We start from the raw sequence: 57,671 nt of genomic DNA on the forward strand, positions 1-57,671 counted from the left end.
CTTTCTGATTTTGTCCACCTCATTTCTTAGTCATGAGGTTTTATTATACTATATTCTTTTTGGGACATAATCAAATTCGGTATAATAGGACATTATCACAATTCGATCATATACTTTCCTTAAAAATCAAATTCTTTTGTTGACAGTTTAATTTTGCTATGATAAAATGTAAATGAGAATGATTTTCAATAATAAGGGAGGTTTTCAATTATGAGTATATGCGATTTAAAACCCGGAAATTCGGCCTTTGTCCACAGTATTTTATGTGATGATAAGCTAAGCAAAAGATTGCTTGCATTAGGGTTTATTAGGGGAACTAAGGTTGTTATGAAAGCGGCAGCACCACTTGGTGATCCGATAATTTTAACCGTTCGTGGCTATGACTTAGCCATTAGAAAAAAAGACGCAAAAAACATTCTAGTAAAGGGGATCTGATATGATTACCGCGGCCCTAATAGGAAATCCAAATGTTGGCAAGACTACTTTATTCAATCTTCTGACCGGTTCAAATCAATATGTTGGAAATTGGGCAGGAGTAACAGTAGATAAAAAAGAAGGATTTATAGATAATTCTATAAAAATAGTAGATTTGCCTGGTATTTATGCAATGGATACCTACTCTAATGAAGAGAAAGTTTCAAAAAATTTCCTTGAAAGTGGAAATGTAGATGTAATTATAAATATAATTGATGCTTCAAATTTAGAAAGAAATCTTTATTTAACTACTCAACTTAAACAATTTAAAAAGCCAATTATTATGGTACTCAATATGATTGACATAATAGAAGAAAAAAAAATAAAAATAGATTATGAAAATCTATCTAAAAAATTAAATGTTACTGTTATACCTTTAAATGCATCAAAAGGAATAGGTATTAAAAATTTAAAGGAGTTGCTTTCAAACAGTAATTTTTTAGAACCTGTAGATGATAGTTGTTATCAATTTCAAGATGAGACAGAGACTTATAAATTTATTGAAAGTATAGTAGAGGAATGCATGGACGATAGCAATAGTAAAAATGTAATCCGTGTTACAGATAAAATTGATAAAATTGTATTGAATAAATTCCTTTCATACCCTATATTTTTTCTTATCTTGTTTTTAATTTTTAAATTCACCTTTAATTGGGTTGGTCAACCACTTGCAACTACATTGAGTGGGTTATTAAACAATAATTTAATTCCTTTCCTTGATAACATTTTAAAATCAAATACAATTTGGTTTAGATCTCTTCTTTTAAAAGGTGTTTTAGGTGGAGTTGGATCTGTAATTGTATTTCTTCCAGTAATACTTTCACTTTTTCTTGGTATCTCGTTTTTAGAAGATTCGGGATACATGGCTAGAGCTGCTTTTATTATGGATAGGATAATGAGAAAAATGGGACTATCAGGTAAAGCCTTTATTCCTATGATCGTTGGTTTTGGTTGTTCTGTACCAGCCATTATGTCAGCAAGAACATTGGAAAGTGAGAAAGACAGGAAATTAGCAGCACTTCTTATTCCTTTAATGTCATGTAACGCCAGGCTTCCTGTATATGCATTATTTGCCGCAGCTTTTTTTCCAAGTAATGCCGCACTTATAGTTTTGTCATTGTACTTAATTGGAATTATACTTTCTTTTATAATGGGTATCTTTTTTAAAAATACAATTTTTAAAAAAGATGAAGAACCTTTTATTATTGAATTACCTGAATATAAAATGCCAGGCATAAAAAATTTATTATTACATACTTGGGATAAAGGAAAAGGGTTTTTAAAAAAAGCTGGTACAATAATATTTTCAGTGTCAGTAATTATTTGGATATTATCAAATTTTAATTTTAATGGAATAGTAGATATAAATTCAAGCTTTTTATCCTATATAGGTAAGTTTATAAGTCCGATTTTTATACCACTTGGTTTTTCCTCTTGGCAAAACTCAGTTTCACTTTTATCTGGTCTTATGGCGAAGGAAGTTATAGTTGGAAGCATGGGTGTTATATATGGTAGTAATCTTGTGAAAGTGCTTCCAAATTATTTTTCTGCTATATCAGCTTACAGTTTTTTAGTATTTGTACTTCTCTACACACCGTGCATGTCTGTAGTTATTACTATGAAAAAAGAATATGGAAACAAAATGGCTATTTTTTCAGTATCTTATCAATTAGTTCTTGCATGGGTAATGTCGTTTTTAACATTCCACATTCTAAACTTTTTTTTCTAAACACTTAAATTCATGAAATTAATTTATAAGGAGCTGAAAGGCTTCTTTTTTTAATCATTCAAATTATAATTGTACTAATAATCAGTTTAAAAGGTTATTGATTTGTAGATTCTTTTAATAAAGTATTATAATATAGAGTAAACTAAAGATAAACAATAAAATTAAAAAACTATTGACAATACTGAATTTCCAGCATACTATAAAATATAGGAATTATATTAATTGAGAATTACAATTTAATATTCTTGTTAGGTGAGGTTACTGTATAAGACACACGCTACTGCCCAGAAATGTCGAGAGACACCAATGGGTCAGCAGGTATTACCGGATTAAGGTTTTACTTAATGTAGCTGAGTATCAAATCTCTAAGCTGTACAGTGCTAAAACTCAACGAGTGAAGATGAGCTATTTTTTCACGTGCTTTTTTATTACGTATTTTAATCTCTTCACTTCGTTGTGGGGAGATTTTTTATATTAATTTTAGGAGTGTGATTATTTAATGGACAGTGGTCCCAGATATGTAAAAAATTTAATATGTTGGAAGGGATGTCACTCTATTAAACTATTTTGTAGGGGGTAGGCATCCATTTCTAAAAGGAGGATGTACTATGAAAAATAATTTTTATCTAAGCAGAATTTTAGGAAACAAAGTATATACACCAGATATGAAAGTTATTGGAAAATTAAGTGATCTTGGTGTTACTAATGAATTAAAAAGTCCTCAGGTAACTACTGCAAAAGTAAAAACTAATAGTGGAATTAAAGACTATAACTTTAAAAATTTTTCAATTACAAAACAAAAGGGACAATATATTTTGGTATGTAACAAAATAGAAAAACATACTTCAACAAATACATTGTTTTTAAGAAAGCATATTTTAGATCAACAGATTATAGATGTTAATGGGAGAAAAGTAGTTCGTGTAAATGATGTTTCACTTGCTAATTTAGAAACTGGAGTATATGTTGTTGCGGTTGATATTGGAATGAATGGTATTTTAAGACGAATTGGTATTTTAAAAACTCTAGTAAAACTTGGACTTAAGCTTCAAACTAAACTTATGATCTGGAATGATGTTCAAGCTGTTGTGGCTTCTAATGAAAATATTGTTCTTTCTAAACCATATGATTCTTTATCTATTCTTCATCCATCTGATTTAGCTGATATTATTGAAGATTTTGATCCAAAAACAGGACTTACTATTTTCACATCACTAGATAATGCAACTGCTGCGGACGTTTTAGAGCAAATGGAAGAAGATTCTCAAGTTAGTTTTATTGAAAGTCTATCAGTAGATAAAGCTGCAGATGTTTTAGAACAAATGCCTGCGGATGAGGCTGCGGATATTCTTGATGGCATGGATGATGATAAAGTAGAAGAACTTTTAAAAAATATGGAAAAAGAAGCTTCTGATGAAGTTAGAGGATTGTTAGAATATGATTCTAATGAAGTTGGAAGTCTTATGAGCACGGATTTTGTGTTATTTAAAAACAATGAAACTATAAATGACGCAATCGAAAACCTAAGAAAACTAAAGCCTGAAGAAGATGAAATGTTAAGAATTTATGTAGTAGATAAAAAGAGTAAATTAATAGGAACTCTTTCTTTAAGAGATTTAATAATCTCTGATCCAATTAGCAAGATAGGTGATATTATGAACAAAGAATTCAAATCAATGTTTGATACAGATAATATTAATGATTTGATAAAAAATGTTTCAAAATACAATCTTGTAGCTATCCCAGTTACGGATAATAAGATGAAATTATTAGGAAATGTTATAATAAACGATATTATTTATGAACTGCTTAAAAACAAAAGAAAGATTAATTAGGAGGTATAATATGAGCGAAAAAACGAATTCAAATAAAAAACCTTGGATTGCTGGCTTCATGGTGTTGCTATCAGTGCTGGGTCCTGGCTTAATAACTGGAAGCGTAGATAATGATGCCGGTGGTATTTCAGCTTATTCTGTAGCGGGTGCACACTATGGATATCTTTTACTATGGACATTGATTCCCTGTTTCATCGCATTACTTGTAGTACAGGAAATGAATGCAAGAATGGGCATTGTAACTCAAAAGGGTTTAGCTGATTTAATAAGAGAAAATTTTGGAGTAAAGATTACGTTCTTTATATTTCTAGGACTATTAGTAGCAGATATAGGTAATACTGCTACTGAATTTGCAGGTGTTGCTGGAAGTTTGCAGGTATTTGATCTTTCAAAATATGTAACAGTACCAATTGCAGTAATTTTAGTATGGCTACTTGTTGTAAAGGGAACATATAGCTCTGTAGAAAAGGTGTTTTTAGTGTTTAGTGTATTTTTACTTTCCTATGTATTTTCTGCAATTCTTGCTCATCCAGATTGGACTAAAATAGGAACTTCATTAATTAATCCTATACCATCATTTAAGGGTGCTCATGGAGAAGGTATAGACGCTGCCTGGATTAGTACTGTAATTGGGTTAATAGGTACTACTATTGCTCCTTGGATGCAATTCTATATGCAGTCGTCTGTAATAGAAAAAGGAATCAAAATATCTGAATACAAGTATGAAATTATAGATGTTGTTCTTGGATGTATTGTAACTGTGGTAGTAGCTTTCTTTATTATTGTAGCTTGCGCCGCAACTTTAAATAAGCAAGGTATTACTATAAATGAGGCTAAGGATGCAGCAGTGGCATTAAAACCATTAGCTGGAAATTTAGCATCAGGTATCTTTGCTTTTGGGCTCTTGATAGCTTCAGTATTCTCTGCAGCAATTCTTCCACTTGCAACTGCATTTTACATTTGTGAAGCGTTTGGTTTTGAAGCTGGTGTAGATAAAACAATGAAAGAGGCTCCTGAATTTTACGGACTATTTACAGCAATAATAATTATTGGAGCCGCAATTATTCTAATCCCAGGTGCACCATTACTTCAGATTTCTCTTGGAGCGCAAGTGCTTAATGGAATGCTTTTACCAGTGGTTTTAATCTGCATGATGTTAATGGTAAACAAAAAAGACCTTATGGGCAAATATATAAATAGTAAATTCAAAAATTGGGTTGGTTGGATTACCATAATTATTTTAATAGCATTAACAATAGTGTTGTTAGTACAGTCTATAATTAAAATATTAGGTTTTTAATATTATTGATTTTATAAATAGAGTTGAGTTTTGAAAGGAATGAATAAAAATGAACAATCAAAAAACCGCATTATTATCTATATTTTCTAATACTGCGTTAATAATTTTTAAAGTTATAGTTGGGTTATTAATGGGTTCAGTCAGTGTTATTTCTGAAGCAATCCATTCTTCTATAGATCTTTTGGCAAGTGTCATTGCTTTTTTCTCTATTAAGATAGCATCTAAAGCTGAGGATGATGGTCATCCTTTTGGACATGGAAAATATGAAAATGTATCTGGCTTCGTTGAGGCTTTATTAATTTTACTCGCGGCTGCTCTCATTATCTACCAAGCTATAACAAGAATGTTTAAAGGTGGAACTGTGGAGAATGTAGGTGCAGGTATATTTGTAATGTTACTCGCTGCTGTGGTTAACTTTTTTATTTCAATGATACTCTTAAAAGCAGCAAAGAAGACAGACTCTATTGCCCTAGAGGCTGATGGTAGGCATCTTCTAACAGATGTGTATACATCTATTGGAGTGTTTATTGGGCTTGTATTATTAAAAATAACAAAAATACCAATTATCGATCCAATTACTGCTATATTTGTTGCGGTATTAATAATTAAAACGTCTATAGACTTAATCAAAAAATCTCTAAATGATTTAGTAGATTCTAAACTTCCGGATGATGATATTTCAAAGATATTAAGTATACTTGATTCCCATTTAGAGATTACTAGGTACCATAGCTTAAGAACTAGAAAAAGTGGTGCTAATAGAGAAATTGATGTGCAAATTCATGTTGAAGAAAACACTTCATTAATTTATGCCCATAGACTCTCCGATAAAATTGAAGAGGAAATAAAAAAAAATTTCACTGGCGAGTCTTATGTAATGATTCATATTGAGCCAGAAACTCTTATTAAATAATATTTAATTACAATATCAAAATAAATACCAAAATAAATACCAACTATGATTTACTCTTGTTTTAAAGGAATTACTGTGATGAAAACCGCTAATAAATACTCGATTAAGACTTAGAATTCCATTAGATATACTTGTCCATCTTCCATTAGTTGTAAATGCCATTTTATAACCTGCAGCATTTACTGCTTTTAATGTATCTAAATTATAGCTGCCATGAGGATATGATATATATTTAACATTTTTATGTAAAGTTTTTTCTAAGTATTCCTTAGATGTTTTTAAAATTTTGAGCTGTGATGCATAAGTATATGTCCCTAGTTTCTGATGTAAATTAGTATGACTTTCTATATCTATACCGTTTTTCTGCATTTCTTTTAACTGCGTTGAGGTTAGAAACTGTTTTCCTTTATCCAAAAAACCTGTGATTACAAAAATAGTTGCTTTAAAATTATATTTCTTTAAAATAGGAAATGCATTAGTATAGTTATCCTCATAACAATCATCAAAGGTAATAAGAACTGATTTCTTAGGAAGAGGCTTATTTTTAACCATAAAATCATATAATTCATCAGTACTCAATGTTGTAAATCCATTATCTTTAAGGTACTTCATGTCCAGATTTAACCTAGCAGTGCTAACAACGTATGGATTTAACTTTGATGTTCCAATTGAGTGATACATTAAAACAGGAACGCTTTCATTATTATATTTAAAAGATAAATTTGTAGAAATTTTATTTTTACCTTTAAATATAAACGACTTTGATATTTTATTATAAATTTTAGTGTTATAAGACTTAATTTTTAATCCTTTACTATAATTGGCTATTAGCAAATAGCCAATTATTATAACTATAACTACAGCAAGGAATTTAAAAAAAGTCCTTATTATTTTAGTCATATTAATTCAGTATCCCTTCTAATTTTAATTTTTTCATATGAAAACTAGTCCCATTATACAATTAAACTCAATAATATGTAACAATTTATTTCGTGAATTTCATAAAACTATGGCACTACCCCAATAACACTAGTATTTTATTAAAATTAACTAGTCTATTTGCTAGGTTAGTTAAAAACTAATAATATATTGTTAATATATTATTAGTAGGTTATCAATGTAAAAGATTCAAATTAGTATTATAATAGAAAAATAAAAAGATATAATATAAAAGTGGTATAAATTATGAAAATATAAACGAAATCGTTTTAATATTAATTGCACATGGTATAGTTATAAACAAAATGGCAAAAATAATATTAATAACCAATTAAATACATTAGGATCTAACAAGGTAATTATGTTAACACAATATAATACTATTGATTATAAAATTAAAGAAACTATGCGAAATCATTAAATTAGTTAATCTGCACAAAATTAACTTGGAATATAATTGAGATTATGATGAGATATACTTTAGGAGGGGAAAATGAAACCAAACAATAGGTTAAGACGAAAAAAGAAGCATAAAATAAAACATTTTATACTTTATCTGATTTTTGGATTAATATTTACTGGGGTAACTGCTCCATTAATTATATTTCATGGTCCATTTACTAATGTAGAAAAGACGATTGTAGATGCATCAATGACAACGCTTAGCCACCAATGGATTGCAAAGCTATTTTTATCTGATGCCCAAATTCAAAAAATTCGAAGTCAAGATACAGTTCAAAGTGTGAATCAGGGAAACAACAACCTTATCAAGTTTATTAATGCCCATGACAATAGTATTGAAAGATATAATATTTCAAATGGTATAAAGTTCACAGGTTATGTACTTATTGTTAAAGACCCAACAAGAGTTAAAGTTGGTTACAGCAATAAACTAGGAACTCAGGGGGAACTAACAAGTCAAATAGCACAAGATAATGGGGCTATCGCGGCTATTAATGCAGGGGGTTTTTCTGATTCATCCTCAACTAGTACAAAATGGACTGGTACAGGTGGAAAACCAACAGGAATTATTATGAGTAATGGAAACATTAAATTTAATAATATAAAAGATTATGATAAAAAGGTTGATATTACGGCAATTACAAATAAAGCTCAACTTCTTGTAGGCCCTCACAGTTTGAATGATTTGAAGAAGCTTTCAGTAACAAATGCAGTATCTTTTGGTCCTGCACTCGTGATTAATGGTAAGGGAACAATAAAATCCGGAGATGGAGGCTGGGGAATTGCACCAAGAACAGCAATTGGACAACGCGCAGATGGTGCTATAATATTACTTGCTATTGATGGAAGAACTGCTAAAAGCCTTGGAGCTTCACTTAAAGATGTACAAAATATAATGCTACAATATGGAGCATACAATGCGTCTAATTTAGATGGTGGCTCATCAACTACAATGTATAATAATGGTGGTCTTATTAATAACCCTTGCGATGCACTTGGTGAAAGAGCAGTTCCATCTGCTTTTATTGTAAATCCATAACCTACAAGGAGGATAAGTTATGAAAAAAGTATTTAAAAAAATAATAATCTGTATTATTATTTCATTAATTATACAGATGAGTGGACTTTTCTATTTGAACAACTACCTTTTAACTTCAACTACTAATGTAAAATCTCAAAAAGTAGCAGACTCAAATATAAGTAATAAAGTTTCTGTTTCCAAAGCTAGTATACCAAGTAATGCTACTACAATAAATGTTTCATATGATGCAAGTTATATTTCCTATTATTTAAACAATGAACTATATGTAGTTAATACTATAACAGGTAAAAGTGTTAATGTATCGCCCTCTGCTGGAGTAAGAATATCTTTTTATAAGTGGCTCCCGGATAGGAATAGAATGCTCATAGTGGAAACACATGAAAGGAATCTTTCATTATCATATTATGATGTTACTCAATCACAAAAAAGTAAAGTATCTGATATTTTAATGATTAGCTCAGCATCTATTGTAAAGGATATTGAAGCATCACCGCTTACAAATGTAATTTATATAAAAGTAAAAAATGGGTATAAGTATTATTCTACATATTGGGTAAATATAATGAAATCTAGAAAGAAAATTGTTACTCAATCTAAATATATAGGAAAAATTCAAGTAGTACCTCATGTGGATAAAATGGTGTACGAAGATTTGGAAAGTAACAAGGTTTATGCAACTGGTCCAGACCATGTTTTGAATTTCAGTGGTTCGACAAAATCGTGCTTAATTGCAATAGATAGTAATGACAAGGTTTATGTTGGAGATGTGGATAGCAGTAATAAAATTGATAAGATATATTATGGAACATTGGGTGGCAATTGGCAGTCACTTTCCTTAAAAACACCAGTAAGCAAGGATCACTTATTTGTTACAGCTAGCGGGAAGGCTTATATAAATGATAACATTAAACGCAATGTAACAGAGCTGCAGACAAGTAAAAAAACAACTTATAAAGGTACATTACTACAATTATATAACAATGGAATTGCATCATTACATGATGGAAATTTAGTAAAAACACCTTTAAATTAATCTGAAAAAAGATTGCACTATGGCTGCAGAGCCATAGTGCAATCTTTTTTTATACTATTAATTATGTAAAATTATTCTAATTATTTCAAATAATTAGTTCTTAATATATGGTACAGTATATATGCTATAAAGATCGTGAATTTTTAATGAAGTCATATTTATTTATTTATAAATATAATTACAAAATATAAGATTTGAGTAATTAGTAACAAAATACATAGGGGGACGCTATGAAAAAGAAATTATCTTTCATATTTACATTCATTTTTCTACTATTTACATTTGGATGTTCAAGGACTAAAACTATTACAAAAGAAAAAGCAAAACCGGTTATGACATCGGTTGAAAACTCCTCAATACCTGGTTTTAAAAGTACTACTGTTATTAAGCATTATGGTAGGAGTATTCCAGTTTTATCGTATCACTCAATTAATTATGATAAAAATAATCCTATTTGTATTTCAGTTGAAAAGTTTAAGGAACAAATGAAATATTTAAAGAATAACGGGTATTATACTATAACGCTTACAAATTTGTATGGATATCTTATGAATAATATTCCAATACCTAAAAAATCTGTAGTCATTACTTTTGATGATGGATATGAAAATAATTATACTGCTATGTTCCCTGTTCTAAAAAAATATAATTTTAGAGCAACAATATTTGTTATTACCTCTTTTATTGATAAAAATCATACATTTATGACATCAAAACAACTTTTAGAAATGGATAAGTATGGTGTTGATATCGAAAGCCATACCGTACATCATGATAATTTAGCAATGATTTCCAATAACAAACAACTAAAAACTTTAATTCAATCTAAGCAGTATCTAGAAAAAATATTGAATAAACCAATAAACTTTTTTGCATATCCTTATGGTGGGTACAACAAAAGTGCAATTGAGGCCTTGAAAAAAGCTGGTTATAAAATGGCTTTCACAACTGAAGGGGGTTGGTCCTCTAAGCATAACGGTGTATTTTCCTTACATAGGGTATGGGTAGGCCATTTGGATAGTATGAAAGTATTTAAAAACAAAATTTCTGAACCTGATTATCAGCTAATAGACCAATTGTAAATATAAGAAGGGATGAAATTAAATTTAAAAAACGTGCTTCACATGAAAAAGTTATAAAAAGTAGGCAACAAAAGGCATACAATAATTTTAAATATTGTATGCCTTTTTATTTTTAATGAACAACATTCACTATTAAATCATTTCCTGAGGAGCTGCAACAGCTTCGAAGAAGATGCATTGACAACTTTGGAAGCAGATTTAGACTGCCACCAAAGTGATTTTTCTAAGCTAGACAACTGCCATTTATAGAAGATGGCAGACTTGAAGCTTCCAAAATGTTGTTAAACTGTACCATCAGCATCAATTTCGTCTAAACATTTTTCATCTTTAACACATAATCTATGTTTAAAAGTTTCTGGTTGAACAGCTGATAAAATAATATGATCATTATCAGTGATAATGACTGCTCTTGTTCTTCTTCCGTAAGTAGCATCAATTAGCATGCCTCTACTTCTTGCTTCATGAATTATTTTTTTTATAGGAGCTGATTCAGGCTTAACTATAGCTACCAATCTATTTGCTGAAACAACATTTTTAAATCCTATATTTATCAAATTGTCATTCATCATTTCCATTTTACAACACTCTTTCCTTTAAGTTGATTTTAGGTTGTTAATTATAAAAATACAATCGGCAATCTAAAGTCATTATATTATTTTTTACTATGTATTTATTTTAAAAAACCTATGAAGTATAACTCTTTGGAACTAATGAAGTAATAATGATGTAAATTCAGCTTTTCCTAAAAGTCTCTGTGTGTACAATCACAAAATGGAGGAGTTTCTGTCTGTTTACATTGACAAATATAAACTGTATCATCTTTTCCAGCAGTAAATTCTAAAGGCTTAAATGCAGTTACTTTATGTGAACCATCACAAAATGGTTGATTTGAACTTCTACCGCAAGCGCACCAATAATAAGTTTCGCCTTTTTTTACTTGTATGGTAATAGGCGCTTTTTTTGCTATTTTAGGTATTTCCATAATTATAACTCCTTTATTTATACAATTTTATCCATTGATAATGATCTATGTATATTCCAATTTGAATTCATACAATATAATATTAAAATTAATTGTATGTTTTATCCTTTTAGTGGTTAGTCTCTATTATAGAAATTTTGTGAAAGAATATATTTTCATAATTAAAGTTTTAAATCTTCTATTTTCTAAAGTTTCCATAGTGGAGCGTCACTCTTATCAAATTCTTTGTATCTTTCTTCGGTTAGTCTCTTAATCGATATTCTTTGCCAAAATGATAACCTTTTTCCCTGTACATAAGCTATATCAACGAGTTTATCGTATAATTTTTCTTCTTTAGCACTTAACATATAAATATCTCCCTTAAATTTTATCTTTTAAATTATTTCTTATATTAGTATTTACGTAATATATAACATTCACTATACTAACTTCAGTTAAGACTAACTAACTTAAGTTAGACTAACCTAAGTTATATTAAGTACTATTATACTCTAAGATAGACAGGTTATCCAACCATAGGTGTTATATTTTAAAAGTACATTATCATATTTGTGTTTATAAAGAAATTGGAATAGGTTAAATATAATTCTCTGATTTGTACAATATATTACAAATCAAGCCTAAATATTTACTTGATTATACTATTTTTACTGCGAATTTATGTAAAAAATCAAAATATGTTTTTAACCTAATACACTAAAATCTTGCGTTATTGTGATTATGCTTTTGATGGTTTTGGAATTTCACTGGACTTGTTCAATTTTGAGAATCCATTAGTATAGGATTATATAGGAGAGCAGGGGTGCTTCATTAATTGATTATGTATATACTGCTAATAATATAAAATGAATGAATAAAATTGATATGATTATCTGCAATTATATAATAAGCAAATAAATTACTTTGCATAAACAATGAGAATGCACAAAATAATTTACAAACTTATAGTATTGTAACAATTAAAAATTTAGAATGTCCAATTTTATATTCTCAAATCCACATATAACTTTATCAGCTTTATAAAGTATAAATTTGGAACCAATACCTACAGAGTGCATACCTGCTCTTATGGCAGCTTCTATACCAGCAGCAGCATCTTCAAATACAACGCAAGAACTTGGGTTCATGTTTAATTCTTTAGCTGCTTTTAGAAACACTTCAGGATTTGGTTTTGCATTAGTTACTTTAGTACCATCAATTATAGAATCAAAATAAGGGACAAGGTTAATTTTTTTCAGTATTAGCATAGCATTTTTGCTTACTGAACCAAGAGCAATTTTAATATCGTTATCTCTTAGGTGTTTTATAAAAGTTTTAACTCCAGGTAAAATTTCAGACTCATCCATATTTGTTATATATGATACATACCAATTATTTTTTTTAGCTGCTAGTTCTATCTTTGTTTTTTCATCAAAGTCTTTATTACCAATTTTTAAAAGAATTTCAAGAGAATCCATTCGACTTACTCCTTTAAGCCTTTCATTATCATTTTGCGTAAATTCAAAACCAAGTTCATTAGCAAGTCGCTTCCAGGCTAAGTAATGATATTTTGCAGTGTCTACTACTACACCATCTAGATCAAATATACATGCTTTAATGTTATTCATTATTATTTACCTCCTAAAATTTTAGTGAAATGTTCTTAAATAAATTATAACAAAAACGTTTCCGTTAGTAAATCGGAGTAACTCATAGAAAAACAGTGAAAAAAATAGTATAACTATAGAAATTCATAAGAAAATCGATTACAAGACAGATTGAAAAAAATATTTTAATGATATATAATGAATTTACGGAAACGATATCAAAGTTTACGGAGGAGGTTTCGTAATGAAGTTGTGGAGTGTTGAACAAAAAAAATATACAAGTATAGATAATAAAAAGTATGAGACATTATTTACGCTAGCAAATGGATATAGGGGATTAAGAGGTCAATTAGAATTTACTAAACTTGGACAAAAAGGTAATTTTATAGCTGGCATTTTTGATAAATCTTCTGCTCAAGTTACAGAAATAGTAAACTTACAAGATCCAATACTTTTAAATATATATATCGATGATGAAATTATAGATATGGAACAATGTAAGGTACTTGCTTTTAATAGAAGGCTTAGTATGTTAGAAGGAGTATTATATACTGCAATTGAACTAGAAACAAGAAAAGGAAAAATAATTAATTTAAAGTGTGAAAGATTTGTAAGCAGAAATAATGTTCATAGATGGGCTGCTAAATATGAAATAGTTCCAGTGAATTTTACCGGAAAAGTATTTTTTGAAAGTGTTATTGATGGAACAGTCACAAATAGTTCACAAGATCCAATGAATTTAGCAAAACATTTTAATGTCGATGAGATTTTTGATGTTAAACCTGGAATAGGACTTAAGAGTTCAACTTTTGATAAAAAAATAAGTGCTGTGGAAACAACAAGATTACTTGCTGATAACGATTTTGGAAATATATTTAAAAGTAGAAAATATAATATGTTAGCAGAAAAGGCAAGAGAAGTTTATTCATCCATTTTAACACAAGGAGAACTTTACACGGTATACAAGCTGGGTGTGAGTTTTACGTCTAGGGATAAAATAAAAAATATTACAGAGGAAAGTAAAAAAGAATTAGATGCTTTTACGGTTGATGGTTATGAAGAAGAAAAAGAAGCTCATAAAGCTGTATGGCAAAGTATATGGAATGATATTGATATTGAAATTCATGGAGATGACGAAGCCCAAGTTGGTATAAGATTCAATCTTTATCAATTAGCTTCGTCAGCTTATGAAGGAGATGAGAAAATAAGTATTGCGGCTAAAGGGCTTCATGGGGAAGGATACAAAGGACATATATTTTGGGACACAGAAACATTTATGCTACCTTTCTTTATTTATACAAGACCTAAAGTGGCTAAGGCACTGTTAATGTACAGATATAATACATTACAAGGGGCAAGAAAAAATGCAGAGATAAGTGGATTTAAAGGTGCAAGGTATCCTTGGGAATCTGCAGATGAAGGCTTGGAAGTAACTCCAAAGTGGGGATTTGACTATGATGGAAAGCCGGTGAGAATTTGGACAGGTGATGAAGAATTTCATATAAATTCTGATATAACATTTGCTATTTTTGAATACTACAGAGCAACTGGAGATAAAGATTTTCTAATAAACTATGGTTTAGAGATTCTTCTTGATACTACTAAATTTTGGCAGAGTAGAGTTGAGTACAATAAAAAAGAAGATAGATATGAAATAAACGGTGTAATTGGTCCAGATGAATTTCATGAGCATGTTGATAATAATGTGTTTACAAATTTTCTTGCAAAATGGAGTATTAAGAAGGCTTTAGATTTAGTTCAATGGATTAAAAAAGAAGACGCCTTAGTTTTGAAAAAGCTTTGTAATAAGTTATCGTTAAATGAATTAGATTTTAAAGCTTGGGAAACTATAGAAAAAAAGATGTATATTCCAACAAGCAAAGATGGAAAGCTTATAGAGCAGTTTGAAGGCTATTTTAATATGCCTAGTATAGAAATTACTAAATTTGATGAAAATGGCATGCCAGAATGGCCTGATTTTAAGGGATTAAAAATTGCTGAAACACAACTTATTAAGCAGGCAGATGTTGTTCAGCTAATGATAATGCTCGGAGAAGAGTTTAGCGATAATGTAAAAAAAGAAAATTACAAGTATTATGAAAAAAGGACAATGCATAAATCATCATTAAGCCCATCAATGTATTCAATAATGGGCATTACAGTTGGAGATACTCATAATGCATATAAGTATTTTATGAAAACAGTATTAACAGATTTAAAGGATAATCAAGGAAATACTGATTTTGGAATTCATTCAGCTTCTAATGGTGGTTCTTGGCAAACTGCAATAATGGGTTTTGGAGGATTGAGTGTTGATAAAGATGAGGTTTTAAATCTTAAACCATGGATTCCTAAACATTGGGATGAAATGAATTTTAACATAAATTGGAGAAAAACAAGAATTTACGTATCAATACGTCAGGATAAAATAGTAGTTAAGGCAACAAATTCTTCTAAGGTAAAGATATACAATGATGAATATAACCTTAAAAAGGATGAAGAAATTACGGTTACTAGATAAAAAAGTGTTATGGAATAGCATAACTTACAGGTATAATAGTTTTTAGTAGTATGAAGGAGAGATATAATATGGAAAATAAAGTTAAAACAATAAAAGATGTTGCTAAAATATGCAAAGTATCTGTAAGTACTGTTTCCAGGGCTTTTAATAATTATAGTGATATTAGTGAAAAAACAAGAGAACGGATACTTAAAATGTCAGAAGAAATTGGTTATAAGCCTAATATTGTTGCAAAGAGTTTAAGCTCAATTAAAAACTATAGATTAGCTATGTTAGTAGAAGACTACAGTGAAGTTAATCCATTAACTTATGAAATGTTGATGCCATTTCAAAACATGGCATCAAATAGAGGGTACGAAACCGTATTACTTTCTACAACTTCTAACATGCAAAAGTCTCATGAGTTAAAAAAACTTTTAAGCGATAAGCAAGTTGATGGAGCATTTATTATAGGGCTTAAGATGAATGATGATTATTATAAGCAACTTTCCAATATAAATATACCTTGCGTTCTTTATGATATTAATATTAATAATGAGAAGACTTCTTGTGTAGGTGTTGATAATGTTAAAGGTGCATTTATGGCTGTAGAACATTTAATAAAACTTAGACACAAGAAAATAGGATTTATTAATGGACACAAAAATGCTCAGGTAAGCTTTGAAAGATTGGATGGATATTATCTTGCATTAAATAGATATGATATTCCAGTAGATAACAAATTAATAGTAAATGGAAACTTTAGCTTTGTTGACGCTCAAATAGCTGTCAAGGAATTACTAGGGAAAAACAAGGATATAACAGCAATTTTCTGCGCCAGCGATTTAATGGCAGCAGGTGCTATTAGTAAGTTACAAGAATTGGGTTATTCATTACCAGATGACTTATCAATTATAGGTTTTGATGATGAAAATATATCTCAATATATAAGTCCAAAACTTACAACTATAAGACAACATAGGGATAAAATAGGTGAAACAGCAGCAAATGTTTTAATAAACATTATATCTGGACAATCTTTGAGCAGAAATGTAATAGAACCAGAATTAATCATTAGAGAGTCTTGTAAAGAACTAAACACTTAAATACAATGCTATTTATAGCATTTATAGCATTTATAGCATTTATAGCATTTATAGCATTTATATAAATTAAAACTATGGGGGGGAAATATTTTATGAAAAAAAGAAAAATATTATGTTTAATAACAACACTCGCGCTTACTATGAGTATGTTTACAGGGTGTGGAAGTTCTGGAAAAACTACTAAAGGTAGTGAAAACGTTACAATTAAAGTGGGATACTGGTCATCCTCACCATCTGAGACAACGGTACTAAATAATCAAATTGCATCATTAACTAAAAAGTATCCAAATATAAAAATTCAAAAGCAAGTAATAACTGGTGATTATAATCAAGCACTACAGGCACAAATTGGTTCTAAAACTGAACCAGATGTATTTTATATGGATTCTTCAGTTGCTACTTCATATATGGCAAAAGGAGTTTTGCTTCCAATTGATAAATATTTAGATAAAAATGATACTAAAGATTTCCAAAGTAATCTATTAAAAGGTTTCCAAAGCAAAGGTAAAACATATGGACTTCCAAAGGATTACAATACTTTAGCATTATATTACAATAAAGATATGTTCAGTGCAGCTGGAATAACAGCGCCCCCTACAACATGGAAAGAATTAACTACAGATGCTAAAAAACTTACAAAAGGTGGAGTAGTAGGGTTATCTTTAGCTGACGATGTTGCACGTTTCGCACCATTTATTTTTCAAGCAGGTGGAAAAATAAATATTGGAGACAAGGCAGCATTTAATACAGCTGAAGCCGCAAAGGGTTTGGATTATTATTATTCATTCTTTAAAAATAAAACTGCTTCTGATCCTAAGTCACTTGGAGATAGTTCGCCAGATGATTCATTAGCTAATAAACATGCTGCAATGGTAATATCGGGAGGATGGTTAATACCTTCAATAGCAGCTGCAGCACCGGATGTTAAATACGGAATTGCTAAACTTCCTAAAGGTGAAAAATCAGGCGATCTAGCATTTACAGTTGGTTATGTTATGGGTAGAGATACTAAACATCCCAAAGAAGCTGCAGAAGTTATGAAATATTTAACTAGTAAAGAGGCACAAACTATGACTGCTAATACTGGACTTGCAATTCCTAGTAGAAAATCAATGGGCAATGTATTTGCTTCAAAATTTCCTCAGAGAAAAGCATTAGTTGATATGACAAAGGATTCCCAAGTTTATAACTTTGGATTAAATTCTCAACAAATAGTTGATGCTTTAACAAAAGCAGGAGAAGAATTACGATTAGGGAAATTTGCTAATGGTAAAGCGGCTCTAGAAAATGCTTATAATAGTATAAAATAATAAAATAATAAAATGGGGGAGTACATTTGTACTTCCTATTTTTAAACAAGGAGGATGAATATGGGAAAAAAATCAGACAGTATGATAGGCTTAAAAAGAAAGGGAAAAATGGATTTCTTACCAGGAAAGATGAAAAGGAAGAAAAGATCAAGCAGTATGCTAGGATTAAAAAGAAGAGAAAAAATAGATGGATGGCTTTTTGTATCTCCTTTTGTAGTTTCAGTTTTAGTATTTATCATAGGACCACTTTTGGTCGCTTTTATGTTAAGTTTTAAACAATATTCTTTTTTAGATAATAATACGATGTTTCAAGCTAAATGGATTGGTTTAGATAACTATAAACATGCGTTCGTTGACCCCACACTAATTAAGGCATTTTCAAACACATTTTTATTTTCAATTGTTGTTGTTCCATGCCAGTTAATAATTGCCCTGATGTTAGCACTTATTGTAGATTCAAAAATAAAGTTCAAAACATTTTTTAGAGCAGCTTATTACATTCCAACATTAACATCAACTGTTGCAGTTTCAGTTATGTTTCTATTTTTATTTAAATCCGATGGGGTTTTGAATATATTTATGAAGTTCATTCATGCACAGCCACATAATTGGTTTGGTGATCCTAAATATGCATTACCAACAATAATGATAATGGCAATATGGTCTTCGGTTGGTATGTATATGGTAATATTTCTTGCAGGACTTCAAGAAATTTCAGTTTCACTTTATGAAGCTGCTGAAATTGATGGGGCAAATAGAATACAAGAATTTTTTTATGTAACTTTACCATTAATTAAACCAGTATTTTTCTTTAATCTTGTTGTATCATTTGCGGGTACTTTTCAAATGTATGATCAGGCCGCTGTAATATCAGGAGGAAATGGAGGTCCTGATGGTTCTACTATGACAGTAGTTTTATACATGGTTAGGACAGGATTTAAAAACTTAAATATGGGTTATGCTTGTGCTATTGCGTTTTTATTATTTATAGTTATATTTACAATAACCATTATACAAAAGAAACTGTTTGGTGAAGAAAATGTTGAATAGGAGTGATAAAAATGAAGAAAAATAAAAAGGAAAAGGAAAAGAAAATATCTATTTTGTCAATTTTATTTTATACATTAGTTATAGGATATGCAGTAATAACAATTGGACCTTTTATTTGGAGTTTTATAACATCACTAAAGCCTACTACTGATGTTAATACGCTTGGTATTAATTTTTCACACTTATCATTTAAAAATTATGCATTTGTGTGGAACAATTTTCCTTTTGGAAGATGGTTTTTTAATAGTATATTTATATCTGGAGCTGTAACTTTAGGAAATTTGCTTTTTAATTCTATGGCAGGTTATGCTCTAGCTAGAATAGAGTTTCCGGGGAAAAAAACACTTTTTCTACTTATAATTGCGATTATGATGATACCGGGACAAGTAGTTATGGTACCAACATATATGCTTTTAGCAAAACTCGGCTGGATTAATACTTATAAAGGTTTGGTAATACCTTTTTTGACAAGTGTTATGGGTATTTTCTTAATGAGACAATTCTTTTTAGGCATTCCTAAATCGATGGAAGAGTCAGCCCAACTTGATGGTCTAGGACGGTTTGGTATATTTTTCAGAATTATACTTCCACTTGCAGGACCTGCACTTTCAACTCAATTTATTTTGTTATTTACAGGTAATTGGAATAGTTTTATGTGGCCTAGTTTAATTGCAGTTGATCAAAACATGTATACTTTGCCAGTAGGATTAAACTCTTTTTATGGGCAATATTTTCAATTCTGGAATCAAGTACTTGCAGGAGTTATGATATTATCAATACCAGCTCTAATTGTATTTTTAATTTTCCAAAAGAATTTTATAAAAGGAATATCTACTACTGGGATGAAGGAGTAAATATTATAAGCTATATCTAAAATAAATTTTAATGTTTTATAGGAGAGCTAAAATGACTGTAAAAGAAGATAAGATAAAATATACATACCCATTAAATGAATGGAAAATAATAGAGGACGAATTTAAAGCAGAAAACAATTATAGTAATGAAACTATGTTTTCTTTGGGAAATGGTTATATTGGTATGAGAGGTAACTTTGAAGAAGGTTTTAAGGGAGTAGGTTCTGAAGGAACATTTATTAATGGCTTTTATGAAAGCAATACAATAAATTATGGAGAAATGGCTTATGGGTATGCACAGAAAACTCAGACTATGATTAATGTAACAAATAGTAAGGTAGTAAAATTATTTATTGAAAATGAAGAATTTGATATGCTTAAAGGAAAAATTCTTAGTTATAAAAGAGTCTTAAATTTGCAAGAAGGGTTATTAAAAAGAGTTTTAAAATGGAGGTCTCCTAAAGGAAAAGAAGTTGAAATATCAATACAAAGATTAATTAGTTTTACTAATAAACACATAGTAGCAATAAAATATAACGTTTGTCCATTGAATTTCAATGGACAAGTTAAATTAATATCCTATTTGGATGGTGATGTTACAAATTTAACTTCTGAAAATGACCCAAGGGTTGGTTCGGGATTTCAAGGAAGAATGCTTGATATAGAGTATAAAAAAGTTGATAATGAGAAGTTATTAATCAAACAAAGAACTAAGAATACTAAATTTTCATTAATATGTACAGCAAATCATAAAATAAAAACTTCTTGTAAATATAAAGTAAATAATTCTGTAGAAGAGTTTAGAGTAAATGCTGGATTTACTTTTGATGGAAAAATTGGAAAAAGATTACATTAGAAAAATATATTGCTTATGTAACTTCAAAGGATTTTCCTGAGAAATCAATGGAACATATAGCAAAGGAAAAATTACAAGTAGCATATGACAAGGAATATAAAATTCTTGCTATTGAGCAAAAGAAATTTTTAGATATATTTTGGAATAAGGCTGATATACAAATTACTGGAGATATAGCAATTCAGCAGGATTAAGGTTTAATATGTTTCATTTACTGCAATCATCAGGAAGAGATGGGAAAACTAATATTCCTGCAAAAGGACTATCTGGTGAAGGATATGAAGGACATTATTTTTGGGATACGGAAATGTACATGATACCTTTCTTTAACAATAATAGCCCTAACGTTAGTAGAAAACTTTTAGAATATAGATTTGGAATTTTAGATAAATCTAGACAAAGAGCACTTCAGATGGGATATAAAAAAGGTGCATTATATGCATGGAGAACTATAAATGGAGATGAATGTTCTGCTTATTACCCAGCAGGTACTGCACAATATCACATAAATGCAGATATTGCATTTTCAATTAAAAAATATATGGAGGTTACAGAAGACAAAGAGTTTTTAATTCAATTTGGAGCTGAGATGTTATTTGAAACTGCTAGGTTTTGGATTCAATTAGGTGGATTTGTTGAAAGAAAAGGAAATAAATTTTGCATAAATTGTGTTACTGGTCCTAATGAGTATACAGCTATGGTAAATAATAATTGTTATACAAACCTTATGGCAAAAGAAAATTTAAAATATACATATGAAGTTGCAGTTTGGATGAAGGATAGTTATTTAGAGGTATACAAAGATCTTTCTAAAAAAATAAATTTGGAAGAGAATGAATTATTTCTTTGGAAAAGAGCCGCTGATCAGATGTTTATACCATATGATGAAAAACTTAAAATATATATGCAGGATGATAGTTTTTTAAATAAGGAGGTTTGGGATTTTAAAAACACACCTAAAGAAAACTATCCTTTGTTAGTTCACTATCATCCATTAACAATCTATAAATACCAGGTATGCAAACAAGCTGATACTGTATTGGCAGAATTTTTATTGAATCATAAGTTTAGCAAAGAGCAAAAGAAAAGAGATTATGATTATTATGAAGCAATAACTACTCACGACTCATCACTTTCTATGTGCATTTTCAGTATTATGGCAAATGAAGTGGGTTATCATAAAAAAGCATATAATTACTTCATGAAAACTGCGAGGATGGATCTAGATAATATTCAAGGAAATACAAAAGATGGTATACATGCTGCTAACATGGCAGGTACTTGGATGGGCATAGTAAACGGATTTGCAGGAATGCGTACACATGATGGTGTCTTGAGTTTCACTCCATATTTACCTGATAAATGGGAAGCTTATAGTTTTAAAGTAAACTATAAGAATAGAACTATTAATGTAAATGTAAATAAAACTGGGGTAGAGTATAAATTATTATATGGAGCTAATATACTAATAATAGATAGTGGCAATAAAATAGAATTAACCAAATAAGATTGGTGGAATTGTAGAGTTACAAAATAATAGCTCAATAGTCAAATATATTGATGATAGGGGCAAGATGGTAACATATAATATTTGATTATCTATTAATGAATATGGGTAACAAGCTAGTAGAATACGGAATATTGTAAAGTATAGCAACAACATCATTGAGTTAACAAACTTTCAAAAGGAAGTTTATACTTAAGTAAAAGTGTGAAATTCCACATAAAGTTGATTTTTAGGCTTTTACTTATTAAAATTAAGGAGGTATTTATATGAGTCATAGACATAATGATTGTTGTTGTTGTGAACCTGTTTGTAACACTGGAAATAGTTGTGGAACCGGAAGTGGTATTTGGATCATCGTTATTTTATTATTAGTTTTTTGCAGTAGTGGAAATGGCGGATTTGGTAACTCTTGCTGTTAGTCCATTTAAAAAACACTTCTAATTTTAGAAGTGTTTTTTAAATAAATAATAATATTTTTGTATACTATTATTTTGAACTGTTTGCAAATATTGAAATAACTAAGGTTGCTATATATATTTTTCTATAGTTTAAATTTAAGCACCATTTCATTAAGTTTCTGTGCCATTTCAGCCTGAGCTTGAGCTGTAAATGCAATCTGTTCTGCCCCCTGAGAGACTTCGTCAATACTTTCTTTTATAACATCTGTACTTTCAGAAGAGCTTTGAGCAAGTGTGGACATATTTTGCATTCCATCATTTACTTCACTAATAGTTGAAGTAAGGTCTTTCGTCATGGAAGCTATTTCTCCAGACATAGTACTAATAAAATTAGCATCATCATAATATTGGATTCCCATTTTACCCATACCTTCAAGCTGAGGTTTAACATTTTCCTTAATAAATGTTAATACTTCATTACTATTTTGAGAAAGATTTTTAAATGCTGTTTGTACTCCACCAATTGTATTTTGAATGCTTACAACAGCCTCAGAAGTTTGTTCTGCAAGCTTTTTAACCTCTTCAGCAACAACAGCAAAACCTCTTCCTTCTACTCCAGCCCTGGCAGCTTCAATAGCAGCATTTAAGGCTAATAAATTTGTTTGATTAGAAATATCTGCGATAATGTCTGCCATTACCAATATATCATCAACCACCTTACCTTCTTTTATAGCTTCCAAAATATTTTTTTCTTTATCATTAAATACATTTTCTATGTTTTCAATAACTTGTTTTCCTTCTTTTTGAACCCCAAGTGCTCTTTCTTTTGCTTTTGTTGAGTTGTTGTTTCCTTCTATTGATTTTCCAGACAATAAATCAATCTTGGAATTTGCTGTTTGAGCAGATACTATTATTTTATCCGAAGTGGTACTAGTATCTTTAATCTTTACAGCTATCTGTTTTGTCTCATTGTTTATTTGTTGAAATTTTGCAGTTAATTCTTCCACGGTGGCAGATAGTTCTTCACTTGAAGCACTTAAATCCTGAGAATTTTCTAGTATGTTTTTTATTAGAGTAACTAATTCTTTTTTCATAAGGATAAATGCATTTGCAAGTTGGCCAACCTCATCAGTTGATTTCAATAGATTATTACAACTGTCATCTTCTACTAAGTCAAACTCTGCTGCTTTTTTAACAAGTTTTGTGGTTAAAATAATAGGTTGTGATATTTTTTTACTTATCCACCATCCTATTAGGGAGAACATAATTGTAAGAAATAAAGCAAGACAAATAATTACTTTCTCTAAGCCACTTATCTTACTAAAAATGTCTGAGTTTTTAACGGCTATAACCATAATGTTACCATTTATTAATTTACTATAACCAAAGATACTTTTTTTACTATTTATTTCTCCATATGTAAAACCTTTTGCATTATTGCCCATAGTAGTGGCAACGGATTTCAAATTTCCATTTTCAATTTTTTCTAAATTATCTTTAGTTGTATATTTTTTATCTACTAAAAAATCATATTTATTATTCAGCAAAAATGCATAACCACTATTATAAACATTTACACCATTTATCATCTTTACATAATCACTAAAGAATAAATCGATAGCAAGAACTGCAACTAATTTATTATTTTTATAAATTGGTTTAGTATAAGAAATTCGCATGTCTTTACTAACAGATTTTCCACTGGCATTAACATGTGGATCGCTCCATATGCCTTTTTTATTTTTAATAGGATTATAATACCAATCCATGCTTGGCTTAGTTTCATTAAATTCTGATAAAACAAATTTACTATTTTTTTGGAATTGTTTATTTGTAATAGTTCCTTCGTAGCAAATTTGGTATAAATCCTTTGTAATATCAGGATTTAGTATTAAAGTGATACCTAAACCATTGTCCTGACTTTCTCCTATTTTTTTTATTGTAGGATCTAGTGATGCAACGTAAGATTTAACATACTTTGGATCTGTATTTGCTTTTTTTTCATCAAATGTAGTTGAAAATATATTTCCTACGTTATTTGCAGTGTTTTCAGTATTCAATAACAACTTATTTACTTCATTTGCTTTATTTTCAGAGATATCAGTAAGCCTTGATTGAGCTTCATTTTGTATTACATTCTTACTCTCTATAATACATACTGCAGCTATGATAAATGAAGTTAACAAACAACATACAGTAATAGCTGTTACCATTTTGTAGACAATACTTGATTTTAGTTTTTTTAATAGTCTCAAAAAAAATCCCCCTATGTCATTTAATTTTTTTTACAGTCATATTGCTGAAACTATAAATGTTTTTTAATATACAGTAAAATTATTGCAATTATAATGTTATTTCCTGCTGTATTGAAGAAAAAATACTCCTTTTCATAAACTCCTCATGTTATCTTCGTCCTTTTTCCTTAAATCTTTACACTGAGGGATATAGACTTTGTATAAATAACATGACTTTATGGCATATTTTGTTGAAAGATAAAATTATTATTTATACCAAACTTAATAAGGCTCCACTCCTTTAAAAATCGAAGGAATAGAGCCTTTCAACAACTATCTATTTATTATTAAGAGATTCAATATACTTATCTCCCCAAATTCTAAACTGTTCTAATACTGGATTGAATGCCTTTCCTAAATCAGTTAATGAATACTCCACCTTGGGCGGAATTTCCGAATAAACATATCGATTAATCAATCCATAACCTTCTAGTACTCTTAATTGCTTTGTTAATGTAGATTGCGTGATATCACCTAGGCCTCTTTGGAGCTCTCCATAACGTAGTGCTCCATCATTCAAATGATACAAAATTAATATTGACCATTTCCCGGCAAATACTTTTTGCGCTGTAAAATATGGGCATTTTCCAAAAAGACTATTATTACTTTCCATAGTAGTTTCCCCCAATAGTATCTAATTGATACTTACATTTAAAAAAGATCGTACTTGATATTCTTAATATACATGTTATTATTACTGTAGAGTTAATTTTAACATACATATACGGGAGGAGCAATAATTATGAATAAATCATTAGAATTTTTAAAAGAATGTGGTGTTTTTTACTTAGCAACTAGTGAAGGTGATCAACCAAGGGTTAGACCATTTGGTGCTGTTTTCGAATATGAAGGAAAATTATATATTCTCACAAACAATACAAAAAAATGTTTTAAACAAATGTAAGAAAATCCTAAAGTTGAAATTTTTGGTATGAATAAAAAAGGACAATGGATTCGTGTTACTGGAGAAGTTGCAAATGATGACAGACGTGAAGTAAAGGAAGTTGCACTTAAGGCCGTTCCATCTATAAAATCTATGTATAAAATTGATGATGGAATTTTTGCAGTTTTATACTTTACAAAAGGAACAGCTACTATTTCTTCTTTTACTGATAAACCTGAAACATTCTCACTATATATATAAGTTAATTTACTAGTAAGTAAGGGACAGTTTTATATAATCAAGCTATTTCAATCTTCTTGAGATTGAAATAGCTTTTTTATTTGTATTATGTTGTGTGTAATCAGGTTTACTAAATTGATTATTATATATAAAATATTCTCCTAATGTATAACAAACCATACAAAATTGTTTACTTAAGAGATAACTTTAAATAGACAAGTTACTATGATAATATGTATATAGTGAATGTTTTAGAAAAGTATTATATGAAAGATAATTAGTGTGATTTGAAAATATATGCTTTTTGAAAATTAAATTTAAAAGATGGAGTAAATAAGGAGATTGTATATGAAAGGATTCAATTTAAAATTTGACTTTTATTCCTATAATTAGGTATAATCATAGGAACTTAAAATATAGCAATTTAGAAAGTCTAAAGGGCATGGTTTGATTGATGATAAAGAAATACAAGTAGCATAAAGTATTATTTAAAAAAATTTTAGGGGGGATTTAAATGTTAGATAGTAAAGGATTTGATTTATGGTCAAATGGATATGATATGAGCGTAAATCTTAGTGATGAAAGCAAAGAATATCCATTTGATGGTTATAAAAATGTATTAAATTATATTTATAAAAAAATTAGGAGAAAAAAGAATGCGAATGTTTTAGATATTGGGTTTGGAACAGGTATTTTAACGACTCAATTATATAATGATGGATATAATATTACAGGTGTTGATTTCTCAAGCAATATGATAGATATTGCTAAACTGAAAATGCCAAACGCAAACCTAATAAATTATGATTTTTCTAAGGGTTTGCCAGATGAAATTAAAAACAGCCATTTTGATTTCATAATTAGTACGTATGCTATTCATCACTTGACAGCTGAAGAAAAAATTGATTTTATTAAGTTGATTTCTAACATGTTAACTAAAACAGGTAAAATATTTTTTGGCGATGTTTCTTTCCGAACAAAAGAAAAACTAGAAAAATGCAAAAAAAAATATTACAAAGATTGGGATAATGATGAGGATTACCTTATAGCAAAAGAAATTGATACAACTTTGGGTAATAAATATTTGTGTAAGTATACTAAAATGTCTCAATGCGCTGGAATATTGACTATTACTAATGTGGTACATACAACTTTTCATTTTAGAAAAATAATAACTTCAAAATTTAAAAGAAATAATATTTAGCAAACTTTTATAAGAATAATAATTAATCATTTAAGAGGAGCAAAGTAAATGAGCAATAATAGATATATCAATAAAATCAAACTCAATCCTTCAAATTTAGCCATTGTAATAAACTATATTTCTAGTTAATTACATAGACACAAGTTCAAGTTTATTTATGTAAACGGTGACACCTTTGCGTAGATCATCATTATTCTTTGAGATTTTTATAACTTTAATTGAAGTGAAAAAACATTGAAAAAATATTAGTTTGAAAAAAACTGAGAGAATTATGAAAAACTTGGGATAAGGTCTATAATCTAAAATATGAGTTATATTACCAGCAGTGTAATATTTTTAGGAGGAGAAACAGTATATGGCACAAACAAAACACAAGAGGAAAGTTAAAAAATCACACAACATTTTTAAAAATATCATTTTAACTATGGTGTTGATTTTAGTTATTGGAACTGTAGCTGGTGCTGGTGTTGTTCTTGCACTTATAAAAACTGCACCAGCATTAAATATTCAACAAATTTCAAATCTGAAACAAACATCTGTTATTTATGATGACAAGGGAAATTCAATGGATGATGTAATTACCACAGATGGACAAGTCGTAAAAAGAACCGATGTATCATTAAGTGAAACATCATTATACTTGGGACCAGCATTCATAGCTATAGAGGATCAGAGATTTCGTACAGATGGAGGAATAGATTTAAAAGGAATTGCTAGAGCGGTATTTGTGGATGTTCAAAACAAACTCTTTCATGGTAATAAGACTACTCAAGGGGCGTCTACATTAACTCAACAACTTATAAAAAACACTGTTTTCTTGGATGAGTCTTTAAATAATAGACTTGACTATAAACGTAAAATACAAGAAGCTTATCTTGCCATAGAATTAAATAAATCTATGTCAAAGGACGATATATTAGAAGCTTACATGAACACTATTTTCTTAGGTGGAAATGCATATGGTGTTGAAGCAGCAGCATACCAGTATTTTAACAAAACTTCAAAAAATTTAACATTAGTTCAAAGTGCATTTATTGCAGGTATGGCACAGAGCCCTTCAGGCTTTTACCCATTTACGAATTCAGCAAGAAAAGATCCAAGTAAATATATAAACAAAACTAAATTGGTATTATATAAAATGAAAGAAACTAACTCAATTTCGAGTAATGAATATGATGATGCAATGAACAGTTTGAAAATTAAAGGAATAGTTTTTACGCGACCTAATCAACATTTAGATAAATATGCATATGAATCCTTTTCTAGATCTGTTGTTAATCAAATTAAAGCTGATTTGATGACTCAATATAGTTATACCAAATCACAGGTTACGGCTTTATTAACAAGTGGGGGACTAAAAATATATTCAACTATGGATAAGAATCTTCAAGATAAATCTCAAAAGATATTGGATAATGACCCGGTATTTAATAAAGTTAATAATACAAGTAAAAAGGCTATTCAGTCTTCTTCGGTAATTTTCGACTACCATAATGGGGAAGTTAAAGCAATTATAGGGGGAAGGGGTGCGCTACCTGCAAACTCATATAACAGAGCAGTAGATGATGTTAACTTTCCTAGATCAACTGGTTCGAGTAGTAAGCCTTTAACGGTATATACTCCTGCAATTGCATCTAACAAATATACAGCAAATTCTATAATAGATGATTCGCCACTTTCAAGTTCTATTGCTAAAAAATATGCATCGTCAAATGGAACTCCTTATAATCCAAGTGATGATAATACTCCTCGGGGGCCAATTACAATACGTTCTGCTATAAAAACCTCTCAAAATTTAGCCGCTATTAATCTTGAGGATAAAATAACTGTAGCAACAGGATATGCTTATGCTCAAAAGTTTGGATTAAGTGTTACGCCAGCTGATGAAAATATTGCAACCATGGCACTTGGTCAATTTAATGGTGGTGAAACTCCTCTGCTAATGTCAGCATCCTATGGAGTTTTTGGAAACTCGGGCATGTATACTAACCCTAGATTATATACTAAAGTTGTAGATAGAACTGGAAAAGTTTTATTAAACACTAAATATATTACTAGACAAGTAGTTAATGCTCAAACTGCTTATACAATGTATGATTTATTGAAAGGACCAACAAGTGCTGGTGGTACAGGACCTAGCGCAAAGTATGGAGATATGCCAGTCGTAGGTAAAACAGGAACTGCTACTGATTTAAAAGATTTATGGTTCTGTGGTTTAACACCATATTATTCAGCTGCAGTTTGGATAGGCAATGATGACAATAAAAAGTTTTATAATTTAAACAGTAATGATGCAGCATTAATTTGGGGTAAATTAATGAAAGAGGCAAATGCAAATCTCCCTATAAAAGATATTACAAAACCAGCTGGGATGGTAGTACCACAAGAAAAGGTTACTACGACAAAAATCAATAATAATAATAATAAAACAATAGAAAATGTTCAAAAATCAGGTTTAGATTAATTAATTAAAAAATTTTTACCTATTGATATAGAAATCTATAAATAAATGGAGGAGATTTGTTTGTTAAACAAAAAATTAAAAATTGGCTTCATTGGTACAGGTGTTATGGGGAAAAGTATGGCTAATAATATTCTAAGTTCAGGATTAACCCTATACGTTTATAACAGGACAAAACTTCATGCACAGTCTTTGCTAGACGCAGGTGCAATATGGAAGGAAAACGTGGCAGAATTATCGTCGAGTGTAGATGTTATTATTACAATGGTAGGCTACCCAAAGGATGTCGAGGGTATATATTTTGGTGATCAAGGTATTATAAAGAATTCGAAAATAGAAAGTACTGTAATTGATATGACTACCTCAAAACCTTCTTTAGCTAAGCAAATTTATACAGAGGCTAAAGCTCACGGTATAAATGCACTAGATGCCCCTGTTTCAGGTGGAGATATTGGCGCAAAAAATGCTAACTTAGCTATTATGGTAGGTGGGGACAAAGAAATTTTTGAAAAAATAAAACCTATATTTGAATTAATGGGTAAGAATATAATTTTGCAGGGAAATGCAGGTGCAGGTCAGCACACAAAAATGTGTAACCAAATAGCAATTGCATCTAATATGATTGGTGTTTGTGAAGCAATGATTTATGCTAAAAAGGCAGGATTAAATCCTGAAACGGTACTAAAATCAATTGAATCAGGTGCGGCTGGAAGCTGGTCTCTTAGTAATTTAGCTCCTAAAATGCTTAAAGGAGACTTTGAACCTGGTTTTTATGTTAAGCATTTTGTTAAAGATATGAACATTGCATTATCAGAAGCAAAAGAGATGGGTTTTCTTGCACCAGGGCTTAAACTTTCAAAAGAGTTATATGATGAACTAGTTGTGCTGGGTAAAGAGAATAGTGGGACTCAGGTGTTGTACCAATTATTAGATAAAAACTGATGAAAAATATACATATGCTTAGTGATTCATCTACATAAGAAAGGTGGATAATGCAACATGATCAAAATAAATAAAAATACATTCGTTAAATGGGTTATTGTATTAATGACAACGGTTGGGGTAGCTTTGATTGTTTTATTCCCACTTATTAGTATGAGTTCATTAGCATATGCTATTATACTTAACTTTTTGTTGATGATTTGGATGTCCATAGTAGAAACATTATTGATACCGGAACTTAAATCATCTTATTTTAATAGTCAACCTATTGAAATGGAAGGGAAAATATATAAGTACATTGGTGTTAATTTTTTCAGAAAATTATTAGTATTGAGTGGGTGGGAGAGAAGCAGAGAAAAAGAAAATCCTATTAGAAAATCACTGATTCCATTAGAATATTATGAATACCGAACGAGAACTTCCGAATTTGGACACACAATTATTGCTATTATAATTTTGATTATTTCCATATATGTGTGTATGGAACATTCATTTAAGAATATAATATGGTTAACATTTTTCAATATATTTTTAAATATTTACCCAATTACATTACAACGGTATAATCGTCCACGAGTTCTTAGGGTAATTAAAAAACTTAAATTAAGAGATTCTAAAATAGTTTATAAAAATTGGTAATGTAGTGAACTACGTTGCACTTATTCTAAGGCAAGGATTCGGTCATGCTTTCACATGCCAACTAACGTTACTTAGCAACTGTTAATAAAAAAAAATTTAGCCCTAATTGTTAAACAATATTGTTTATTTGATTAGGGTTTGTTTTTTAGAGCCTTAATATAATGTTCATGAGTGACGTTATGCTATAATTTTTGCAGAATAAGGTATAACGCCAAAATCTGTAGTATACTCAAAGTAGAGTAGTTTAAAAGAATCATATATACTACAATTATTGTTTTTTGATAGTTAACTGTATTTCTTATTACTACAGGGTATGCTAATAATAAAAAATAAATTCTTATTTAAGAGTGGTGATTAAAGTGGGCGATGAGTTAAAAGTTAAAAAAATCATGAAATATATTAATGACATGATGGTAATCATTAGAAAATCGGATATAAATGCACAGTATAAAAAAGCTTTAGAACAAAAATATGATTTAGTTAACATGAATTATAGTGATTTCATAGATAATTATCTTGATTTTAGAGAGATTTCTAATAATTTACACGATGGTATATATATTGCGAGTGGAGAGGGAAATACCATTTTTGTAAACGATTCTTATGTCAATTCAACAGGAATTAGTAGAAATGAGATCATAGGTAGAAATGTTAAGGATATAGTGAGTGAAGGAAAACTATATAAAGGGGCAGTAACCATGGAGGTTATAAAAAATAGAAAAGAAATAAACTCCATTGGGAAAATATTAAAGAATAATAAAGAGGTTTTAGTAACAGGCAACCCAATTTTTGATGAAAATGGAAAGATTAAGTTAGTAGTTATCAACAACAGAGACACTTCTGATTTAAAAGAACTGGAGAATAAGATTGTAAAACTAAAGGCAAATAGAGAAAAATCAATAGAAGAAATAAAGTTTTTAAGGCACAAGCAAGTATCGCTTAAGAATACTGTTTTTACGGATGAAAAAATGCAGTCTATAATGCGACTTGTTCAAACAGTTGCATTAACAGATACAACTGTTTTAATAACCGGGGAATCAGGTACAGGAAAAGAAATAATTGCAGATGAAATCTATAATTATAGCAAAAGGAAAGACAAACCTTTTATAAAAGTAAACTGTTCAGCAATTCCGGCAGAATTGGTGGAATCAGAGCTTTTCGGGTATGAAGGAGGGGCGTTTACTGATGCAAAAAAAGTTGGAAAGATGGGTCTATTTGAATTAGCAAAAAATGGAACAATACTTTTAGATGAAATAGGTGATATGCCGTTAAATATGCAAAGTAAATTGCTTCGAGTATTACAAGAAAAAGAATTCATGCATGTTGGTGGAAAAAAAGTGATAAAAATTGATTTTAGAGTTATTGCATCTACAAATAGAGATCTTAAGAAGGAAGTTAATGAAAAAAGATTCAGAGAAGACTTGTTCTACAGATTAAATATTGTGCCTGTAAATATACCACCTTTAAGGGAACACAAGGGTGATATAGAGAATTTGACAAATGAATTTTTAAATACTAACAACAAAAAACATAATAAAAATGTTAATCTTACCACTGGGTCTTTAAAGATGCTACAAAATTATAAATGGCCAGGTAATGTGAGAGAGCTAGAGAATTTTATTGAGAGGGTAGTAGTTATAAGCTTAAAAGATATTGTTGAAGAAAATGATATAGCTTTATTGCTTGGTATAGAGAAGAATGATTTAAATTTAGGTACATTACACAATAATCTTAATATTAAACAAGCAGTACAAGAACTAGAAAAAAACATTATAACAAAAGCTATAAAAAGATATGGATCTACACGAAAGGCAGCTGAACATATAGGTATTAATCAATCTACAATTGTGAAAAAATGCAAAAAGCTAGGAATAAATCTTTCTAAAATATAAAATAGAAGTTGGAATTGAAACCAGCGATTACTAATGGAATCGAATGTGATTACAAATGGAATCACATTCAATACAAGCCATACAAACGGTTTCATGATATTTTAAAGAAGAAGTGATGATAAAATTCATCACCTCTTCTTTTTTAGTTAGACAAATGCTGATGTATCAGTGAAAAATTAATTGGCATCATAGTTGCTATATATAGTGTTGTAGATATAAATTCAAATGAAAGGATGTTATAAAATGAAAAAAACAATTATTACAGCAGCATTGACAGGAGCGTTCCCAAGAAAGGACAAAAATCCAAATATTCCAACCACACCTCAAGAGATTGCAAATCAAGCATATGAGTGTTGGAAGGCTGGAGCAGCAATCGTTCATCTTCATATGATTGATGAACAGGGTAAAGGAACAATGAATAAAGATAGTTTTGCAGAAACCGTGAAATTAATCAAAGAAAAAAAAGATTGTGATGTCATTATAAACGTAACAACTTCTGGAGATATATATGCTACAGATGAAACTAGAATGTTACATTTGAATGAGTTGAAACCTGAAATGGCTTCTTATGATGCGGGTACAATGAATTGGATGAATAACTCGGTATTTTATAATACACCACCATTTTTAGAAGAATTGGGTAAGTGTATGCAAAAAAATAAAGTTAAACCAGAAGTAGAAATTTTTGATGCAGGAATGATATATAACACATTATATTATGTTAAAAAAGGTGTTCTAGATGCACCCGTACACTACCAATTAGTTTTAGGTGCAGCAGGCGGAACTGCAGCAACTGTTGAAAATCTTGTTTATTTAAAAAGTTTAATTCCTGAAGGCTCAACTTGGTCAGCTTTGGGTATAGGACAACAGCATTTATCAATTCTTTATGCAACTATTGCTCTTGGCGGTCATATTCGTGTAGGATTAGAAGATAATATTTATTATTCACATGGAAGAGTGGCAAAATCAAATGCAGAAGTTGTAGAAAGAGCAGTTAGGATACTTAAAGAATTTAATAAAGAAGCAGCGACACCATCAGAAGCAAGAGAAATATTAGGTATAAAATAAAGAGGAGGAAATATAAAATGATAAAAAAAATAGCTGTAATTGGTGCTGGAACAATGGGACATAGTATTGCAGAATCGTTTGCTCTTTATGGGTATCCTGTAAATTTGTTTGATACTAATGAAGAAACATTAAAAAATGTGAAAGACACAATGGAAAAAGAATTGTCAGAGTTAGTAGAAGAAAGCCTATTCGATAAGCAAACGGTTACAAAAGCATTGAATAATATTACACTTTTTAATGATTTAGAGAAGGCAACTAATGATAGAGACTATATAATTGAAGCTACACCTGAAAAAATTGAAATAAAGACAGACTTGTTTTCTAAATTGGACAAGTATGCACCTGCAAATGCAATTTTTGCAAGTAACACCTCTAGCCTAAAATTAAATCAAATGTTGGCAGCTGTGAGTGATGAACGAAAAAAAAGAATGCTAGTAAATCATTGGTATAATCCAGCACTAATAATGCCAATAGTAGAAATATCATTCTTCGGAAACATGCCAGAAGATATTTTTAAAGAAGTACAGGAGCTTTTCAAATCAATTAAAAAACAAACAATTAAAGTTCTAAAAGATGTTCCAGGACTTGTTGCAAATCGTATACAGCAAGGAGTTGCAAGGGAAGTATTTTCACTCATAGAGCAAGGGGTTGCAGAACCTGCTGAAATAGATAAAGCATTAAAATTTGGTCCAGGATTTCGTTATGCTACAACAGGTCAATTAGAAGTGGCTGACTTTGGTGGTTTAGATATTTGGTGTACGGTAGGCGATAATTTGTTAAAAGAAATGGATAATTCAACACAATCAAATCAAATATTACGTGAAAAAGTTGAAGCTGGAAAGCTTGGAATTAAAGCTGGAGCTGGTTTCTATGAATATAAACCAGAAGAAATCGAAAAACTTAAAAAAGAGTTTAATAGAAGATTGATTCATCAGTTGAAAGCTTCAGAATTCTATATAAAATAAATAAAATACTTACAAGTAGTTGTAGGAGTACAAGGTTATGGATTAAGTTATGCTAACAATATATTATTAGTATAACTTAAGTTCGGGCTTTGAAAATCTATAATATTAACAATAACATAAGAATTTCTAATCCCAATATTAAAAGAACGAATCAATATAGAGAAGGTTGGTAAAAATATAGAAAAGGATGGTAAAAAAAATGATAAAAAAAATGCTTTCTTTTTTTCTTAAAGTTATGGAAAAATATTTACCCCACCCATTTACTATAGCATAGATTATCACTTTATTTGTCGCTGTTATGGCTTTGATTTTCACTCCTACAACTCCATTTGATATAGTTCAAGATTGGGGTGATGGTGTATTTAACTTACTTTCATTTGCAATGCAGATGTCTCTTATGTTAATTAGTGGATATGCTTTAGCATCTTCAAATGTAATACAAAAATATTTGAAAAAGTTGATTAGAATACCTAAAACTCCAAAGCAAACAATTCTGTTTATTGCTCTTGCATCCATGGTTTTATATTATTTAAATTGGGGACTTGGATTAATTGCAGGAGGATTACTTGCGAGAGAAGCTGCTAAATATCACAAAGACACAGATTTCAGATTAATTGTAACAGCAGCATTTTCTGGAATAATTATTACACATGGAGGATTATCAGCATCAGTACCATTATTAATAAATACACCGGGACATTTTGCTGAAAAGGCAATGGGATTAGTTCCGCTTACAAAAACTATTTTTGGAGCACAAAATTTATTCATAACTGGTGCGTTAATTATAATTATTCCACTTGTTTGTTTACTTATGATGCCGAAAAAAGGGGAAGAAGTTATTGCAGATCCTTCACTTTTTGCAGAAGATGAAATAGAAGCTCCTGTAGAAACAACAACAAAATTAACTTTAGCAGATAAATTAGACAGAAGTAAAATTTTGAATATTACATTATGGGCTATGGGTCTATGTTTCTTAGTAATGTATTTTATTAACAAGGGATTTAATTTAAATATAAATACGGTAATAATAATATTTATTGTACTTGGCGTATTATGCCATGGATCATTAATTAAATACGTAGATGCATTTAATAAGGGCACAAGCACAGCAGGAGGAATTATTCTTCAGTTTCCTTTCTACGCAGGAATAATGGGGATTATGGTAGGAAGCGGTCTTGTGACTCTGATTTCAAATTGGTTACTTAGTGCTGCAACCCCAAAGACATTTGAATTGTTTTGTTATTTTTCATCTCTTGTAATTAGTGTATTTGTTCCTTCAGCGGGTGGACATTGGGCTGTGCAAGCACCATTCATGCTTCCAGCAGCAGCTGCTTTAGGTGTAGAACCATGGAAAGTTGCAATGGGAGTTGCTTGGGGAGAAAGTATTTGGAATGTTGTTTGTCCATTCTGGGCTTTACCATTATTAGCAATTGCAAAAATAAGAATACGTGACCTAATTGGTTTTTCTGTGTTGTTATTCATTGTTGGAAATATAATTGCAATCGCAGGAATTATGATTTTTCAATAAATAATTAGTATATTAAAAATGTATTGAAAGGATATAAATAATGAAAATAAAAAATGTAGCCGTATTAGGCACTGGGACTATGGGTCATGGTATAGCACTGCTCTGTGCAAAAGCAGGATTGAATGTAGTTATGTATGGTAGATCTGATGCAAGTTTAGATAGAGGATTTAATAGCATAAAAAACGCTTTATCTATGCTAGAGACTCAAGGAAAATTAGAAGATAAAAGCTATGAAGAAATCTTAAGTAAAATAAAGGGAGTTAAAACCATTGAAGAAGCAGCAGAAAATGCTGATTTTATAATAGAATCCTTAGCTGAAGATTTGGAGCTTAAACAAAACATATTTCAAAGTTTAGATGAAATCTGCTTACCAGAAGTAATATTAGTGTCTAATACATCAGGACTTAGTCCAACAGATTTAGCTAAAAATACAAAACACAAAGAAAGGGTTATTGTAGCTCATTTTTGGAATCCACCACACTTAATTCCTTTAGTAGAAGTAGTACCTGGGGAAAAAACATCACAAGATACTATAGCAATTACCTTGGAATGGGTTGAGTTTATAGGTAAAAAAGCCGTCCGTATGGAAAAGGAATGTTTAGGGTTTATAGGAAATCGTCTTCAACTTGCGCTCCTTAGAGAAGCATTATATATAGTTGAAAAAGGTTGGGCAAAACCTGAAGAAGTAGATAAAGCTATGGAGTTTGGTCATGGAAGAAGATTACCTGTCACTGGACCATTATGCAGTGCTGATCTAGGTGGATTAGATATATTTAATAACATATCTTCATATTTATTTAAAGATTTATGTAATTACACAGAACCTTCTAAGCTGTTAATGGATAAAGTTAAACAAGGAGAAATAGGCAGTAAAAGTGGGAAAGGTTTCTATAATTGGACACCAGAGTTTTTACAAAAGAAACAAAAGGAACGTACAGAAGCACTTTTATACTTTTTAGAAAGAGATTTACAAAAAAATAAATATTAAATTGTAAAACAATATTAATTTTTAAATTGGTGTGATAATTTCGACATAAAATTATACAAGATAATATGGAAGGAGAGTGAAAAATGAAATCTAAAGTTATTTCCAAAGAAAAAGCAGTGGATTTAATAAAAAATGGGGATACTGTTGCAGTTGGAGGATTTATTGGCTCAGGCCACCCTGAAGAATTAACTATACAAATTAATGAATCTTTTCTTGAAAAGGGACATCCGAACAATTTAACTTTAGTATATGCAGCGGGTCAAGGGGATTCAAAAGATAAGGGGTTAAATCGTCTTGGAGAGGAAGGCTTAATTTCAAAAGTAATAGGTGGTCACTGGGGACTTGCACCTAAACTTGTAAAGCTAGCTGTTGATAATAAAATTAAAGCTTACAATCTTCCTCAAGGAGTAATTTCCCACCTTTATAGAGACATTGCAGCAGGTAAACCAGGAACTATAACTCATGTTGGTTTAAAAACTTTTGTAGATCCTAGAATTGACGGGGGTAAGTTAAACGATATCACGAAAGAAGATATAGTTAAGGTTATTGAAATTGATAATAAGGAATATTTGTTTTATAAAGCATTTCCTATAAATGTGGCACTTCTTAGGGCTTCTTATGCGGATGAAAATGGGAACGCAACTATGGAAAAAGAAGCTGTAACACTAGATGCTTTGTCTATGGCACAAGCAGCTAAAAATTCCGGTGGAATTGTAATACTTCAAGTTGAAAAAATTGTAGCAAATGGTAGTCTTGATCCAAGAAAAGTTAAGGTTCCAGGAATACTAGTGGATGCCATTGTAATTTCGAAACCTGAAAATCATATGCAAACTTATGCAGAGCAATATAATCCATCCTATAATGGTGAAATAAAAATGGCACTAAGTAATATTCCTGGTTTAAAACTAGATGAGCGAAAAATAATATCTAGAAGGGCTGCAATGGAGCTTAAACCAAATGCTATTACTAACCTTGGAATAGGTGTACCTGAGGGAATTTCTATGGTAGCAAATGAAGAAGGAATTGGGAGCGAACTGAAAATAACGTTGGAATCAGGCCCAATAGGCGGAATTCCTGCAGGGGGATTAAGTTTTGGAGCTTCAATAAATCCTGAAAGTATACTAGATCAAAGTAACCAATTCGATTTCTATGATGGAGGAGGTCTTGATATAGCCTTTCTAGGTCTTGCTCAATGCGACGAAAATGGAAATATTAATGTAAGTAAATTTGGACCTAAAATTGCAGGATGCGGTGGGTTTATCAATATAACTCAGAATTCTAAAAAAGTTGTTTTCTGTGGAACTTTCACAGCTGGTGGTTTGAAAATTGCAATTAGTGATGGAAAATTATATATAATTCAAGAAGGTAAGGTTAACAAATTCATTGAAAATGTTGAGCAAATTACATTTAGTGGTGAGTATGCTATAGATGTTTCTCAACCAGTTTTGTATATTACTGAAAGAGCAGTTTTTAGATTAACAAAAGAAGGTGTCACTTTAGAAGAAATAGCTCCAGGAGTAGATCTAGAAAAGGATGTTTTGGCTCATATGAGGTTTAAACCAATAATATCACCAGATCTAAAACTTATGAATGCAAACATATTTAAAGCAGAAGCAATGGGCATTAAATTATATTAATTTAAACAAGCAAAAGAGATGATTTAACTTGAAATTCATCTATAAAAATTATGAACGCTTACTGAAGTAGGCGTTTTATTTTTGTTTTAAAGTTGATAAACTTATAATTTCTTTTTATTTTAAGCTCCGATGGCAATGCGCAATATGATATAATTATTAAATAATGCAAGGTAAAAAATACAGAAGAACTAATTGATGAAAAAACACATTTAATAGAAATAGTAGTAAAAAGAATTTCTAAAGATTTTAACAACATTTTGGAAGCTTCAAGTCTGCCATCTTCTATAAGTGGCAGTTGTCTAGCCTAGGAAAATTACTTTAATGGCAGTCTAAATCTGCTTCCAAAGTTGTTAATATTGCAGCTCCGCAGGAGATGAGTTAATGGATTAAAGCAGGTGTTGATGCTATGAAAGACGTGATAGGTAAACATCAAATTGATATTGAAATATTAAAGAGTAGATCAGTTAACGGCATTTCAGAAGGAAAGTCTCCCTTGTCTATAAGCGGGAGTCATATATTCTAGCAAGTAGAAAACTTCAGTGGAAATATAAATCTACTTCTGAAGTCGTTAACGCATCTTCTTCGAAGCTGTTGCATCTTCTATGAAGATGGTACAGCTCCGCAGGAGATGATTTAATATAATATAGCCAATAACGTCTGATAACAATTTATCGGGCTTTTTTTTATCTGATTTTGGTGTATACAAAAGAAATGTGTCACTAGGCATTTTTCACGAATATATAGAAAGTTAGGAAAATATTTAGAATTGAGGTGTAGACCTAATTATAATGAAAGATATAAAGCAGTTAAAAAAGATAAGATTAACTCTTGAGGAAATAGAAAAGTTTTATAGTGTGAAAGATTACAATTCGCTTGCTATATTAATAAAAAAATTAATTGAAGAAAAAATAATTGTTCCAATAAAAGCTAGTAAAACAAATGGGCAGAATCCTGCTCTTTATAAGCGTTATTCTTTAGTTAAAAAGGAAGAGGATAATAGTAAATATGAAGATGAAATTAGAAATGAATTGTATATAGGTTTTGATATGGCATACTACAAATCTCATATTGGTCTATACAAAAGGGATAGAAAATATGTTATAGGTTTAAGCAATTATATTAGAGTTAATAAGCAAAAATCTGATATTTCTATATCTATAAATGAATTATCATTTGAAATTTGGCAGGAAGAAAAATTTCTAAAAGATGGACGTGGGAAAACAATTATTAAAAATGTTGGCTTAGATATTGAAAAATTTAATTTCTATACCACTCCGGAACCTTTTGTATTTTATTCTTTTTCTAAACAAAACAAACAAAGAGTTCTTATTATAGAAAATAAAGATACTTGGTATTCCATTCGTAAACTAATGCATAATGGATGCAATAACGTTTTAGGCACAGCAATTGATACTATTATATATGCCTCTGGCAAAGGTAGATTTAAGGGACTACTTGAATATAATTTAATGGTAGAAGAATACCTTAGATATCCTAGAGAAGTTTTATAGTGGGGAGATATAGATTTTGAAGGCATTCTTATATATGAGGAACTTAAAGAAAAATTTAAAGATATGTTTGATATGCATATATTTAATAGCGCATATAGTATGATGATTCATAAATCTATAAATAAAAAATTACCTTTAACTAAACCAGGACAAAATAAAAATATAAAAGATTTATTTCTAAATCAGCTAAGTGAGCGAGACAAGCAAGCTATACTTAAAATATTAAATAGTAAGTTATATGTGCCACAAGAGATAGTTACATATAAAGATTTATTAGAAAAGGGGGAACTAACTTGCAAGATTGTTTAAAAGACTTTGAAAAAAGAATGAAAAAATTATCATATCCATTTTTAATAGATAGCCAAGTAATTAAAAAGACAGAATGGGAAAAATATGGACTAAACATTCAACAGATGATTAATCTTGTATATACAGTATTATGTCTAATCATGGAAAGGTCTTTAAAAGATGAGGAGTGCACATATAAGGATATAAATAATTTTTTAAGTGGACTTCTTAGTAAATACTATAAGATTAATTTAAATGAAGAAGATATATATGATTTATCTAAATATATAGTCATGAGAGTCCTTAGAAATGAAGGAACTATGTTTGTATTTGAGGCGTATGATTACGAAAATAATTCCACAAAAACATATCAGTACCATTTAGTAAAACAAGAATATTCGAGAGCAGATACTACTAAAAGCACTTTTGCACTTACAGAAGAGGGTTATAGGCTAATGCTTAATTCTTTTGAAGTAGACCAAAAGTTAAAAATAGAAATTGAAAGTTTTATAGCAGAAGAAAGTATAAAACATCAGAATTATAAACAAGGATTAATGGCAGTAAGAAACCTTGATAATTTAATTACATCTCAAATCCAAGCTATTGATAATTTTACTCTAAGAGCTAAGGAAGATGTCCTTTTTATAGAAGCTGATGAATTTAATGAATCATACAATAAAAACTTAGAAATTTTAGGAGAACAAAATGTTAAATTCCGTAGTTTAAAAAGAATGATTACGAAAGAGAAAAATAAAGTTATTAAACTTATCGAAGGTAATATGGAAATAGAATATATGGATAAATTATATAGCATTGGTGACATAGAAAAAGGTCTTAAAAAAATAATTGAAAAAGCTACTAAACTTATATCTAAACATATGGATTTTAGTGATGTATATGTAAAAGCTCTTGAAGGCTTAAGTCATCTATATAATAATGAAAAATTTGATTTAACACAAAAGGTTCTAAAACCAATTGAAGAAGATATTACGAGAATTGATAACGTTCATAATCTTTTAAATTGTTTATTTACTCCTAAAGTTCCCAAAAGACTTAACTTAAATAAAATATTTGAAGAACAAAAGGTAGACAAAAAAGAAGACACATTAAAAGGTACTGAAATAAATGAGGAATTGTTCGAAGATAAAGGTGAAAGTGAAATTAAAATAAATCAAATAAAATACATAAAAATAGTAAAAAGTATATTGTTATATATGAATAAACATAGGGATACAGAGCTTAAAACGCTTATAGAAGATTATAACGAAAGACCATATAATGAATACATAGAAATGATACCAACTATAAGATTATTTACAGAAGTAATGATTGAATTTATAAGAATAGGTGAGATAAACATAGAAGAATTTCTTAATGAATATCATCAGAGTTATACCAATGAGAAAATAGATTCTTTTGACCTTAAAAGTACATTGTACGAAGTAATTGTTGATGATAAAAATGAATTATCAAACATAAAGCGCATAAGATTTTTAAAGAAAAGTAATGAAGAAACTTTAGAAATAAGAGAAAGGTTACCAAAGGAAAGTAGTAAAGAACCTATTGAAGAAGAAAAGTTAATAACAACCATAACAGTAGCAAAATGTAATAATTACATTCTACAAATAGTTTAAGATAGGGGGAATAGCTATGGCATATTTACTAGAAGAAATAAAAAAGGCTACAAATATATATGTATATTTGCTCGAAAATGGAGAGTTAAAATCAAGTATAAATAAAGAATTATTTAATCAATATAATATTAAAAGTGTAAAAGAAATTCTCGATAGTATGGCTCTGGAATCTAAAGTATCTATAAGACAGATATCTGATTCTATATACATAATTCCAAACATTGATAATGAATTTTTAGGTTATAAAAGAAGTGAATTGAAAACTGCTATTTTAGGAAAGCAAAAAATGAATATTGATGGGAAGCAAAAGGACATAACTCTTGAACATTATTATTTAGTTATATACATAATTATTGTGTTATTATCAAAGTTTTACGGTGGGAAAGGAGCTATGACAAAGCTTACAGATTCTATCGAATTAAGTGAAATAGAAAACATAATTAGCAAACGGCTTGAGCCTTTTATTGAAAAGGACGTAACTGAGCTTGAAATCGAAACCAAACTTTCAATATCTGTAATTGCAAACATGTGGTATTCAGCTACAAATGATGATGAATACGCTAAAATAAGAACAAGAAAATGGTTTGTAAAACAGGTATGTGTTTTCCTCGAAAAAGAGGGTCTTGCAAATATACTTGATAAGACTAGTCTTGTACCAACTATAAAGCTAGATAGACTTGTAATAAACCATTTGCTTAATGGAGATAGATTAGTAGAAATAAATATGCTTTTAAATCTTAAAGAAAACGAGGAGGATGTTAATGCCTAAAATAAGTAAATCTCGAATTATCAATATCAAATACAACGATGATAGACGAACTATATATGATGAAATATTTGATTTTAAAAATGGTAGTAATGTTCTTTTTAGTATGGATAACGGAATAGGTAAAACTGTACTAATTCAATTTCTAATGCAACCATTTTTAAATGATGGTTTTTATAGAAAACTTGGTGAAAGACCATTTCAAGATTATTTTAATACTAATGAACCAACCATAGTAATGAATGAAATAAAAATGGATGAAGGCGGAGAATATTTCCTTATTGGTATGCTAATAAAAGCTGATAAAGATGTGGAAGGTGTTCGCAAACTTAAATACTTAGCTTTCACCAATAGTTATTCATCGCCAAGCGACTACGATATAACAAATATCCCATTTGTAGTTGTTGAAAATGAGAGAAAGCGAATAATTTCTTTTAATGAAGGCGAAACAATGCTCAAAAACGCACAAAAGGAATTACGCGATTTTAAAGTTTATAATTTCAATGAAACATCACAAAAGGCAGAATATTTTAAAAAACTTGCAGAACATCGAATAAGTTATAAAGAATGGGAATCTTTAATTCGCAAAATTAACATGCAAGAAGCAGGATTAATTCAATTATATAAAGATAGTACAACTTCAGAGACCTTACTTAAAAATAATATTCTTCCTGTTATTGAAGAAAAGCTTAATGATGATAAAGATATATTAGGAGAACTCAGAGATAACCTTAAAAAGTATATCTACAAGTATGTTGGTCAAAAGCATATATTAGATAAACTCCAAGGATTTGAGTCATTCATTATTGATTCTAAAAAAATCACTCCAGAATTTGAAAAATATAAAATAGAACTAGTAGAATTTAAAAAAACAGAAAATACACTTGGGGCGTTATACAGATATGTATTAACTAAAATTGATGAAATTAACCTTGAGTTTGAAGTATACAATAAGTCCATAGCCAAAGTTGATATAGCAATAAGACAAATAGCTGTTGAAAAGTTATCATATAGTGTACATCTAAAAATGAAAGAGTTAGATAATATAATAGAAAAAATTGATGAAATTAACAAGAAGACCAGCGATTTGAAAGCTAAGGAATGTTCAACTAAAAAGAATATAGCTATCCAAAAATGTGCAGAAAATTATTTTTATCTTATGGGTAAAAGGAAAGAACTTGCAGAAATCATGGAAAGAATAGTAAACTCTGAAAAGGATGATAATGAAATACAAATAAAAATTAAAGATTATAGATTTACTTTAAGAAAACTATATGATGATAAACTTAAAAAAGTTGAAGATAGTATTAAAGCTACTAATGAGAATATAATATCTTGCGAAAGTAATGTAACCAAAGCAGAGTCAAAGCTAAAGATAAATAATAATAATAAAAATGATATAACACTCAAAGTTATGTCTAATAAAAATGTAATCCAGGACTTTCTAAGTAGAGATTTACTATTTATTAATAGCTATAACGATTTTAAATTTGAGAAAAACTTTTTTGGTACATATGATGAAAAAGATTTAATTTCTTATGAGAAAGACATAAAAACAAATAGCGATGATTTAAGTAGCCAATTAGTTAAGAGTAAAAATGCAAAAATACAGTTAAAAAAAGAGAACGAATTACTAGATATTGAAAGAAGTAATGCTAGTAACACTAATTATCAATCAAAATCAAAACTTTCTGGTAAAGAAAAAGAGCTGGAGACTTTTAATAAATTTACTAAAGAAGTTAATTTAATACTTAAAGGAAATGAACTAAATGAAGATATATTAAAAAATAGGGACAAGCTTATAGAAAGAATTACAGACAATAATATAAAATATAAAACAGAAAAAGAAATTTTACAGAAAAATAAATTTCTAGCAGAAACAAAACTTTATAATTTAGAAAATTGTTCGCTTCTTGATATCCCAAGTGATTTTAAAAAGTTACTTGAAGACAGTGGAATTGGTATTAAGCGTGGGCTTCAAAGGTTAAAAGAAAGAAAAGATAGTTTTGAGGAAAAATTAGAATTAATTAAGAAGAATCCATTCCTTCCCTACTCTCTACTTATGAGCCGAGAAGAAATAAATATTTTATCAAAATTAAAGATCAATACATCTATTCCAATTCCTATTGTTGATGAAAATAATTTAAATGAGCAAATACAAATTGCAGGGGTAAACAACTTATATTCCACAAGCTCAATGAATTTTTATATCTCTTTTTCTGAGGATTTACTTGATGAAAATAAGTTGAATGAGAAAATCAAGAAACTTAAATCTCTCCTAAACACACAAAAAGATGAAATAGAATCTATTGATTTAACAATGGATAATCTGAAGAGGCAGTTAAACATAATAAATAATTACACTTATAACGGTAATGAAGATATTGTTATTATTAGTAATATAAATAAATTAAGAGTAGAAATCAAACTACAAGATGATAGAATTTTAAATATGGCTATTTTAGCTAAAAATAAAAAAGATAAAGTAGAATTATTAAATGATGACATACTCAATATAAGTGATGGAATGAGAAAACAATTAAAGAAAAGTGAGAAGTTTTTGGAATTTAAAGAAATATATACAAAAAGTGAAAAGTCTAAATCCGAAAATATAAAATATAATGATGAACTTAAAAATTTATTGTCTACAGAAAAGATAATAGCTGCGGAGCTAACTAATCTAAGAAACGAAAAAGAAAATGAAAAAATCAGACTAAGTGAATTTAAAAGCGAAAGAAATTTAGCTGAAAGTGAATTATTTAAATACGAAAATGCTATAGATGGTCTTTTTATAGATAGAGAAATCAGTGATATTGAAGCTGCTTTAAAGGCATGTGAACAACATTACAATGTAGATCTATTGAGAGATAAAGAACTTGAAAAAGGACTTAAAACTGATATAAAGCAATACGCAAGCAATATAGATAGAGATTCTAAAGTAGGCCAAAACTCTAAAGAGTCTAGCATTACAGTAGAAGATTATAAAGATATCAAGTATGATAAAGACACGTATGACTTATATACTAAGAAGTTATCAACTATAGAAGAACAAATTAACAGCTTACAAGATCAATCACTTGAAAATGAAAAAACTAAAGCAGTATTAGAAAGTAAATTACAACAATTACAGGAAGATTTACGCGAATACGAAATAGAAGAAATAATTCCATTAGATAAAATACACAATATTCAATTTGAAAATAGAAAAAAGGAACAAATAAAATTAAAATCAGAATATACTAGCAAAAAAGATTTACTCAAAGAGCAACAATTCACATTAAATATTGAAGAAATTAATCTACAAAAATTCAAAAATATACCAATATCGGATAAAGTTACAAGCCAAATTGATAAAAATGGTATTAAACAAATGAGTAAAGAAAACATGGATAAATATGATAAAGAATTCTCGTTACTCGAAGTAAGCAAGAAAAATATAAAAACAGAACTCAATATAATTTATAGAAAGTTCAAAGATACAAATGAAATATTCAAACATCATTTGAATCATTTAATTATAGAAGATAAACCTATTAAGGTAGAAAAAGGTATTAAATTGCTTGTAGATATATTAGAAAAGCAAATAAATGCTGAAAACACAATAAGACAGAATTTAGGTGAACTCAGAGATACTATTGTAAATGAAATCGAAAGTTATGGTGAATCAATTTATGATGAGTTAGCTAGTATTGACGAAAATTCAGCTATATATGTTAAAAATATACGAAAGAAAATGCTTCAAATTATTATACCCTCAAAAGAAGATTTGAATAAGGAAGGTATAAATATATACGTTAAAAGCGTTATAGAAACTATAACTCAAGATGAAAGTTTAAATGATATAGATGTCCAGCTTATGTCTCAAATAAATTCTGAGAAACTGCTTGAGCAACTTGTAGGAGGACTTAAGCGAATAACAATAAAGATATATAAAATCGAGAAGTTTGCTATGCAGTTAAAGAGTTGGGAAGAAATAAACCACAAAAATTCTGGCGCAGAAAGATTTGTATCTGTATTTATTGTATTTACGGCATTATTATCATACCTAAGACGAAAACAGGGTGATTATTTGAAAAATGCTAAAGAAGGCATGATAATGATAATGGATAATCCATTTGCGAACACCAATGCAGAATACCTTCTAGTTCCTATGTTTGATATAGCAAAAAAATACAATGTTCAGTTGATTTTCTTCTCTGGTATTACGGGGAGTGCTATACTTAACAGATTTGATACTATATACATAGCAAAAGTAATGAAAGACAAATACAGCCAAAATGAAAAAGTAGGCTTTACAGATTTAAGTAACACAAGTATTGATAAAGATACACTTGAAATATCTAAAATGGAATATGAAAAAGTTGAGCAACAAACAGTATTTTAAAATAAGCACAAAATGTGATGTCTTTTCATTATATCAACTTACAATTTTTAAAAATGTAAAAATTGTCGCATAAAGGATGATGAAAGATGTATGAATATACTGTAAAATATGGTAAAATGTAAAATGTAAAAGCAAACACATTAATATTTGTTTTATATGTAATGTGTTTGTTTTATAACGAAGAAATTTATATGGGCATGTATGTATTGAAAAATACTTTAAATAATTTTTAAATATTTTTTATCATATCGAAAGAAAGTTAAATTATATAAGATAGTTTTTAAACGTAAGAAACTTTACGAATATATTACTTTTGTCTATAAATAAAAAACTTAAATTGAGGATTTATCAATCGGGGTAAAATCAGACTGAAGGGCGATGTAATATGAGAGAAGATTTTTGCGAACGTGTAGAACAGCTAATCATTGCAAATAAGGAGCTTAAATTTCAAAACGAAGAGAAAGATAAAAAAGTAGCGGAGTTAATTAGTACTAATAAGGCACAAGGAGAATTTTTTGTTAATATATCACATGAAATTAAAACACCATTAAATGTTATTTTTTCAACAGCACAATTATTTGATATGTATTGTAAAAATGGTTTATTAAATGATAAAAAGGCTTCAGTTGTTAAATATATTGCTGCAATAAAACAAAATTCTTATAGATTATCCAAACTTATTAATAATATAGTTGATATATCGAAAATTGAAGCGGGATTCTTTAAATTGAACCTATCAAATAACAATATAGTCAAAGTTGTAGAAGAAATAGTGATGTCAGTAACTACTTTAACGGACAGTAAAGGCTTAAATATTATTTTTGATACGGATACAGAAGAAAAAATTATTGCTTGTGATACAGAAAAAATTGAGAGAATAGTATTAAATCTTTTATCAAATGCGATAAAATTTTCAGATGAAGGTGATGAAATAATTGTAGATATCAAGGATAAGAATGAATTCGTTGATATATCTGTAAAAGACAATGGTATTGGTATTGAAAAGGAGCACTTAGATATGATATTTGATAGATTTAAACAGGTAGATAAATCGTTATCAAGAAATACAGAAGGTACAGGTGTTGGTTTAAATTTAGTTAAATCGATTGTAGAATTACATGGTGGTAGCATATATGTCGAAAGTGAATTTGGAAAAGGAAGTAAGTTTACAGTTAAACTTCCTTCAAAAAAGGTACTAAAAGAAAATATGATGTATAGTAGTAATGCGCGAAGTGAAGATGAAAACATAAGGGTAGAATTTTCAGATATTGATTTGTGATTTTTTTAAAGATATATACCATATCAAATTATATATAAAATAGAATAATATTTATAAAAAATTGATTTAAGTATAAAATTATGAATGAATTTAGCTAAGTTTTTATTAGTTTATTTAATAAAAATTTAGCTAAATATTATTAAGTGGGTAAGTGAGGTTTTCGAATATGGCAACAGGTAATTTGTATACAATCTTAGTAGTTGATGACTATCCAAATAATTTATTTACTGCAAAAGCACTTATTCAAGAGTATATAGATGCTAAAGTTCTGCTTGCGGACACTTCATCAAAAGCATTATTGGCTCTTATAAAAGAGCCAGTGGATTTAATTATCTTGGATGTGCATATGGATAAAGAGATGGATGGTTTTGAGCTAGCTCGGATTATAAAAAGCAGAAAAAAAACACAAAATATTCCAATTGTATTTCTAACCGCTGCTTGTATAACTGAAGAGTTTAAGAAAAAAGGTTTTGAAATAGGAGCAGTAGATTATCTTACTAAACCTATTGATGACTTTTTACTGATAAACAGAATAAATGTTTACTTAAAGCTTATTGAAAAAGAAAGAAAAATGAATGTACGGCTAAAAGAGCAAGCTAAAGAATTAAAAAAAGCAAAAGATGTAGCTGAAGCCGCTAATGAGGCTAAAGATATGTTCCTTGCTAATATGTCTCATGAATTTAGAACCCCTTTAAATATTTTGCTTGGGTCAGCACAAATAACAAAATATTATCTTGATAATGATAAAGTTTTAGATAGAGAAAAAATAAAGGTGAAAGCAAAAATACAGATTCAAAACAGTTATAGGCTTATAAGACTTGTTAACAATCTGATGGATATTACAAAAATAGATTCAGGTAACTTTGATCTTTTTATATCAAACTGCAACATTATTGAAATCGTGGAGAACACTGTAAATTCGGCGACGAAATATGCAATATTAAAAAACATTGAAATAATATTTGATACGGATGCTGAAGAAGTAGAACTTGCTTGCGATTCAGATGCTATTGAAAGAATTGTGTTAAATCTTTTATCTAATGCTATAAAATTTACTCCTTCATATGGAAAAATATTTGTAAATATTAGTACTTGTGATAATTCAATTCAGATTAGAGTTAAAGATTCAGGCATAGGCATTTCAGAGGATAAGCATAAGATGATTTTTGAAAGATTCAAACAAGCGGACAACCTCTTTACAAGAAGTTGTGAGGGAATCGGTATTGGACTTAGCATTGTCAAGTCTCTAATTGAAATGCATGAAGGAACTATCGAAGTTAATAGTGAATATAAAAAGGGAAGTGAGTTCATAGTTAACCTTCCTATTAGTGAAATCAATAACAATGAAATTCATAAAAAAAAATCTGCTAATATCTTAAATAATGGAATTTCGAAAACCGATATAGAATTTTCTGATATCTACTTTTAAAAAGATGATTACAGCTTCGTCAGAAGATGACCGCAGCTTCGCAGAAGATGATCGCAGCTTCGCAGAAGATGATTAACAGCTTTGAAAAAGATGATGATTGGGGGACCTAATGAAAAAAAATTTATCAATTGTACTTATAATTGTGATGATAACGTCTTTTTTTACTGGATGTGCAGTGAAAACAAATACTACATCACTAAATACTAAAAAGATAAAGATTGGTGTTTGTATTTCTGATTTTAATGACAAATTCACATCTTACATGACTAATGAAACGAAGAATTATGCTAAGTCCTTAAATGATGTTGAAGTAGTATATGTTGATTCAAAAAATGATTCTAATACAGAATTTTCACATGTTAAAACATTCATATCTCAAAAAGTAGATGTCATTGTCGTTCAACCAGTTGATACGGATTTATCGCAGCCTATAACAGACAGTGCGAAAGCGGCTAAGGTTCCAATCATGAGCATTGGAAGGCCATTTGAAAACCAAAATGATGCAGCAGCTTATGTGAGTTCGGACTCAAAACAATCTGCTAAATTGCAAATGGAATACCTTGCAAAAAAAATGCACTTTAAGGGTAATGTGGCAATTATGATGGGGACGATGGGTCAAGAACAACAGAGATTAAGAACTCAAGGTTATCATGATGTAATAGCAAAATATCCTGACATGAAAATTGTTGCGGAGCAAACAGCCGACTGGGATAGGGCGAAAGGTACGGCTTTAATGGAAGAGTGGCTTCAATCTGGGAAAAAAATAGATGCTGTAGCTGCAAGTAATGATGAAATGGCAATAGGAGCATTAAAAGCTATAGAAAGTGCAGGAAAATTAGGCAAGATAACTGTAGGCGGTATAGATGCTACTCCTGAAGCTCTTAATTATTTAAAAAGTGGTAAATTAGCGGTTACAGTATTTCAAAATGCAACAGAACTGGGCCAATGTAATATAAAAACTGCAGTTAAAATAGCTAAAGGTGAAAATGTAGAGAAAACGGTGATTTTTTCAAATGAATTAGTAGCTCCCAAAGATGCAGATAAATATATGGCTAAATGGAACAAATAAAAATATTAATCCCAGGTTATATCAGCACATACATGTGAAGTTAGCAACTATAGGTGATGTCAGTACCTACAGGTACTGCTAGCACCTAAAGGTGATGTCAGTACCTATGGGTACTGCTTAAGGAGGAATTTATGAGTAATTTTAAGAATATTAGTATAAAGCAAAAATTTATTATATTGTTTTTAATTTGTGCTATAACATTTATTGGATTTGGGACCTTTACTTTAATAGGACTTGATAACTTGCAAAATATAACTCAAAATTTATATAAACAATCATCAAAAGTTTCTGATGCTACGATCAAAGGAAAATTAAATTTGGTTGAAATTAAAGGTTCTCTTAAAAGTGTAATTTTATTATCAAATAAACGTGACATTCAAACGCAAATAGATAAAGTTACGCAATATGAATTAGATTTACAAAAAAATCTAGATACCATAGGAGAAAATTCTTCTGATTCTAATACTAAAAGAAATTTGCAGGATGCTAACAATGTTTTTTCAAAATGGTGGAAACCACAAAGAGATGAGATTATTAAAGATGTGTTAGCAGGTAAAAAAGCAGATGCAATAGTGATATCTGAAGGAATAAGTTCAGATTTTGTTGATCAGCTTGAAATTGATTTTAGTAATATATATTTAACTTCTTCAAATGGGGAAATTAGTTTAATAGATCAATCAAACAAACTACAATCTTCACAGAAAATAACCTTAATATTAACTTTAGTAATTTTAATAAGTATACTTACTTTATCATTTGGTATGGTGATAAAGAGCATTTTAAATCCTATTAACAGATTAAAAGAACATATGATTAAAATAACTAATTCAGGAAACTTAGAAGAATTTAAAATTACCCAAAAAAATGAAATTTCGGAAATGGCTACAGACTATAATATATTGACAAATAAATTGAAAAGTAAATTTTGGATAAATGATAATTTAAATTTATTAAATGATCAAATGGATGGTAACTTATCTGTAAAAGAATTGACACAAAGGGCCATAAATTTTTTATCTAGATCAATGGATGCTGGCAGTGGAACATTTTACGTACAGAATAAAGAAAATAAACTTACGCTAAATTCTTCTTTTGCTTTTACAGAAAGAGATAGATTATCGAATGTTTATGAGCTTGGCGAGGGTATAGTTGGACAAGTGGCTTTAGAGAAAAAGCCTATACTTCTTAAAAATGTGAGAAAGTCAGAAGCTGTTATTTGTACAGGAACTGTATATGAATCTCCTTTTAATGTATATGCTTTTCCATTAATTTATGAGGAAGAAATATGTGGAGTTATTGAGTTATCCTCATTTGAAACTTTTACTAAATTAAAACAGCAATTTATAGAAGAAGCAAGTAACGTTATTGCTATAAATCTATTTACTACAATTCAAAATCAAAGGATTAAAGTATTATTAGAGGAAAGCGAAAAGGCAACTAAAAAGGCCAAAGAAATATCTCTTGAATTAACAAATGCAAATGAAGTATTAGAAGAGCAGCAAAGACAACTTCAAGTTCAAACTGAAGAACTTAAGCAGACCAATGCTCAACTTGAAGAACAACAACAAGTACTTCAACAGCAAAGTGAAGAGATGCAACAAACTAACGCTCAGCTTGAGGAAGATCAATTGCACATAGATGAGCAGTCAAAACTTATACTTGTTAAAAATGAAGAATTAGAAAAATCCGGAGAAGAGATTTTGGCACGTTCAAAACAAGTTGAAATGGCAAATACATATAAATCCCAATTTTTAGCAAATGTATCTCATGAACTAAAAACACCACTTAATTCAATTATATTATTATCTAAGTTATTAATAAGAAATAGCAAAGATACAACGGCAAAGGATTCACAAGAAAAGATAAAAGTTATATATGACTCAGGTCAACATCTGCTTAGTTTGATAAATGATTTTTTAGATTTATCTAAAATTGAGGCAGGAAAAACAGATCTGCATTATAGTTATTTTAATTCTAGTGTTTTAACTAGTGAGCTTAGAGATATGTTTAATGCAATTGCAACGGAGAAGGATATTCAATTTATATTAGAGGATCAAATTAAAGATAATATATGTGGAGATAAAGAAAAAATTTCGCAAGTGGTAAGAAACTTTTTATCTAACGCATTTAAATTCACAGATAAGGGCTCAGTAAAATTAAAAATAGAAGTGGATACAAAACGCGAAAATAACATAGTATTTTCGGTAATGGATACAGGAATTGGCATAGCTAAAAAGAATATAGATTCGATTTTTGGAGAGTTTCAGCAAGGCGACGGTTCTATCTCAAGAAAATATGGCGGTACAGGTCTTGGTCTATCAATAAGTAGTAAACTATGTACGCTTATGAAGGGAAAAATAGAAATAACCAGTGAGCTTGGTATGGGCAGCACCTTCTTACTATATTTGCCACGTTCAATTCCACAGCAAGTGATTTCTTCCAGTGAGGCGGCAGTTACAATATGCAAAAATGAAGAGAAGATAGTAGATGCCCCAAATAAAGAAATAAAAAATGAACAAAATAAAAGCTTGCTTATCATTCAAGATGATATAAATTTCATTAAGTCAATTAAAGCAATCGCGGATGGTATAGGATTTACAACCTTAATATCAAAAAGCGGGGCTGAAGGCCTTAAGATTATAAAAGAAAAAGAAGTTGATGGGATTTTATTGGATTTGAACTTGTCAAACGAAAAAGAAATTGAACTACTTAAAGAAATTAATAATGTAATTAAACTAAAAAACTTAAAAATACCTGTTATTCTTTATACAGATATTGAAATAAATAAAGAACAGGAAAAAGAGATAAAATTATATGCAGACAGTATAATTATTAAGACTACAAACTCATATGAAAGGTTACTAGATGAATTAACTTTAATACTTCGTAAGGGTAAAAATGAAGATGGATATAAGAATATTATTACTTCAAAGATTAATAAAGATAAAGCACTAAATCTTGATAATAAAAAAATACTAATTGTAGATGACGATCCAAGAAATATATTTGTGCTTGCAGCAGCACTCGAAGATTACGGCGCAGAAATCATTGAAGCCGAAAATGGAAAGGTAGCACTAGAAAAGCTTGAAAATGAAGTTGTTGATTTGATTTTAATGGACATAATGATGCCTGTTATGAATGGATATGAAGCAATTAAAAACATACGAGACAATGATAAAATTAAGCATATACCAATAATAGCTACCACAGCAAAATCTCTAAAGGGTGACAATGAAAAATGTATGGAGTGTGGGGCAGATGATTACATTCCCAAGCCAATTGATTATGATGTACTTATAACCTTAGTAAAAGCTTGGATTACTAAAGATTAAGTAGCAATGGAGGACTAATTTGGATTTTAAAATAATTTACGACAAATTACAATCAAATATAGTTGTTGTGGGAGAATTTGAAGCTCCTAAACAGGCTTTAGAATTAATAGAGATTTTAGATTCACAATATATGCAAAATATTAATATAAGCTTTTGGGGAGCCAATGTAATTCCCCAAATTGTTGTAGAAAAACTTTTTATCATGCAAAAGCAAAAGAAGTGTACGATTTCTGTTATAAAGAGATACTTATATTCATATTTACAAAATATAGGCGTGAGATGTAAATACATTGAGAAAAAATTTACTTTGAAAAAATCAAATGAAAATTTACTTGATAAAAGAGAAATCTTAAATAAAGAAGAAGTTTATAAATTTTTGAATGAACTAAATAGTATTTATGGATATGATTATACGGAGTATCAAATAGATAGCATAATGAGACGTTTAAACATAGCTATGATAAAAGAGGGTATTACAAGTTTTAAATCATTTAGAGAACAAGTAATAAATAACGAAACTTTTTTTCATAATCTATTTCTTGATTTTTCTATAAATACAACAGAGTTTTTTAGAGATCCTAAGGTATTTGCTTTAATTAAAACTAAAATATTGCCTTACCTAAATTCTTATAATCATATAAAAATTTGGTGCGCAGGTTGTTCTAATGGAAAAGAAGTTTACTCTTTAGCTATAATGCTAAAAGAAGCAGGGATACTTAATAAAACCCAAATTTATGCTACTGATATCAATCCTTATGTAATACAAGAGGCAAAAAACGGAATGTATTCCTCAAGTACCTTAGATAAAGATATAAGTAATTACAGAATTGCTTTGGGCGAGAAAAATTTTATCGAATATTTTGATATTAATGATAGTTATATAAAAGTTAAAGAAGAACTTAAGAAAAACATATTGTTCTTCCAGCATAGTTTGCTTAGTAATGGAACTTTAAACGAATTTAATCTCATACTTTGTAGAAATGTATTTATTTATTTTAATGATAGTTTACAGGAGAAGATTCTTAAAAATTTTAATAATTCTTTAGAAAATCATGGATTTTTAGTAATGGGAAAGAGTGAAGGAATTCAAAGAAATAACGGAGAAAAATATTTTTGTAAGTATGATGAGAAATTAAAGGTTTATAAGAAAAGATAACTTGTTAAGTCAAAAAAGTAAAAGCTATGAAACTCGGTGTTAAACCTAGATTTCATAGCTTTTATTTATATAATTTTAAAACTAGAACTTATGCTTATCATGTTTTTAAACTATTATATGTAAGAATTTTTTTTATTGGTATGGGGCCTAGGGCTAAAGCATAAGCAGATATTTTAATATTATATACGAATATTATCTGATTTGCAGTAGCATTTTTTATGTAAATTTAATGCTTTGTCAGAAATAGTATATTGTGAAGCTAGACTTTTTAACAATGGACTCAAGTTATTGTTTAATAAGGCTTTATTATTAGTTAAAGCAACTTTACCTGAAGTATATTTAGCTTTATGATATTTAACTATAACTTTATCTAATTGCTGACTGCAAAATATAACTATTCTATCTGTAGGCTTTTTAAAGTTAAGTAGAAAATGCAATATACTTCTTAATGATTCTAATAAAATCTTTATTATTCTTAATTTAATATTCATATATTTACACCTCTTTCTATTTATTTTCTTGTTAAGCCAGAACATTATGATACCATATTTTTAAAATTATGTTAGGTATTTCGTCAGTCATTAAAACATAAGAAGCTACAAAATATGCTATAATTTAACAAAACAGCTAGCGAAAGAAATGTAAAATATTACACAAAACACCATGCAGACGTTTAATCATACCATATGTAATAATATGTAACAACGAAAAAAGTCTTAATTTGTTTCCACATAATTACAAAAGCTAATAAATTCTTAAAGATAAATAATGAATAAGTGTTGATATGGAATATAGGGAAATAAGTATTGATACAATGAAGCATGATGGCTAAGCAAAAAGGTGGCCTATTGCAAAACAGGCCACCTTTAAAACTAATTTTTTATATTTTTATAATCTCAATATCCTGATTTTTCACCTTAATTTAAATCCAAGTCCTGTAGCAAGTCTTTTGCAATTTGAGCATCCTCTAATGGAACTTGTATTTCCATAATATTATCAAATACAGCAATATTTCTAATCTTCTCACCTTTGATAAAATATTTTATTTTACCATAATCTAAAATTGACTTAACTATAGGTATTATACAAAGGTCAGTTGTTGCGGCTATTGTAACAAGTTCTAC

Annotated in this window: 46 protein-coding genes, 1 pseudogene and 1 riboswitch (1 of these 48 running past the window's edge); of the genes and pseudogenes, 38 read left to right on the forward strand and 9 right to left on the reverse strand. The window is 29.3% G+C overall.

Translation table 11 applies throughout. The features are described 5' to 3' along the window. Nucleotides 1–210 precede the first annotated feature (210 nt). The 5 genes from KPL38_RS03230 (at nucleotide 211) to KPL38_RS03250 (ending at nucleotide 6,251) form a co-directional block, all read left to right on the forward strand. Nucleotides 211–435: a FeoA family protein gene (locus KPL38_RS03230; protein ID WP_216286949.1), complete on the forward strand. Its 225-nt coding sequence runs from the start codon at nucleotides 211–213 to the stop codon at nucleotides 433–435. Nucleotide 436: 1 nt separating this feature from the next. Continuing rightward, nucleotides 437–2,203 carry a ferrous iron transport protein B gene (gene feoB, locus KPL38_RS03235; RefSeq protein WP_216286951.1) on the forward strand — a complete coding sequence of 589 codons (1,767 nt, stop codon included), beginning with the start codon at nucleotides 437–439 and terminating at the stop codon, nucleotides 2,201–2,203. Nucleotides 2,204–2,440: 237 nt separating this feature from the next. Beyond that, a riboswitch (M-box (ykoK) riboswitch) is annotated at nucleotides 2,441–2,609 on the forward strand. 202 nt (nucleotides 2,610–2,811) lie between these two features. Next, nucleotides 2,812–4,038 (forward strand): magnesium transporter MgtE N-terminal domain-containing protein, encoded by a 1,227-nt coding sequence (locus tag KPL38_RS03240; RefSeq protein WP_216286958.1) that lies wholly within the window; start codon nucleotides 2,812–2,814, stop codon nucleotides 4,036–4,038. Nucleotides 4,039–4,048: 10 nt separating this feature from the next. After that, nucleotides 4,049–5,338, forward strand: a complete 1,290-nt coding sequence (locus KPL38_RS03245) for an NRAMP family divalent metal transporter (RefSeq protein WP_216286960.1) — start codon at nucleotides 4,049–4,051, stop codon at nucleotides 5,336–5,338. A 49-nt stretch (nucleotides 5,339–5,387) separates the two neighbouring features. Next, on the forward strand, nucleotides 5,388–6,251 hold the full coding sequence (locus KPL38_RS03250; protein ID WP_216286962.1) for a cation diffusion facilitator family transporter: 864 nt from the start codon (nucleotides 5,388–5,390) through the stop codon (nucleotides 6,249–6,251). 15 nt (nucleotides 6,252–6,266) lie between these two features. Here KPL38_RS03250 and KPL38_RS03255 read toward each other — a convergent pair whose 3' ends face one another. Next, complete coding sequence (locus KPL38_RS03255; protein WP_216286964.1) at nucleotides 6,267–7,151, reverse strand: polysaccharide deacetylase family protein; 885 nt, start codon at nucleotides 7,149–7,151, stop codon at nucleotides 6,267–6,269. 532 nt (nucleotides 7,152–7,683) lie between these two features. On the opposite strand from KPL38_RS03255, the gene KPL38_RS03260 reads away from it, so the two are divergent. From KPL38_RS03260 to KPL38_RS03270, 3 genes are all read left to right on the forward strand, one after another. Continuing rightward, nucleotides 7,684–8,691 (forward strand): phosphodiester glycosidase family protein, encoded by a 1,008-nt coding sequence (locus KPL38_RS03260; RefSeq protein ID WP_216286966.1) that lies wholly within the window; start codon nucleotides 7,684–7,686, stop codon nucleotides 8,689–8,691. Nucleotides 8,692–8,710: 19 nt separating this feature from the next. Continuing rightward, complete coding sequence (locus KPL38_RS03265; RefSeq protein WP_216286968.1) at nucleotides 8,711–9,727, forward strand: hypothetical protein; 1,017 nt, start codon at nucleotides 8,711–8,713, stop codon at nucleotides 9,725–9,727. Between the two features lie 230 nt (nucleotides 9,728–9,957). After that, the gene (locus KPL38_RS03270; protein WP_216286970.1) at nucleotides 9,958–10,809 is read left to right on the forward strand and encodes a polysaccharide deacetylase family protein; all 852 of its coding nucleotides are present in this window, start codon (nucleotides 9,958–9,960) and stop codon (nucleotides 10,807–10,809) included. Between the two features lie 281 nt (nucleotides 10,810–11,090). Here KPL38_RS03270 and KPL38_RS03275 read toward each other — a convergent pair whose 3' ends face one another. From KPL38_RS03275 to pgmB, 4 genes are all read right to left on the reverse strand, one after another. Next, nucleotides 11,091–11,375: a DUF370 domain-containing protein gene (locus KPL38_RS03275; RefSeq protein ID WP_216287075.1), complete on the reverse strand. Its 285-nt coding sequence runs from the start codon at nucleotides 11,373–11,375 to the stop codon at nucleotides 11,091–11,093. 176 nt (nucleotides 11,376–11,551) lie between these two features. Beyond that, complete coding sequence (locus KPL38_RS03280; protein WP_216286972.1) at nucleotides 11,552–11,791, reverse strand: CDGSH iron-sulfur domain-containing protein; 240 nt, start codon at nucleotides 11,789–11,791, stop codon at nucleotides 11,552–11,554. A 185-nt stretch (nucleotides 11,792–11,976) separates the two neighbouring features. After that, nucleotides 11,977–12,138, reverse strand: a complete 162-nt coding sequence (locus KPL38_RS03285) for a hypothetical protein (protein ID WP_216286974.1) — start codon at nucleotides 12,136–12,138, stop codon at nucleotides 11,977–11,979. A 612-nt stretch (nucleotides 12,139–12,750) separates the two neighbouring features. Continuing rightward, entirely contained in the window at nucleotides 12,751–13,398 is a 648-nt protein-coding gene (gene pgmB, locus KPL38_RS03290; RefSeq protein ID WP_216286975.1) for a beta-phosphoglucomutase, read from the reverse strand. Between the two features lie 223 nt (nucleotides 13,399–13,621). Between pgmB and KPL38_RS03295 the strand changes: the two genes are divergently transcribed. The 9 genes from KPL38_RS03295 (at nucleotide 13,622) to KPL38_RS03335 (ending at nucleotide 22,979) form a co-directional block, all read left to right on the forward strand. Then, nucleotides 13,622–15,898: a glycoside hydrolase family 65 protein gene (locus tag KPL38_RS03295; RefSeq protein ID WP_216286977.1), complete on the forward strand. Its 2,277-nt coding sequence runs from the start codon at nucleotides 13,622–13,624 to the stop codon at nucleotides 15,896–15,898. Between the two features lie 68 nt (nucleotides 15,899–15,966). Beyond that, nucleotides 15,967–16,983, forward strand: coding sequence for a LacI family DNA-binding transcriptional regulator (locus KPL38_RS03300; RefSeq protein WP_216286979.1), 1,017 nt, complete (start codon nucleotides 15,967–15,969; stop codon nucleotides 16,981–16,983). A 92-nt stretch (nucleotides 16,984–17,075) separates the two neighbouring features. After that, nucleotides 17,076–18,293, forward strand: a complete 1,218-nt coding sequence (locus KPL38_RS03305) for an ABC transporter substrate-binding protein (protein ID WP_216286981.1) — start codon at nucleotides 17,076–17,078, stop codon at nucleotides 18,291–18,293. A 60-nt stretch (nucleotides 18,294–18,353) separates the two neighbouring features. Further along, on the forward strand, nucleotides 18,354–19,343 hold the full coding sequence (locus tag KPL38_RS03310; RefSeq protein ID WP_246577790.1) for a carbohydrate ABC transporter permease: 990 nt from the start codon (nucleotides 18,354–18,356) through the stop codon (nucleotides 19,341–19,343). An 11-nt stretch (nucleotides 19,344–19,354) separates the two neighbouring features. Beyond that, entirely contained in the window at nucleotides 19,355–20,197 is an 843-nt protein-coding gene (locus KPL38_RS03315; RefSeq protein WP_216286983.1) for a carbohydrate ABC transporter permease, read from the forward strand. A 52-nt stretch (nucleotides 20,198–20,249) separates the two neighbouring features. After that, the gene (locus KPL38_RS03320) at nucleotides 20,250–21,053 is read left to right on the forward strand and encodes a glycoside hydrolase family 65 protein (RefSeq protein WP_216286985.1); all 804 of its coding nucleotides are present in this window, start codon (nucleotides 20,250–20,252) and stop codon (nucleotides 21,051–21,053) included. Nucleotides 21,054–21,100: 47 nt separating this feature from the next. Further along, on the forward strand, nucleotides 21,101–21,247 hold the full coding sequence (locus tag KPL38_RS03325) for a hypothetical protein (RefSeq protein WP_216286987.1): 147 nt from the start codon (nucleotides 21,101–21,103) through the stop codon (nucleotides 21,245–21,247). 8 nt (nucleotides 21,248–21,255) lie between these two features. Next, nucleotides 21,256–22,560 (forward strand): glycoside hydrolase family 65 protein, encoded by a 1,305-nt coding sequence (locus KPL38_RS03330; protein WP_216286996.1) that lies wholly within the window; start codon nucleotides 21,256–21,258, stop codon nucleotides 22,558–22,560. Between the two features lie 266 nt (nucleotides 22,561–22,826). Further along, nucleotides 22,827–22,979: a hypothetical protein gene (locus KPL38_RS03335; protein WP_216286998.1), complete on the forward strand. Its 153-nt coding sequence runs from the start codon at nucleotides 22,827–22,829 to the stop codon at nucleotides 22,977–22,979. Nucleotides 22,980–23,101: 122 nt separating this feature from the next. Here the strand turns inward: KPL38_RS03335 and KPL38_RS03340 are convergent, their stop codons facing one another. Together KPL38_RS03340 and KPL38_RS03345 are read right to left on the reverse strand one after the other, a co-directional pair. Further along, entirely contained in the window at nucleotides 23,102–25,213 is a 2,112-nt protein-coding gene (locus tag KPL38_RS03340) for a methyl-accepting chemotaxis protein (protein WP_216287000.1), read from the reverse strand. 316 nt (nucleotides 25,214–25,529) lie between these two features. Continuing rightward, entirely contained in the window at nucleotides 25,530–25,865 is a 336-nt protein-coding gene (locus KPL38_RS03345; protein WP_216287002.1) for a winged helix-turn-helix transcriptional regulator, read from the reverse strand. A 129-nt stretch (nucleotides 25,866–25,994) separates the two neighbouring features. On the opposite strand from KPL38_RS03345, the pseudogene KPL38_RS03350 reads away from it, so the two are divergent. The 21 genes and pseudogenes from KPL38_RS03350 to KPL38_RS03450 all read left to right on the forward strand — a co-directional run bounded on the left by KPL38_RS03350 (nucleotide 25,995) and on the right by KPL38_RS03450 (nucleotide 56,547). Then, nucleotides 25,995–26,396: pseudogene (locus tag KPL38_RS03350) on the forward strand (pyridoxamine 5'-phosphate oxidase family protein). Between the two features lie 493 nt (nucleotides 26,397–26,889). Continuing rightward, complete coding sequence (locus KPL38_RS03355) at nucleotides 26,890–27,579, forward strand: class I SAM-dependent methyltransferase (protein ID WP_216287004.1); 690 nt, start codon at nucleotides 26,890–26,892, stop codon at nucleotides 27,577–27,579. Between the two features lie 355 nt (nucleotides 27,580–27,934). Continuing rightward, nucleotides 27,935–30,043: a transglycosylase domain-containing protein gene (locus KPL38_RS03360; RefSeq protein WP_216287006.1), complete on the forward strand. Its 2,109-nt coding sequence runs from the start codon at nucleotides 27,935–27,937 to the stop codon at nucleotides 30,041–30,043. Between the two features lie 60 nt (nucleotides 30,044–30,103). Next, nucleotides 30,104–30,982 carry an NAD(P)-dependent oxidoreductase gene (locus tag KPL38_RS03365; RefSeq protein WP_376769012.1) on the forward strand — a complete coding sequence of 293 codons (879 nt, stop codon included), beginning with the start codon at nucleotides 30,104–30,106 and terminating at the stop codon, nucleotides 30,980–30,982. 57 nt (nucleotides 30,983–31,039) lie between these two features. Further along, nucleotides 31,040–31,621, forward strand: coding sequence for a glycosyl-4,4'-diaponeurosporenoate acyltransferase CrtO family protein (locus tag KPL38_RS03370; protein ID WP_216287010.1), 582 nt, complete (start codon nucleotides 31,040–31,042; stop codon nucleotides 31,619–31,621). A gap of 350 nt (nucleotides 31,622–31,971) precedes the next feature. Beyond that, complete coding sequence (locus tag KPL38_RS03375) at nucleotides 31,972–33,513, forward strand: sigma-54 interaction domain-containing protein (RefSeq protein WP_216287011.1); 1,542 nt, start codon at nucleotides 31,972–31,974, stop codon at nucleotides 33,511–33,513. Between the two features lie 243 nt (nucleotides 33,514–33,756). Next, nucleotides 33,757–34,581: a beta-keto acid cleavage family enzyme gene (locus tag KPL38_RS03380; RefSeq protein ID WP_216287013.1), complete on the forward strand. Its 825-nt coding sequence runs from the start codon at nucleotides 33,757–33,759 to the stop codon at nucleotides 34,579–34,581. Nucleotides 34,582–34,598: 17 nt separating this feature from the next. Continuing rightward, complete coding sequence (locus KPL38_RS03385) at nucleotides 34,599–35,546, forward strand: 3-hydroxyacyl-CoA dehydrogenase family protein (RefSeq protein ID WP_216287015.1); 948 nt, start codon at nucleotides 34,599–34,601, stop codon at nucleotides 35,544–35,546. A gap of 277 nt (nucleotides 35,547–35,823) precedes the next feature. Further along, the gene (locus KPL38_RS03390) at nucleotides 35,824–37,074 is read left to right on the forward strand and encodes a short-chain fatty acid transporter (RefSeq protein WP_312884139.1); all 1,251 of its coding nucleotides are present in this window, start codon (nucleotides 35,824–35,826) and stop codon (nucleotides 37,072–37,074) included. Between the two features lie 40 nt (nucleotides 37,075–37,114). Then, entirely contained in the window at nucleotides 37,115–38,062 is a 948-nt protein-coding gene (locus KPL38_RS03395) for a 3-hydroxyacyl-CoA dehydrogenase family protein (protein WP_216287019.1), read from the forward strand. 83 nt (nucleotides 38,063–38,145) lie between these two features. Then, nucleotides 38,146–39,699 (forward strand): acyl CoA:acetate/3-ketoacid CoA transferase, encoded by a 1,554-nt coding sequence (locus KPL38_RS03400; protein WP_216287027.1) that lies wholly within the window; start codon nucleotides 38,146–38,148, stop codon nucleotides 39,697–39,699. A 788-nt stretch (nucleotides 39,700–40,487) separates the two neighbouring features. Beyond that, nucleotides 40,488–41,210 carry a hypothetical protein gene (locus KPL38_RS03405; RefSeq protein WP_216287028.1) on the forward strand — a complete coding sequence of 241 codons (723 nt, stop codon included), beginning with the start codon at nucleotides 40,488–40,490 and terminating at the stop codon, nucleotides 41,208–41,210. 72 nt (nucleotides 41,211–41,282) lie between these two features. Further along, nucleotides 41,283–41,519, forward strand: coding sequence for a hypothetical protein (locus tag KPL38_RS03410; RefSeq protein ID WP_216287030.1), 237 nt, complete (start codon nucleotides 41,283–41,285; stop codon nucleotides 41,517–41,519). Next, complete coding sequence (locus tag KPL38_RS03415; RefSeq protein WP_216287039.1) at nucleotides 41,504–43,132, forward strand: hypothetical protein; 1,629 nt, start codon at nucleotides 41,504–41,506, stop codon at nucleotides 43,130–43,132. Before KPL38_RS03410 ends, KPL38_RS03415 begins: the two co-directional genes overlap by 16 nt. Before the next feature lie 16 nt (nucleotides 43,133–43,148). Next, the gene (locus tag KPL38_RS03420; protein WP_216287041.1) at nucleotides 43,149–43,901 is read left to right on the forward strand and encodes a DUF6063 family protein; all 753 of its coding nucleotides are present in this window, start codon (nucleotides 43,149–43,151) and stop codon (nucleotides 43,899–43,901) included. Next, a complete protein-coding gene (locus KPL38_RS03425; RefSeq protein WP_216287043.1) occupies nucleotides 43,894–48,282 on the forward strand; it encodes a rhoptry family protein in 4,389 nt (1,462 codons plus the stop codon). Before KPL38_RS03420 ends, KPL38_RS03425 begins: the two co-directional genes overlap by 8 nt. Before the next feature lie 385 nt (nucleotides 48,283–48,667). Continuing rightward, nucleotides 48,668–49,561, forward strand: a complete 894-nt coding sequence (locus KPL38_RS03430; protein WP_216287045.1) for a sensor histidine kinase — start codon at nucleotides 48,668–48,670, stop codon at nucleotides 49,559–49,561. 166 nt (nucleotides 49,562–49,727) lie between these two features. Continuing rightward, the gene (locus tag KPL38_RS03435) at nucleotides 49,728–50,990 is read left to right on the forward strand and encodes a hybrid sensor histidine kinase/response regulator (protein ID WP_216287047.1); all 1,263 of its coding nucleotides are present in this window, start codon (nucleotides 49,728–49,730) and stop codon (nucleotides 50,988–50,990) included. A 109-nt stretch (nucleotides 50,991–51,099) separates the two neighbouring features. After that, the gene (locus KPL38_RS03440; RefSeq protein WP_216287049.1) at nucleotides 51,100–52,059 is read left to right on the forward strand and encodes a sugar ABC transporter substrate-binding protein; all 960 of its coding nucleotides are present in this window, start codon (nucleotides 51,100–51,102) and stop codon (nucleotides 52,057–52,059) included. Between the two features lie 131 nt (nucleotides 52,060–52,190). After that, nucleotides 52,191–55,391 (forward strand): response regulator, encoded by a 3,201-nt coding sequence (locus tag KPL38_RS03445; protein ID WP_216287051.1) that lies wholly within the window; start codon nucleotides 52,191–52,193, stop codon nucleotides 55,389–55,391. Nucleotides 55,392–55,410: 19 nt separating this feature from the next. Next, entirely contained in the window at nucleotides 55,411–56,547 is a 1,137-nt protein-coding gene (locus tag KPL38_RS03450; protein ID WP_246577791.1) for a CheR family methyltransferase, read from the forward strand. Between the two features lie 179 nt (nucleotides 56,548–56,726). Here KPL38_RS03450 and KPL38_RS03455 read toward each other — a convergent pair whose 3' ends face one another. After that, complete coding sequence (locus KPL38_RS03455; RefSeq protein ID WP_246577792.1) at nucleotides 56,727–57,038, reverse strand: aspartyl-phosphate phosphatase Spo0E family protein; 312 nt, start codon at nucleotides 57,036–57,038, stop codon at nucleotides 56,727–56,729. A gap of 426 nt (nucleotides 57,039–57,464) precedes the next feature. Continuing rightward, nucleotides 57,465–57,671, reverse strand: the 3' portion of a protein-coding gene (locus tag KPL38_RS03460; RefSeq protein WP_216287055.1) for a hypothetical protein. It continues 120 nt past the right edge of the window; the window shows 207 of its 327 coding nt (coding positions 121–327); its start codon lies off the right edge, out of view — the gene reads right to left on this strand; the stop codon is at nucleotides 57,465–57,467.

Source organism: Clostridium psychrophilum, assembly GCF_018861705.1.
Taxonomy (GTDB): domain Bacteria; phylum Bacillota; class Clostridia; order Clostridiales; family Clostridiaceae; genus Clostridium_AD; species Clostridium_AD psychrophilum.

Bases quoted from the DNA above. Each gene is read 5' to 3' on its own strand.
- KPL38_RS03305 (WP_216286981.1), top strand. From the start codon at position 17,076: ATGAAAAAAAGAAAAATATTATGTTTAATAACAACACTCGCGCTTACT.
- KPL38_RS03230 (WP_216286949.1), top strand. From the start codon at position 211: ATGAGTATATGCGATTTAAAACCCGGAAATTCGGCCTTTGTCCACAGT.
- KPL38_RS03240 (WP_216286958.1), top strand. From the start codon at position 2,812: ATGAAAAATAATTTTTATCTAAGCAGAATTTTAGGAAACAAAGTATAT.
- KPL38_RS03300 (WP_216286979.1), top strand. From the start codon at position 15,967: ATGGAAAATAAAGTTAAAACAATAAAAGATGTTGCTAAAATATGCAAA.
- KPL38_RS03325 (WP_216286987.1), top strand. From the start codon at position 21,101: ATGGAACATATAGCAAAGGAAAAATTACAAGTAGCATATGACAAGGAA.
- KPL38_RS03405 (WP_216287028.1), top strand. From the start codon at position 40,488: ATGAAAGATATAAAGCAGTTAAAAAAGATAAGATTAACTCTTGAGGAA.
- KPL38_RS03420 (WP_216287041.1), top strand. From the start codon at position 43,149: ATGGCATATTTACTAGAAGAAATAAAAAAGGCTACAAATATATATGTA.
- KPL38_RS03275 (WP_216287075.1), bottom strand. From the start codon at position 11,375: ATGAATGACAATTTGATAAATATAGGATTTAAAAATGTTGTTTCAGCA.
- KPL38_RS03385 (WP_216287015.1), top strand. From the start codon at position 34,599: ATGATAAAAAAAATAGCTGTAATTGGTGCTGGAACAATGGGACATAGT.
- KPL38_RS03360 (WP_216287006.1), top strand. From the start codon at position 27,935: ATGGCACAAACAAAACACAAGAGGAAAGTTAAAAAATCACACAACATT.
- KPL38_RS03280 (WP_216286972.1), bottom strand. From the start codon at position 11,791: ATGGAAATACCTAAAATAGCAAAAAAAGCGCCTATTACCATACAAGTA.
- KPL38_RS03260 (WP_216286966.1), top strand. From the start codon at position 7,684: ATGAAACCAAACAATAGGTTAAGACGAAAAAAGAAGCATAAAATAAAA.
- KPL38_RS03265 (WP_216286968.1), top strand. From the start codon at position 8,711: ATGAAAAAAGTATTTAAAAAAATAATAATCTGTATTATTATTTCATTA.
- KPL38_RS03335 (WP_216286998.1), top strand. From the start codon at position 22,827: ATGAGTCATAGACATAATGATTGTTGTTGTTGTGAACCTGTTTGTAAC.
- KPL38_RS03455 (WP_246577792.1), bottom strand. From the start codon at position 57,038: ATGAATATTAAATTAAGAATAATAAAGATTTTATTAGAATCATTAAGA.
- KPL38_RS03400 (WP_216287027.1), top strand. From the start codon at position 38,146: ATGAAATCTAAAGTTATTTCCAAAGAAAAAGCAGTGGATTTAATAAAA.
- KPL38_RS03430 (WP_216287045.1), top strand. From the start codon at position 48,668: ATGAGAGAAGATTTTTGCGAACGTGTAGAACAGCTAATCATTGCAAAT.
- KPL38_RS03295 (WP_216286977.1), top strand. From the start codon at position 13,622: ATGAAGTTGTGGAGTGTTGAACAAAAAAAATATACAAGTATAGATAAT.
- KPL38_RS03315 (WP_216286983.1), top strand. From the start codon at position 19,355: ATGAAGAAAAATAAAAAGGAAAAGGAAAAGAAAATATCTATTTTGTCA.
- KPL38_RS03345 (WP_216287002.1), bottom strand. From the start codon at position 25,865: ATGGAAAGTAATAATAGTCTTTTTGGAAAATGCCCATATTTTACAGCG.
- KPL38_RS03285 (WP_216286974.1), bottom strand. From the start codon at position 12,138: ATGTTAAGTGCTAAAGAAGAAAAATTATACGATAAACTCGTTGATATA.
- pgmB (WP_216286975.1), bottom strand. From the start codon at position 13,398: ATGAATAACATTAAAGCATGTATATTTGATCTAGATGGTGTAGTAGTA.
- KPL38_RS03395 (WP_216287019.1), top strand. From the start codon at position 37,115: ATGAAAATAAAAAATGTAGCCGTATTAGGCACTGGGACTATGGGTCAT.
- KPL38_RS03440 (WP_216287049.1), top strand. From the start codon at position 51,100: ATGAAAAAAAATTTATCAATTGTACTTATAATTGTGATGATAACGTCT.
- KPL38_RS03330 (WP_216286996.1), top strand. From the start codon at position 21,256: ATGTTTCATTTACTGCAATCATCAGGAAGAGATGGGAAAACTAATATT.
- KPL38_RS03245 (WP_216286960.1), top strand. From the start codon at position 4,049: ATGAGCGAAAAAACGAATTCAAATAAAAAACCTTGGATTGCTGGCTTC.
- KPL38_RS03425 (WP_216287043.1), top strand. From the start codon at position 43,894: ATGCCTAAAATAAGTAAATCTCGAATTATCAATATCAAATACAACGAT.
- KPL38_RS03310 (WP_246577790.1), top strand. From the start codon at position 18,354: ATGGGAAAAAAATCAGACAGTATGATAGGCTTAAAAAGAAAGGGAAAA.
- feoB (WP_216286951.1), top strand. From the start codon at position 437: ATGATTACCGCGGCCCTAATAGGAAATCCAAATGTTGGCAAGACTACT.
- KPL38_RS03435 (WP_216287047.1), top strand. From the start codon at position 49,728: ATGGCAACAGGTAATTTGTATACAATCTTAGTAGTTGATGACTATCCA.
- KPL38_RS03255 (WP_216286964.1), bottom strand. From the start codon at position 7,151: ATGACTAAAATAATAAGGACTTTTTTTAAATTCCTTGCTGTAGTTATA.
- KPL38_RS03270 (WP_216286970.1), top strand. From the start codon at position 9,958: ATGAAAAAGAAATTATCTTTCATATTTACATTCATTTTTCTACTATTT.
- KPL38_RS03320 (WP_216286985.1), top strand. From the start codon at position 20,250: ATGACTGTAAAAGAAGATAAGATAAAATATACATACCCATTAAATGAA.
- KPL38_RS03370 (WP_216287010.1), top strand. From the start codon at position 31,040: ATGATCAAAATAAATAAAAATACATTCGTTAAATGGGTTATTGTATTA.
- KPL38_RS03445 (WP_216287051.1), top strand. From the start codon at position 52,191: ATGAGTAATTTTAAGAATATTAGTATAAAGCAAAAATTTATTATATTG.
- KPL38_RS03250 (WP_216286962.1), top strand. From the start codon at position 5,388: ATGAACAATCAAAAAACCGCATTATTATCTATATTTTCTAATACTGCG.
- KPL38_RS03355 (WP_216287004.1), top strand. From the start codon at position 26,890: ATGTTAGATAGTAAAGGATTTGATTTATGGTCAAATGGATATGATATG.
- KPL38_RS03380 (WP_216287013.1), top strand. From the start codon at position 33,757: ATGAAAAAAACAATTATTACAGCAGCATTGACAGGAGCGTTCCCAAGA.
- KPL38_RS03410 (WP_216287030.1), top strand. From the start codon at position 41,283: ATGCATATATTTAATAGCGCATATAGTATGATGATTCATAAATCTATA.